Source organism: Bacillus sp. AFS088145 (assembly GCF_002564465.1).
Taxonomy (GTDB): domain Bacteria; phylum Bacillota; class Bacilli; order Bacillales; family Bacillaceae_G; genus Gottfriedia.
Map to the genome: position 1 here is coordinate 1 of NZ_NUUX01000022.1, position 52,220 is coordinate 52,220.

Genomic DNA, 52,220 nt, shown 5'->3' on the forward strand with positions numbered 1-52,220 from the left:
CACAACTAAACTGCCATTTAGGACAATAAAAAAATCGACTATTTAGCCGATTTTTTATTCAACATACGCAAGCGTTAGTTGCATAAAAAATATAAAAAATTCCTTCAGATATCGTTTCTGAAGGAATTCTTTATATTTTTATTCGACATAAACTCATATATTTTAGGGGGCTTCAGTTTTTTAAAAGTTTAGTTAGGAGCTTTTATTTGAAGTAGCTTAATCCCCATACCAATAAAGATTATTCCAGTTACTTTGTTTAAAACCATTCCAATTTTCTGGTTTCCTCTTAGTTTCTTTGTTACATAAGAAGAAAAATAAGCAACAAATAAACACCATAACAACCCTGTTACTGTAAAAGTCAGTCCTAAGATCAGAAAAGGAATCGGACCAGAAGCCTTTGTATCGATAAATTGTGGAAGGAACGAAAGAAAAAATAAAGATACTTTGGGATTTGTTAGGCTCGTTAAAATACCTTGCACATATACTTTGGGAATATTTAATTTATCAACTTCGGTTGCTCGAAACGCAGCTTTTGATTTATCTAGTAGCATACGTATCCCTAAGTATACCAAATAGATAACACCTATAATTTTAATCGTATTAAATAAGAAAACAGATTTTAATAGTATAAGGGATAATCCAAACGCAACCAAAAGCGTATGAATTAATGAGCCTGAAATGATTCCTAAAACGGAAAATACTCCAGCTTTTCTCCCTTGAGAAATACTTCGACCTACGATATACATCGTATCTGCACCTGGAATTAAATTTAACAAAATTCCTGTTATTAAAAATACTTCGAAATGAATAATACCAAACACTTTTATGCACCCTTTCTTTTTTTAGGTGCCCTTATCGATATTACAGTATCATGTATGATTTTGAAACTATTTTTTCTATTTTGTGGTAATTTCCAAATGAAAAGGAAAAACTTCTGATTTGGTTATTGAACTAACGCGAGAGTTAGTTGAATAAGAGATTAAATATTAAAACATTTTTTTATTCATTCCAATTAAAAACTGCTCTGTAATTGGAAACCCAGAACTCTCTCCAATAACAGAATCTATTCCACAATTATGACATACTGCAGTTTTTTCATTATCCCACCACTCATTAATTTCAGAAGGGCTATAAATTTTTAAACAGTAAAAACAACCACAGATACTGTCCTTCTCTAACTCTCTCCTATGGTAACTACTAAAACGATGTGCTTCTTTATATTGATTCTCCATTCCAATTTCTCCTCGATTTATATAAAAATATTATATTCTTGATCAACTAACGCATGCGTTAGTTACATAAGGAAATTCAAAATTTCTATTTGCATAAAGTTTTTACTTGCTCATCAAATTCAGTATTACTCTTGTAGTATTCGCCCTTTAATTTTAGTAGTTTAAAGTCTCCAATTTCTTTATCTTTATGATAAGCCTTTACTGTGCATCCTTCGTCAAAGAGTAAAAGAACAGCTCTGTCTTCTTGATTTTCGTCACGAATAAACTTAATCTTCCTGACATTATTAACCCACTTATTAATATTCTCAAGGTCAGTTAATTCTTTAAAGTTTCCATTTTTTCCGTAAACGATTTTAGTTATATCTTTATCTGCATATATTGACTCAAAAGTCATTCCATCTTCTTTTTTTTGACAGGACGTTAAAACTACTAAAATAACTAATAAACAAATGGACAAGAATAATCTTCTCACAAAATTTCCCTCCTAATATACTGCTTAAACACTACTATTAATTCAATTTTCCACTCATATATCCCTTTCCTAATTGAACTATCCTGCCATTTAGTTAAACAAAAAAAGAGTCACCAAAGCAACTCTTTTTTTGTTTAACTAACCTGTCTCGTCAAATTTTTCTACAAATTATAATTCAACACTTTCTCTTTTTCTCGCCTTTAAACGCTTATAAATTGGATAGCCCACCATATAATACCCTGAGAATGATAACAGTACTAAGGATAAACCAGTCATTGTTAGGATACTGTATCTATACCAATTACCAAAAAAGGATCCATCATGTAAAGTAATGATGAAAGTCGAGTAATCAGGGTTTTTAGATAAAACCTTACCTGTGCTTGCATCAATCTGAACGTCTTGGCTATTATTAAAGCGAACCTGGTAAATGTTTAAACCAGGTCTATATTCTATCCTAAAAATATCTTCAACCGATTTGGCACCTGAGAGCCCTTGAGATGTCGCAATTGAAACGACTTTATCCATAGTTATTGCTTGACTTGGACTCGCCTCTTTCCCTAGTTTTAACTCATCTGCAACTCCTAATGGTATCATATAAACTAGCATGAGCCCTGTAACTGCAATAAACATAAAAAACAAAGATAAAATTAATCCAGACCATTTATGTACTTTTCGACTAAATTGGTACAGCCTTAAAGATTTTGACATTCTCCTCACACCTTATCTTAATTTTTATTACTAATATTTAATGTTAAATAATGGTTCGAATCTAGTTAACATAAACATTCTCATAACCAATAAAAAAAAGGATCTATGTTACCAGATCTTTTTGATTCTTATGTAACTAGCGCATTGCTTTAGTTAAATTATGTATAATAAACTAATGTCCCAACTCCAATAATTCCTGCCCAAACAGAAAATTTAGACTTATTTTAATGTCCTAATTTGAAAAAGTCCTCTTTTACTACTCGCTGTTGGTCAGGAAATTGAAAAGCTCCAATAAATATTCCTGAAATAAGTAAAAAAATTGCACCTAGTATAAAGCAGATTTTTACCAGCTCAATATCTTCCTCTCGTTGTTATTTTTTACCAATTAACTCCATATAGTTATTTTCTACATTATGTTCCTCATTCCTTCAATATTAAAGTTGGGTTATTAAAACCTTGATTTAATAGCATTAATTAGTTCTTAAAGTAAAAAGTGTCTTTAATTAGTATAAATTAGCCCAAAAATATACGAATCCTTATGCAGCTAAACTGCCATTTTGTTGAATAAGAAAAAGCGATCTTCTTTTGAAGAATCGCATGGGTAAGTTGTATTAGGATTAGAAGTAAAAAAGAGAAACCTCAAGAAGGAGTCTTTCTCTTGAAGAATATAGGTGACATTGAGCCAGAAGAAAGTGCTCAATATAATATATTTTACCGGAAAATTAAATGTTGATATTTACCAATTTTTATTATCCTTTTTTTATATTGTAGTGTTCGTTGGTAATAATATTTTTTTATATAGATTTATTACTATTTGAGGAATGATAAAATGTTAATTAATTTAATAGTATGGATTGGCGCTGTTTTATTTGTTACATTTACTGGATGGATGATTAAACAACTTGATAAATAATTGACAAAAAAACAACCTCCTAGTGGAGGATAGGAAACTATTTTGTTTATTTGTCCAAATACAAAGGGTAATTATGCTTACGAATGATAAAGTAATTGGCAATGATGATCAAAAGCTTCCATTTAATAACACCTTCTATCGTTTCTAAATTACTTATATTATTTTCGCCTTACTATTTCATAATTCTTAGTGTTTGGATTTTGCTCGACAGTATAATACTGAAATACTTTTGAAATGTCCTAATTTTTTTAAACGATATAGAAGGATCGTTAGGGTTCGTTGGGGAAAAATAAAAACGAGAATCCTTACCGGAGGATTCTCGTTTTTGGGTTAATTTATATATTGGACAAAGGCAAACAAGCTTGTAAAAAGAGAGAAACTCACAAGATAAGTTTCTCTAAAAAATAGGTGATATTGGTAAAAAAGAAAAACAAGAAATGTAATATTAGTATATAAAAATTAATTTCAATTGATATAGTTATACGTCTTTAATTGGAAAAAATCCCCATATAACTCTTCAACTAACGCAGTACGTTAGTTCATTAAGAAAAGCGATTCTTATTAAAAAACAGCTCCTATACGGAAGATAAACTAATTATGTAGCTCACCTTTCAGTAAAGTTACACATTCTCCAATTAACTCGACTTTTTCTCCTTTTATCTCTAGTTTCATTTCACCCCCGCGCTCTGAATCTTGATATACTATAAATTCTTTTTTATTTAAGATATCACTCCAATATGAAGCTAATGCGCAGTGTGCAGAGCCAGTTACGTAATCTTCATTAATTCCTATCTTAGGAGCAAAATACCTTGATACAAAGTCGTACTTATCTGTTCCACGACTAGTAATAATTATTCCCGGACCCTCTAGTTCTCTTATTGCTTCCAAATTAGGCGTTACGTTATGAACCATATCCTGATTTTCCAATTCTAAAATGTACCGATCTTCTGCCCAAGCAGCAGCTTTTATAGGAAAGTCAATTGCACTTATTAACTTCTCAGTCACTTCATTCTGAGTTGTTTCTTTTAAATTAAATCTTATAATTATTTGCTTTTCTAATAACTCAGTTCGAAGGAGTCCTGATTGAGTATAAAAGTTAATTGTTGACTTTGATGAAATAAAACCCTCACTCCACAGAATATGAGCAGCTCCTAATGTACCATGCCCGCATAAATCAATCTCTTCAGTGGGTGTAAACCATCTAAGTTGATAGCTATTTGCATCTTTTATTGTAATAAAAGTTGTGATAGGTTGATTCAGTTCTTTTGCAAAAGATTTCATCCACTCTTCTGTTCTTTTCTCTCTCAAGAAAACTATTGCTGCAGGATTTCCCTTGAATTCTTCTTTAGAAAAAGCATTAATAAAATAAAATTCGCTATTCATATATGCCCCCACCCCTAAATTCTAATTCCCTTTATAAACCTTACTTTCTATCACAGTTTTTATGCAACTATCCTGTCATTTTGTTCAATAAAAAAATCGACTAAACAGCCGATCTTGTTGTCCAACTAATGCAATGCGTTAGTTATACAAGCACCAAAAAGATCTAAATGGAGGTGTGAGTTCACTCTTTTTTATCTATATTACAATGAGGTGGAATAATCTTACTTATCCCAAATTTTAGAAACTAACGACCAATTGATACCAGCCTCCATTCTTCAAAGGCTGGGTATCTTTGTTTAGCAGCCACGAATGGACCAAACTCTGTGATGGCCCCGATCGTTGGTCCAAGGGTAAGGATTACAAAAGTGATTCCAATCCAAATCAAAGTAGTATACTTTATTTTTTCATTTAAGTGATGATGAAAAAATAGGATAAAAGCAACCTCTACAAATCCTGATATTGGATATATCATCCCTTTTAAAACAGGAGTAGTACCGTATTCTATATATGGTTTTAATAAAGAGTAGTCTTTATGCGGAAAATTCGCAGTCATGACAAAAAAACCTAAAAGAATGACAATTGGGAGAAGGATACCCGCGGTTAAGCCTATGGATTGAATTCCGTGCTTTGCATTATAAAAACAGATAATAGAAAAAGTAGCACCTAATAATACTCTAGGTGTCATCGGGAGATAAAACGATAAAAAGGTTAACGTTTCCTTTAAAAGAACGACACCCGAGGAAAATAGGTATAGGATAATCAAAGCCATTAATGGATATGTAATAAATCTTCCGAAATTCCCTTTAAGCCATAGAAATAACTGTACTCCGTTCATACGTTTCTGGATAAAGTAGAGAATCGGTATCAAGAATAGTAAAGAAACGCTTGAGAACAAAATCGTAATCCAAGAATCACGGCCCGAAACGTCCAAAACCATAGGAATGATAATGACATGGTTAACAAGTCCAGTACTACCAATTAGGATAAATGACATTTGAAGCAAGTTGATAGTTTGGTTTTTCATGTACATTCCTCCAGAAAGCAAATTCGTTACCAAGATAGTATATCCTTCTGGAATATTTTTATTATTTTTGAAGTCACCCTCCTACGTAATTATCTATATCAAAATCTAAGTAAATAGTATGTGGTTCTTTCATTTATCATTAATACACTTCAGAAACTATCCTCCCAGTTTGTTCAATAAAAAACGAGCCACTTTTATGACTCTTGATCTTTAACTTTCGCATGCTTAAGTTGCAATAGCATAAACAAATAATTATTTATAAGTAACCATGAAATTACGTCAGTAAATTTATCTCTCATAGGTTGTAATCTTTTGAATTTTTTATTATAAGATTGTCTATCCTTCTACCAATTTAATAGCATCTTCTTTTCTATTATCTTATAACTTGAATTATTTCTATATATTTTTTATCGTAAGGAATTTTCTCATACTTAATTAGATCAAATGCCTTATCAAAGCAGTTAGTAGCATTTATAATTTTGTTTGCTTAGGAGAATTAAATTTTATTGGTACCAACTTACTTATTCAACTTGCCTCAAACGTTCACAATCAAACTCATTATTTTTAATCTTCAAAAGATAAATATCAGGATTGCTTAAACTTTTCCACTTCTCAAAACCAAATTCTTTGTTAAACTGTTTTATAATTAAAGACATCAAATTCCCATGGGTTACAACGATTGTAATTTTATTTTCACTTTTGATGATTTCATCTATTACGCTTATTGCACGATTAGTGGCTTCTTGACTTGATTCACCGCCATCGAATTTCAATTCAAAATCTTCAAAAGTTGCTTTTAATTTTTCAAGCCAGTCAGGTAAATCAATCGAGCTTAGTTTACGTTCAGACAGTCGCTCATCGAGAACAATAGCTATTTTCTTTTCATTACTTGTCGGTTCGATCGATTGAATTGCGCGTAAAAATGGGCTTGAAACAATTTGGTCAATTTTAATCTTTGAGAAAAAATCACTCAATTGCTTAGCCTGTATTAAACCTCGCTTCGTTAAATTCGCCTCAAATGGCTGTCCTTCTGCTTCACAGTGTCTAATTAAATAAATCTCTTTATCCATTTTATCTGCTCCTACTTTTCATTAATTGATTGAATTTTTACTAATTTTCTCTCTTTTTTCTTATATTATCATTAACCTTCCTAATTTTGATAATTGAATTCTATTTCAATAATGAACAGTTTTTATTAATTGATGACAATCTGAATTGAATGTATTATTTTAATTACAACAATCCTTTGGGAAAGTAATTACATTGATCAAAAGTTTGAGGTTGGCAAATAGGGGAGTTTTTAAGAAATGAAAGAGTATTTTACAATTGGTGAAGTATCAAAATTATTCCAAGTCAAAATTGCGACTCTTAGGTATTATGATCAGATTGGTCTCTTACGTCCGGAATTTATCGATAAAAAGACCAACTATAGATATTATTCAACACAGCAGTTTGAAAGGTTGAATTCAATCAAATATTTGAGGGCTTTAGATTTACCAATAAACGAAATTATAGATTTTTTTAATTATCGCGAAATTGATGCTCTTGTTGAAATGTTAAAAAAACAAAAAGATGAAGTTGCCCAAAAAAAGAAAGAATTGGAGATTATTGAAACTAAAATATCACGCCGTCTATTGCAAATTGAAGATGCTGTTAATACACCTTTAGATAAAATATCGGAAATAAGACTTCCCGAAATGCATGTAGCATATTTACGCCATGATTACGTTATAGGCGATGATATTGAATTACCTATTACAGAATTAAGGAACAGTTTTGGAATTAATGAAGAAATTTTTTTAGGGAAAATCGGAATCTCGATCTCAGCTACTAATCTGAAAAATAATGTTTTTGATAAATATTCTAGTATTTTCATGATACTTGAAGATGGTGATCAGATACCTCCAACCTCCATTCTTATTCCATCAAGAGACTATTTGAGAGTTCGATTTAAAGGTACACACATTGATGCTGTTGGTTATTATAAGAAATTGTTGACCTATTTGAAAAAACACAATTATGAACTGTTAGACGATTCTTTTGAAATTACACTTATTGATTATGGTTTTACAAACGATGAAGAAAAGCATGTCACGGAAATTTTATTACCTTACGAGTAAACTTAATGATAAAAACACACTTGACCCTCTAGTTACTAGAGGGTTTATTTTTTATTAATATACTATTAATAAAAGGAGAAATGGAATTATGTATGGCACGATTTTTAACACATTGATGATTATAGTCGGGAGCTTGATCGGAAGCATCTTTAAAAAAGGGATAAAAGAAGAATATCATGAAATCCTTATGCAGGCGATGGGATTAGTAGCTTTAGGATTAGGGATAAACTCACTAGTACAACATTTGCCTTCCAGCAAATATCCAGTGCTTTTTATTGTAAGTTTAGCCATAGGTGGATTAATTGGGCAAAAGCTCAAATTGGAATCAAGATTTAATAATTTAGTTAATAAATATTCTAAAGGTAATTTGGCTGAAGGATTATCAACCGCTATTTTATTATTTTGTATTGGAACACTATCGATTTTAGGACCAGTAGAAGCAGCCTTAAAGGGGGATTATACGTATCTCCTTGCAAATGGTACATTGGATGGCATTACTTCGATTGTTTTAGCATCCACTTTTGGGATCGGAATTATTTTTGCTGGCATCGCTTTATTTACATGGCAGGGATCCATCTATTTAATTGCAATACTAATGAAGAATTCCTTAAACAATGATCTTCTTAATGAAGTGACGATTGTAGGTGGTATATTAATTATAGCGTCAGGCCTAAGTATATTGGGGATTAAGAAGTGTAATACTTTAAATCTTCTACCATCATTACTGATTCCTCCTATTGTATTTTTATTTATGCATTTATTCCATTTATAATGTTTGGGAAATTAGTTAAGGAGATTAGGGAACCTCACAAAATGAAGGTTCGCCTAATCTCTATATAAAAATCACTAATTTAATCTTATCAAAGTATCCCGAAACAAAAAAAATTGGAGTTAATTTAAACTCCAATTACTCTTATGTATTTATCTGTCTATAAATAAGTTTATAATCAAAAACTTAAGTTTAAATTTTATTTATCCAGCTTTTTAATTATCCAACCGCAAATGATAATAAATGCAACACAGCCAATTCCTACAAGTACCATTAACATTCAATCATTCTCCCCATTTAACAATCCCAGTCAAAATAATTCTATAAAAGTGCTTCATTCGCTCAAAATAAATTCACATTGTATATAATAACTTTACCCGTCTCAGCCTCCTAAACAGGCTTAATACCATCTTTGTTCTTAAGAAGGAACAAACTGAAGGTGTAAACCGTTATATTTTTTAAATCCTTTTTTTTCGTATACTAAAAGCTAGACATATCCATAAAGCCTATAATCTTATGTAAAATAATTATATCAACTGAGATTATTTTTGTAATGGATAATTATCTGTTTATTCAAACTTTTTAAACCGACAATTTTTAAAGTTTTTATTTTATTTTATTCTTTTTGCAAGCGGATGATCGTCACTGAATTGTATTAAGTCCCATAAATTTCCGTATAAATCCTTAAATACCGCAACCGTACCATAATCTTCTACTTTCGGTACTCTTACAAACTCAATTCCTTTTGAAATCATCTCGTCATAATCTCTCCAGAAATCATCCGTTCCTAAAAATAGAAAAACTCGACCACCAGCTTGATTGCCAATGAATGGCTCTTGCTCTTGTTTCGATGCCTTTGCAAGTAGAATAGTCGTTCCAGAAGAACCAGGTGGACTTACAACTACCCATCTCTTATTCTGTTCAGGCTGATATGTATCTTCAATTAAATTAAAATGAAGTTTTTTCGTATAAAATTCAATTGCCTCATCATAATCCTTTACGACTAATGCAATATGAACGATTGACTGAATCAATTTCTTTTTCTCCTAACATGTTTTCTATTAAAAGTACTACTAGTTGATCTATATTTCAATCTAATAATATACCTTCTTAAACTAATCATCTATTTAGCCTAATAAAAAGACTGCCGAAACAGCCTTCGTATTAATCATTTAATTTAGAAGCAATAATTGGAATGATTATGATTGTAATAAATATTAATGCCAAAACGATTAATGAATTTTTCCATCTAAAATCATTTTCTCCATCATTTTTATGTTGATTTATGAATCCATCATATATTTTCGATGAATCAAATTTTCCTGGATCTAGTATTTCTCCTGTTTTTTCATCCAGTAAATACGTATCATAATTTGCTGTTTTAAAGAAACGATCTCTTACAGTATCGTATTTTGCAGCAATAGCCACTACATTTTCGTTTGTGTTTTTTTCCTTATTTGTTAAACTAAATTCTTTTTGTTCGACAATCACCGTTGATTTCTTAACATAATAATTAACTTCCTTACGATTATTCTTATCTATTTGATCTAAATAGCGCGATGTTGCATTTGAGGTTGAGACATTAGATAAAAACAACAAAAAGAAACAGAAGATGCAAAATGCAACTCTTTTCATTTATATCCCCCCACTTCTATTCAAATCTACTAAATTATATTCACTAGATTTTTAAATAGTCCTAGAGAGTATTTCTCATCTGCCACTTTAATCTGGATTAGTTAATTTTTAGCTAAAGTATCCCTTTTATTTTCCCTCTATTTTATGTTTCTTCTATAAAATTTAAAAATCTATGGTTCCACATTTTTTCATAAAAATCAATTGTCTCTTTTGCAGACATGAATGGATTATTTAATGTAGAGGTTGCTCCGATTACCATGAAGTTTTCGTAACCTATTCCATGTGCAAATTTAATTGTAGCATCCATACAATATTCAGTTTGGGCGCCGCAAAATTCTATTCTATGTACTGCTAATTGATCTAAAAGATTTTTTAAGTTTGTTTTGAAAAAAGAATTTGCATGTATTTTATTTATGAAAAAATCTTGTTCCAGAACATCTAGATTAGCATTAATAGCCCAAAGATCATCTCCAGGTACTAATTCTTCATCACAATGTTGAACAAAAATAATAGGTTTACTTAATTCTCGATATAATGAGATTCTTTTATTTACTTTACTGATTAAATTTTGTAATTCAAATAAATACTCACCGCTGTAACATACACCATTTTGCAAATCGATAACAATTAAAACATCTGCACAAGTAACCATGATTTTCACCTCATTTAGATTTGTATTGTATTCAAATTTCATTTTATATACTTTTAATAACTTTCGCAGGGTTGCCAGCCACTATCGTATTAGAAGGAACATCTTTCGTAACTACAGAACCTGCAGCTACAATTGAGTTATCTCCAATCGTAATGCCTGGTAAAATAGTACAACTACCTCCAATCCACACATCGTCTCCAATATGGATTGGAATCGCGTATCCGCTCTTATTTCGATTCTTTGGTTCAATCGAATGCCCAGCAGTATAGATCCCTACATTCGGACCAATCATACAGTTATTTCCTATTTTCACTTCTGCCATATCTAAGATTGTATAATTATAACCTGCATAAAAATGATCACCTACATGTATGTTATAAATCACTTCGATCTAAAATCTGCTAAACCTTCTTTCTCAACCAAATTCAATAAATCCAACAATTTGTTTTATCGTGATTTACATACTCTTTTTAAATTGGTAAAATCTTATTTCCTTCCACTCAAAATCACCGTATTTTCTAATACTTTTTTGTTCAATAAGCAGTTTATAGATACGAATCCAGGTTTTATATTTAGCTTTTAATTTCAAGATATCTCAACCTTTTAGTTTTTATTTAAATTATACCTCTTCAAAAAAAGTCTCGTTAATTCCAAATGCCAAAATAATTATCAAAGGTTTAGTGTAATAAAACAAACCTCTAATGCTATCCAATGCACTAGAGGTTTGTTAAATTAAGTATTAAACAGTAACTAATTCTTTTTCCTTGCTACCGATTTTCGTAAGGATATCACGAGCGATCCATACGCCACATGCGCTTGCTTGAGCTAAACCACGAGTAACTCCTGCTCCATCTCCACCTAGATATAATCCAGAGATTTCACTTTCAAAGCGTTCATTTAGCTTTGGTCGAGCTGAATAGAATTTTGCTTCTACCCCGTAGAAAAGTGTATGTTCTGCAGCGATACCTGGAGTTACATGATTTAAAGCTTCTACCATTTCAATTAAACTTTTCATTGTGTTATATGGTAAAACTAGTCCTAAGTCACCTGGTACTGCTTCTTTTAAAGTTGGTTCTAAAAAGCCTTCTTTAATACGTTTTTCAGTTGAACGGCGACCTTTTAAAATATCTCCGTATTTTTGTACGATTACTCCACCGTGTGAAAGCATGTTTGCAAGGCGTGAAACCTCGTGCGCATATTCATTTGGTTTATCAAATGGTTCTGCGAATTGATGCGATACTAATAAGGCAAAGTTTGTGTTTGGACTTCCTAATTTAGGGTCTTTATAAGCATGACCATTAGCAGTCATAATACCTGAATGATTTTCAACTACTACGTGTCCAGACGGATTACTACAGAATGTTCTGACTTTTGTGCCCACGCTAGTGTTAAATACAAATTTTCCTTCGTATAAGTGCTTGTTAATCTCTTCCATTACTACGTTTGAAGTCTCAACACGAACACCAATATCAACTTGATTCGTTGACATTTTTAAACGACGTTTTTTCATAACATCAGTTAACCATTTTGAGCCATCACGACCAGGTACAATTACAACTTTCTCAGCATGTAATTCTTCACCTTTTTTTAATCTAATTCCCTTTATGATATGAGTACCTTCAACCTTTTCAGTTAGTAAGTCCTCTACTTCAGTTTTATACTTCATATCAATTTTCGTTTTTAAATACTCATAAATACTTTTTAGAATTTCTAAATTTTGTTCTGTTCCTAAATGACGAACTTGTGCACGTAATAATTTAAGTCCAGCTGCATAACCACGGCGTTCAATATCTCTAACTTCTTCTGTTAAAGGATCCGTAATCGATTCAGTCGCACCATGTTCTAGATTAATTTCATCAACGTATTTGATTAATTCAACTACCTGTGAATCTGATAGGTAATCTGTCATCCATCCACCAAATTCGCTTGTAATATTAAATTTTCCATCTGAATATGCTCCAGCACCACCAAAACCATTTGTAATTGAGCAAGCTGGTAAGCAACCCGAAAATTCTTTTTTACCTGCAGCTGGCGGACATTTTTCAATTTTCTTTTGTAAAATCGGGCAATGTCTTGCGAATATATCATGTCCTTTATCAACAAGTAGTACTTTAGCATTAGGCATTTTTAAAGTTAATTCATAACAAGTAAAGATTCCAGCAGGTCCTGCTCCAACAACGATCACATCATACATCTATATATACCTCCAAATAAGGTTTAAATTATTTCATTTGATCAACCTAAAATAGAATACCATCAATCAGAATGCGTTTCAAGTAAAACACGAACATTTTTTGTATTTTCCCCAAAAATTATTCGTTTATAAACAAAGTGAAACCTTTTCATTGGAAATCACCACTATCAATTAGCTTTTTTTATCCAATATTAGACAATTCAAACTTGAATATTAATTAATTGACATCAGACTATTTATAATTTAACAATTTGTTGATTCCATACTAAATTAACTAAAAGTTAATGATTAGAATACGAAAATATCCTATTAGATAGAATCACAATCACACCAAGTTGAATAGTTATATAAATAACAGATATTTTATATTGGAGATGGAAAAGATGCTAGAAGAAAATATCAAGGAAAAGGAAGGGAAAGACCAAAATCAGAAAACTAATATAGAAGATGACGGATTACAAGTAAGTCTTGAAAGACAAATTGTTGCTGCTTCATGGGTAAAGGCAGTTGCTCAATTATATGAAACGATTACATTATCAAAATTATATTCAATCGACAAAGATCCAATCTTTCAAGGGAAAAGAGATATTATATCGGGAATGTGGATTGGTACAGCTGGTCAATTATCTGTAGCTTTTTACGTTTCTAAGCAATTGTTCACTTCAGATAAGAAAGATTTACTTGAGTTACAAAGAAAAATCGTGCTTTCTGATTCAATTCAATTAGTTGGTAACGCATTGGCACTTATTGGTGCAGCTGAGGGAATTCAAGAGGAAATTGGCGATGGGGAAATATTCCTTTCATAGTCATATAAAATCATTTTTTTCTACTTAAAAATTCACATTTAATGTACGCTTCTTCAAAATGAAAAATATAAAATAAATAAATCCCACAGAAATTCCATTGTGGGATTTTAGTTTATAATTATTTCGTGTTTCTAAGATAGATTCTCCAATTTAATTAATTGTTTTCCCTATTCTTGCACTTCTTGTTTTTCTCTTACTCCTGCATTTAATGCTTTTTGGAAGCTTGCAATCAAGTCTTCAATATCTTCTAGACCAACGGACACTCTTATTAATGTATCTTTAACGCCTAATCTTTCACGAACATCGAGCGGTATTGCAGCATGAGACATCTTTACAGGATAGGAAACAATTGTTTCAACTCCACCTAATGACACTGCAACTGCAACGTTTTCGACTGATTGAAGGAAACTTGTTGTTTGTTCAATCGTTTTAAGTGTAAACGAAAGGACTGCTCCTCCTCCAGTAGCTTGCTCAAAATGAACATCGTGACCAGGATGATCTTTTAGTCCTGGGTAATATACATCCTCTACTTCTTCTTGTTCTAAAAGCCAGTTTGCTAATTTTGATGCAGTTTGTTCATATGCATCCATACGAACTTTTAAGGTTTTTAATCCTCTCAATGTTAGCCAACAGTCTTGTGGACCTAATATAGCTCCGAATGAATTTTGGATTGTGTATAAATCATTTGCAAGTTCTTCCGAATTTACGACCGCTAACCCTCCGATTACATCGCTATGACCGGCAATAAATTTTGTTGCGCTATGAACGACAATATCAGCTCCTAAATCTAATGGTCTTTGTAAATAAGGTGATAAAAAACTATTATCTACAATGACAAGTATGTCATTTTCTTTTGCTATTTTTATTGCACTACCTAAATCAGTGATTTTCAAAAGAGGGTTTGACGGTGTTTCTAAATAAAGTCCTTTTGTATTAGGCTTTATTCCGGCTTTAATCTCTTGTAAATTAGAAGCGTCAACAAAAGTAAAATCGATTCCGAAACGATTTAATACTTTTGTCGCTATTCTAAATGTTCCTCCATACACATCTTCACAAATGACTATATGATCTCCAGCTGAGAACAAAGACAATACTGATGAAATTGCAGCCATCCCAGATGAAAACGCAAAACCACGCACACCATTTTCTAATTTTGCAATTGTATTTTCTAATGCTTCTCTTGTTGGGTTTCCACTTCTTGCATAATCGTACTTACCAAAATTCTCTATATCAAATTGATGAAATGTTGAAGTTTGATAAATCGGAATACTTAATGCGCCTGTTGCCTGATCTATTTCATTTCCGTTATGAATTAATTTCGTTCCAAATTGCATTCTCATCACCCCAATGCATTTTCTAAGTCATTTAATAAATCATCAATATGTTCAATACCAACAGATAATCGAAGTGTATGGTCATCTAGACCAAGCTTTCTTTTAAATTCCTCTGGCATTTCTGAATGAGTTTGCGTATGTGGATACGTAATTAATGATTCAACTCCACCTAAGCTTTCTGCGAATGTAATGACTTTTACGCTTCCTAAAACCTGTTCAACCAAACTTAAATCTTTCACTTTGAATGATATCATTGCACCAAATCCAGTTGCTTGTTCTTTAATAATTGAATACCCTTTATGCGTTGGTAACCCTACATAATACACTTCAGTAACATTTGGATGATTTTCTAAAAATTTCGCAAGTACAATCGCATTTTTTTGACTGTATTCCATACGTAAATGTAATGTTTTAATTCCTCTTAAGATTAACCAAGAGTCAAATGGAGCTAATGTTGCACCTGTTGATTTTTGATAATAACGAATTCGTTCATTCGTATATTCTGAATTTGTCACGACAAAACCAGCAAGTGTATCATTATGGCCACCTAAAAACTTTGTTCCACTATGAACAACAACATCTGCACCTAATTCAATTGGTCTAAAGAAATAAGGTGTTAAAAATGTATTATCAACGATCACAATAATATCTCGTTCTTTTGCAATCTCTACTACTCTTTTTAAATCAGTTACTTTCATCATTGGATTTGATGGGGTTTCGATAAAAATACCTTTTGTGTTCGGTTTAAGTGCATCAAGAATATTTTCAATTTCAGTCGTATCAACAAAATTATGCTCAAGTCCATATGGTGAATAAATTTCTTCGAATAAACGATATGTACCACCGTACAAATCATCTGAAACAATTAGGTGGTCACCTTTTTTAAATAAACTTAATACTGCAGTAACGGCTGCATTTCCTGTTGAAAATGCAACACCATAATTTGCACTTTCTAATTTAGCAACAGTATTTTCGACTTCTTCTCGAGTTGGATTTTGTAATCTTGCATAATCATATCCAGTCGATTGATGAAGTCCTGCATGCTTAAATGTAGCAGATTGATAAATTGGATAACTAATCGCACCAGTTAATGGATCATAACCTTTGCTTCCATGTACAGCTACTGTTTCAATCGATTTTTTATTCGTGTTTAAAGCCTCTTTTGTGTTAGTCATTATAAATCCCCCATTTTAGTCAAATAAAAAACCACTTCTTAAAAAATAAGAAGTGGTTATGTCCGCAAAATATACATATCGCTCTTATCTTCCAGGTTTTTCACCTGCAGGATTTAGCACTTTCTAGTTTTCACTAGAGTTGCCGGGTTTCGTCGGGCCAGTCCCTCCACCGCTCTTGATAAGATTATTAAATTATATTCATAAGTATATTAAAAACTCTGATAATTATCAATCATTTTTTTTCGTTATTTCATTATTGGCTTTTCATTTCCATTCAACAGGTAATAAACTTTTATAAAGTGTGCTCTTATATCGATCATCAATTAGTAATAAAGTCCCTTCATCTGATTCAGATCGAATAACTCTTCCACCCGCTTGCATTACTTTATTCATACCTGGAAAGACATATGCATAATAATACCCATTTTTTCCAACCGAATTAAAATGCTCCTTTAAAATATTTCTTTCTAAACAAATCTGCGGCAATCCTACACCAACTACTACGACACCATTTAATCGATCACCCTTTAAATCGATCCCTTCAGAAAATATTCCACCTAACACAGCAAAGCCAACTAACGTTTCCTCATTTAAACTATCAAACATTAAAAGGAACTCTTCTCGTTCAATTTCAGACATACCATTTTCTTGAACGATTGTTTTTATGTAAGGGTATTTTTCTTTAAATAAATCAACACTTTGAATTAAATATTGATATGACGGATAAAAGACTAAATAATTACCTTTTCTTTTCGTAATTTCTTTATAAACCGAATCAATTAATCTTTCTAAATTTCTTTCACGATCTTGGTATCGAGTTGATAGAGGGTCAATTGTTATTTCCAGTTGCTCCCTATGAAAAGGAGAATCGATTGAAATTGTATAATCGCGACTTTGATCACCAAGCATATCTTGAAAATATTGTATTGGCGTTAAAGTAGCTGAGAAATAAATTGTTGAGCGAAATCTTTTTATAACGTCATTTACTACATTAGATGGATCAAGGCAAAATAATTTTAAATGAACTTCACTTTTATAAAGTTCATAATAGCATACATAATTTTCATCAAAAAACTCTGCGATTTTGACGAAGTTGAGTGACTCAAAATAAGTATCAAGAAGAAGTTGTTTATTTTCGTCCTCGTCCATTTCCTGTAATTTTATTTCTACGATTTCATTAAAAGTATGTAGAAGTTCCAATAAATCCTCATCAATTCCCTTTGAAACTGGGGTTACAACGTCCTTCCAATTCTTTCTTAATTCAATAAATCGCTTATTTATTTGATTTATTATAGCATAAAGTTCATCTTTAAAATTTTTATATCTATTTTTCAACTCTAAAAATTTAGATTTGAATAGACTTGCAGAATACATTTCTCTTGCACGATCAACAAGATTATGAGCTTCATCAATTAATAAAACTGAACTTCGTTTATGTTCATCAAATAATCGTTTTAACGATACACGTGGATCAAAAATATAATTTACATCACAAATAATAGCATCTGAAGAATTTAATAAATCTAATGAGTATTCAAAAGGACAGACTGTATGTTTCCGTGCATATTCTTCTATTTTCTCCCTAGTTAGCGCTTTTTCTGATGAAAGAATATCAAGAACAGCCTCATTTATCCGGTCATAATAACCATTGGCAAATTCACAATAATCTTTCTGACACATCGTCTCTGCTTTAAAACAAATTTTATCTTTTGCTGTAATCGTCGTACACTTCATACAAAGTCCTTGATCTGTCATGCGCTTAAACGCTTCTTCAGCAACAGTCCTAGTAATCGTCTTAGAAGTTAAGTAAAACATTCGATTTATACTATTCTCACCTATACTTTTAACAGTTGGAAAAATAGTTGAAACTGTTTTTCCTATTCCGGTTGGTGCAACTGCAAATAAATTATTACCTTCCTGAATGGTTTGATATACCGCACCAGCTAACTTCCTTTGACCTTTTCTGAAAGAAGGAAAAGGAAAATTTAATTCTTTTATTGTCTCATTCCTTAACTCAATATGATCGTATTTCCATTTTGCAAAAGGATAATAAATTTCTAGCATTTTGTATAAGTAATTTGTTAATTCATCCTTTGTAAACAAGAGATCAAAGCTTATTTTTTGCTCAGTTAAAATATTAATATATGTAAGTCTAAGTGTAATCTTATCAAGCTGTAATTCTTCACAAATAAAATATCCATAAACTTTTGCTTGAGCCCAATGAACTGGATGTGAATTTTCATTTATTTCATTCAAATCCTTCATTGTTGATTTAATTTCTTCTATTATATATTGATCATCCTTAAGTAATAGTCCATCACAACGGCCTTCTATCTGAAACACCAATTGATCCAATGTTATGGTGCCGGATATAGCTCGTTCTTTTACGTCCAGTTCACCATATTCTCTTTGGATTTTTTGGTGTGCCTTTGTTCCTTCAATTAATGAAACCGAACTTTTATATGTTACATTGATACTTCCCGCCGTATGAGCATACTCAACTAGCGTTCGAACTGATACCTTTATACAATTCTCCAAGTGAGTACCCTCCTTTTTTTACATTTTATCATAATTCTTCTTTCTTGATTAAGAATAAAATGTATCGATAAAAAAGTTCAAGTTAAAAAACTTGAACTTTTAGAAATCAGAATGCACTATTCAATTAGCAATATAAAACTTGAATATTATATTTTCTGTAAAATTGTAATAATCTCTCCATGTCATCTTTTATTGCTTCTAGTGGTATTACAATGGCTTGCATACTTGTAAAGTAAATATAAAAGTAATTCTTCGTTCCCTTTATTTCAATTATATCATCCCACTTTATTTCATGAACACTTGATTGTGTAATTTCTTTAATCCCATTCTCATCTACCTTTAGAGAATGTTCGCCGAATAATGATTGATCGTTCTTTTCAGTTAACTGCTTAATCATTTTGTTTTTTGATGAACGGTAGAAATACTTTGGAAAATAAATGAACCAAAGTATGGCTGCTATCGCAAAGGCAAGTAAATAACCAAAAAGCGGTTGTTTGAAAAGAAAGGAAATTAAAAATGGTATTACTAAATAGATTAAACTCACAGCAATTCGTTGATTAATTAACGACTTTTGAACAGTTTTTGAGTGTTTTAAATGATGTAAATTAAATTCAATATAATCATCCAAATTAATTTCATAATTAAGTTTCATACTTGACCTCCATTTTCGCAAAAATAGTTTAATCACTAATATATTTTAACATTAGAAAAAAACAGAAAATAAAGATATTTTATCTACTTATGTTAAGTTGACTTTTCAAGATTCATAGAATTAATTCTTTTATTAAAAATTCGTAATAATTCATTTCCAAAGTTCTAATTTTAGATTTTTGGCATAAAAATGGTTGTCATACCTGTAAATCAGACTTTTAGAAACGCAAATAAAATTGGAAAAGCTGCAAATAAAATTTGAGAATCGCAATTAAATTTATCAAAACTGCAATTAAAATCCTAATAATCGCAATTAAAATTTAAAAGTACCCATACCAGTAAAGGTATTACGTCCTAAAAAACAAACAAAAGCAGATCATTTCAAATAAAAAACTTGCAAATATACCCTCTATTTAAGAAAAGAACCTACAATAATAGCTAAAAAAGCCCGATTAGATCATCTGCAAATGAAAAACCCCGTTGAAATCCCCTCACACATGGCACCAGTAAACTTTCCAATAAAAAAGGGCCGCTCATATGTCAGTTAACCTGACTTTTGAGACAGCCCCAATCTAATTAATAAAAATCAATTATGCTCCATCATTAATGAAGCTATATTGCGCCATGTATAGCTTATAATAATGTCCTTTTAATGCTAATAACTCTTCATGTGTACCGCTTTCCTCGACATTTCCGTTTCCGATTACCATAATTCTATCGCAGTCACGAATCGTTGATAATCGGTGGGCAATAACAAATGAAGTACGGCCTTCTAATAGCTTTTCAATTCCATTTTGGACAAGCTTCTCTGTATGTGTATCGATATTCGAAGTAGCTTCATCTAATATTAAAATTCTAGGATCAGCTAGTAGAGCACGAGCAAAAGAGATTAATTGTCTTTGACCTAATGAAAGTCTTGATCCCCTCTCGTTTACATCCGTATCATACCCATTTTCCATTTTAATAATAAAGTCATGAGCATGGACTGCTTTGGCTGCAGCAATTACTTCTTCATCTGTAGCATTTAATTTACCATATCGAATATTTTCCATAATCGATGTTGAGAATAGGAATGTATCTTGTAGCATAATTCCCATTTGACTTCTAAAAGATTCTAAATCTACTTTTTTAATATCGTTTCCATCTACTAAGATTTCACCTTTTAAAGGATCATAGAATCTACTTAAAAGTGAAACAATCGTCGTTTTCCCTGCTCCAGTCGCACCTACCAATGCGATTTTTTCACCAGGATTTATTGTGAAATTCACATTTTTTAAGACTGTAGAGTTTTCATCATAACCAAAAGTCACATTTCTAAATTGAACTTCACCATTAATTCGTCCAATTGGAGGTGCATTTTCTTCACTAATAATTTCTGGATCAATATCCATAATGTCAAAAATACGATCAGCTGCTGAGAAGTTTGATATTAATGTATTATAAAAGTTAGATAAGTTCATAATTGGACGCCAGAACATACCAATATACATTGAAAATGCGATTAATGTTCCGACTTCAATATCTTGACTCGTTACAAGCTTATATCCAACATAAAATACAATTACAGTACCAACACCCCATGAAAGCTCAACTAATGGCCAGAAGAAGTCATTCATTTTTACTGCTCTCATGAATGAGCCCATTAATTCAGAGACCTTTTCTTTGAAGTCTTTTTCTTTATCTTTTTCTTTCGCAAAGGATTGAACTACTTTTATTCCTGAAAAGTCTTCATGTATAAACGCAATTAAATTTGAACGTTTCTTTCTGTATTCATCCCATCTTTTACGTGCACGTGTTTCAATATAAAACATGGCAACTGCCAAAAATGGAAGAATTGATACTGATGCGATTGCAAGTTTAACATTTAAGATAAACATTACGACTGTAACGCAAACTAAGCTTAGTAATTCTGGAATTAATGTTTGAATACTTTGGTTGAATAAATTTTGGAGAGCACTAATATCTCCCATTACACGAGCCAAAATTTTTCCTACTGGTCGATTATCAAAAAATGTAAATGATAGTTTTTGAATATGCGTGTAAAGCTCATGACGAATATTGACTAAAATATTATTCGTAACGGAGCTGATCATCGTCCAACGTGTTTTTGAAGCAATCATTGCTAAGAAATTTAGTGCTAATAGTACAGCTCCAATCATTATGAGCCCTTTTACATCGTGATTTTTAATATTTGTATCAATTGCTACCTTTAGTAAATATGGGTTTAATATGCCAATTACCATTACAAATAACATTAAACAAATAACGGTAAATGTTTTTAATTTATATGGTTTTAAATAAGTCCCGAGCCTAAGAATAAGCTCGGTTTTACTCCGATTTAGTTGGTCTTCATCACGATTTATCGTATTTTGTGCCATTAGACCACCCCGCTTTCTACTGTTTCAAAATCTTTGAATTGCTCTTCGTAGACTTCAAAGTATCTTCCTTTTTTATCAAGTAATTGTTTATGATTTCCTTTTTCTACTATTTCTCCATTTTCTACAAATAAAATGACATCGGCATTTTTTACTGCTGAAATACGGTGTGCAATGATAAATGTTGTACTATGTGAGAAACGTTTATTTAAATTCTGTAATAATTCATACTCCGTTTCCATATCTAATGCAGAAGTTGCATCATCTAAAATTAGGATTGGCGCATTTCTTAATAATGCGCGGGCAATTGATATACGTTGTTTTTGGCCGCCAGATAAACCAATTCCTCGTTCACCAATTTCCGTGTTGAATCCTTCTTCTAGCTCTTCAATAAAGTCTAGACAACAAGCAATACGGCAAGCCTCACGGATTTCATCCATTGTAGCTTCTGGGTTTCCTAGTTTAATATTGTTTTCAATCGTATCTGAGAAAAGGAAAGTATCCTGAGAAACGAGAGACATATTTTGACGTAAAGATGTTAGATTGAAATCTTTAACATTAACACCATCTACTAGAACTTCTCCTTCAGCCACATCGTATGAGCGACCAATCAGATGAAGAATTGAAGATTTCCCAGCACCTGTCGTTCCCATAATCGCTACTTTACTACCGCTAGGAATATATAGATTAATATCTTTTAAGACAATTTCATCATTGTATTTAAAGCTTACATTTTTATATTCCACTGAACCGTCAACAAGATTAGGTGTATATGCACCTTCTTTGTTTTCAATTGCAGTTTTACGATCTAAAATTTCAAAAATCTTCTTCGCAGAAGCTTGGTTTTTAGAAAGTACATCTGTTAACCAGCCTAACATTCTCATCGGCCAAATTAAGTTCCAAATATATCCACTAAATGCAACTAATTCACCTAGCGTCATACTATTTTTTAAAACGAAATATCCACCGATAATAATCATTGCAACAAGCACAATATTTGTTAAAAATTCAATATTAGGAAAATATTTACGCATTGTTTTAGCTTGAGCCATATTTAAATCATAATATCCACGATTCATTTTCAAAAATTTCAAAGTCTCATGCTTTTCTCTAGCAAATGCTTTAACCAATCTTACACCCGCAATATTTTGTTGAGCTGTTGTATTAATTTCAGCTGTATGGTCACTTATTTTTCCGTAACCTTTATTAAGTAAGCGATTTAAACGCGTCCCCATATATCCAATTGGGATCATAATTGCTAAACAAATTAGTGCCAGCTTCCAATTAATTACAAATAAGATAACTGTACTAACAGTAAAATAAATAATATTTTCAACAAACAATCTTAGTCCAAACGCAATTGTTTGCCAGATATTTTCGACATCTTCATTAATTCTCGAAAGTAATTCACCCGTATTCATCGAGTCAAAATATTTAAATTCAAAACTTTGAATATGCTTGAACATATCATTTTTTATATCTTCATGTACCTCTGAACTTACTAAGTCATATAAATATTCTTTTACATAACCAAAAATTGATTTAATGATTGTGACACCTATAATACCTCCAATAACTGGTAGGACAACAGATGATTTTCCTTTTGTAATACCATCATCGATAAGAATCATTTGTAAATAAGGAATTAAATGATCCACACCTATTACTAAAACCATTGAAATTGAACCAATAATAAATGAAAACTTATGCCTAAAGACATATTTTAAAATTCGAGACAAATTTATACCTCCCTTGTATCAATTAACCTAACTCTACGCAACCCTCCACTTTTTTTGACAACAAAAAGGCCATGGGAATATTTTCCATACCCCATGGCCATAAAGAAACGTTTCGCCCAAAAACAAACATAAATGAATCGTTTATTTTTGGCACAAAAAAGCCATGGGAAATATAAACCCATGGCTAGATCGTCAATTGAAATCTAAATTTCAACGTGGTCCGTCCTGCGTAGAGATAGGGTTCATAATCATTATGAAATTTTGTGATGCTCCACAGTTTAATTTTCTTGCAATCATCATGTTAACCTACCTCCTTCTTATTAGATATTCTTATCATATACGAGTGGACTTTAAAATGTCAAACTATTTTTAATAAATTAAATTATTTAATTTTATAAACAATTGCTTCATACGGTCTTAAGCTACTATTCACAACCGTTAAACTTGAATCTTTATAATTACTTAAAATTATACTTACTTCATTATAGCTATTACTATGACTAAATTTTGATTCCTCGTTTGTAAAGTTAGCTACAACTAAGAATTTTTCACCATTATACTGTCTTTCATATGCAAATACTTTTTCATCCTTTTCAGCAAGCATTTCAAAAGAACCATAAACAATTGCAGGATTTTCTTTTCGTAATTGAATTAACTGGCGATAATGATGAAAAATTGAATCTGGATCGTTTATTGATTGTTCAACATTTATTTTAGTAAAATTCGGATTTACTGTTAACCAAGGGTTTCCTTTTGTAAAGCCTCCATGCATTTCTTCATTCCATTGCATTGGAGTACGAGCATTGTCTCTACCTTTTGTATAAATCGATTCCATTATGTCTTTATGCTTGTAGCCTTTTGAAATACGGTCATTATACATATTTATCGTTTCAATATCATCATATTCATCAATGCTTTCAAATCTAATATTTGTCATTCCAATTTCTTCACCTTGATAAATATATGGTGTACCTTGCATTAAATGAAGGATTGTAGCGAGCATTTTCGAACTTTCAATACGATATTCTTTATCATTACCCCATCTAGAAACAATTCGTGGTAAATCATGATTGTTCCAGAACAAGCTATTCCAAGCCTTTCCATCAAGCTGAGTTTGCCACTTATTAAAAACTTCTTTTAGCTCTAACAAATTTAACGGCTTTAAATCCCATTTTTCTTTACCTTCTTGTTGATCAAGTCCGATATGCTCAAATTGAAAGATCATACTTAATTCATTTCGAGCAGGATCCGAATAAAGCTTTGCAATTTCTGGAGTTGCTCCCCAAGTTTCACCAACAGTTAGCACATCGTGATTTCCAAAAGTCATTTTATTCATCTCTTGCAAGTATTCATGTAGCTTTGGACCATTTGCCGTAATCTCTTGATCAGGAATCTTTCCAATTAAATCAATTACATCCATTCGGAAACCACCAATTCCTTTATCAAGCCAAAAATTCATCATATTATATACTTCTTCGTGGACTTTTGGATTCTCCCAGTTTAAATCTGGCTGCCTTTTACTAAATAAATGCAAGAAGTATTGTCCAGTTTGTTCATCATATTCCCATGCACTGCCACTGAATACAGAAGGAAGAGCATTTGGTTCACTTCCATTCACAGGATCTCTCCAAACATAATAGTCTCTATATGGATTATCTTTGCTCTTTCTAGATTCAATGAACCACGGATGCTCATCAGATGTATGGTTCACAACTAAATCCATTATGATTTTAATCCCTCGATTATTCGCTTCTGAAATTAATTCATCCATATCATTCATTGTCCCGAACTCTTCCATAATGTCACAATAATCACTAATATCGTATCCATTATCATCATTAGGAGATTTATATACAGGACTCAACCAAATAACATCTATTCCTAAAAGCTTTAAATAATCAAGCTTTTCGATTATTCCTTTTAAATCACCAATTCCATCAGCGTTGCTATCCATAAAACTTCTAGGATATATTTGATAAACTACACTATTATGCCACCATTTTTTCTCCATTTAAATTGCCCCCTAGATTATGTATAAATCTTAAAAACTAATAAACATAATTGTGCTTTCTCTAATTACATCAATATGGTACGTGAAATTCCAAATCATTCATACGCTTTTACTTAAAATTGTGCAAACGCATGCATATTTTTGTAGTAAAACTGCCCTAGTTTTAAAAATCATTTATTCATCTACCCTATTTAACCGCTTACATTTTCTATTTTAACAAGATTGTTCATTAATGCAAACATTTACATTTTTCATCATAGATTTCTATTCTACCGTAAACCTAATATCAGTCTTTGACTTAATTAAAAATCCAAAAGAATTATCGATCCATTTTTTAGTCTTTTCCAGTTATCCAATAAATCTATTTTTTCCTAATTTGAAATTTTTATTAGATAGGACAAGCGATCCTTTCATACTATATAAAGCTATGTATTTTCTATATATTGTTGGGGTGAGAATTTTGTTTAAGCGCAGTTTTCTTTTTTTCATAGTTCTACTTTTATTTTTGAGCACTTCTTTTGTTCAGTCTTTCGCCGCAGAAACAAAACCTGTTTCGCAATTTATCATTATTAATAAGTCGATTAATAGATTAGCTTTTTATGAGAATGGTAAATTGGTAAAAGTTTTTAAAGTGGCAACCGGTAAGAGTCAGGATTTAACTCCTGAAGGCAAGTTTAAAATCGTCGTTAAAATTGTTAATCGCCCTTATTATAAGGAGAATATTCCTGGTGGTGATCCGAGGAATCCGCTTGGCAATAGGTGGTTGGGTTTAAATGCTAGAGGGACATGGGGTACAACCTATGCAATCCACGGAAATAATAATCCAAGTTCTATTGGAACTTATGCTAGTCACGGCTGTGTACGGATGTATGATGAAGAAGTAGAATGGTTATTTGATCGTGTACAGAAAAATACGACTGTTTTAATCACTTCATCAAACATGTCATTTCAAGACATTGCAGTTGCAAATCATTTATTTGATGATGATTCAGGAAGTGTTGTTGTAACAAAACCAACGGATATTCCTACTAGTTTACAACTTGGAAGTGTAGGCTCAGAGGTTGAATGGCTGCAGGATACATTAACAAAAATAGGTTACTCTACAAACGGGGTCGATGGCTATTTTGCTAAAGGCACAGATCAGGCAGTAAGAGCATTTCAACTAGATAACGGATTAACTAGTGATGGTGTTGTTGGTGCTGGTACAAAAAAATTATTATTAGACAAACTCCAAGAAAATAACCGTGAGATAGTGTCGGCTTATTTTTATACATTTACATTAAAGAAAAATGTAAAAACGAATGGCGAGGATCGATTTGATAGTCGAATAAACGGGGTTCAAAAATTAAATTATTAATCTATTAGAGGGTGTCCAAAAGCCTAGCTTTTAATGGAACCCTCTTTTTTTTATAATGAAAATACGAATTGAATTAAATCTGCAAATAAGGAGTTCCTCTATGCAAATAAAGGATGAAATGTCGCAAATGAACAGTGGACTGCAAATAAAATCTGATTTACGCAATTAAAATTAACAAAACTGTAATTAAATTTAGAGACCGCAATTAAATTTAGCAAAATTGCAATTAACTCCTAAAGAATCGCAATTAACTTTAAAAATTACCCATACCAGTTGAGTTATTATGACCTAAAACTAGTACAATAGCAGATCCTTTCTATTAGAAAACTAGCAAATATGCTCTATAGACTAAAAATTCACTATTTTTATATGATAAAGAGCCATTTTATCAACTCAAATATAAAAATCACCATTGAAATACATACAAAAAAGGGGCGTCCCGTTGACAGCCCCTTTTACTTATTACTTTGTTAAATATAAGTACAATAATTTCATCGTATTTTCCATTGCACTATAATGCGTTCTTTCCATACCATGAGATGCATGAACACCTGGTCCAATTAGCGCGCCGCGAATATCTTGTCCTCCGCGTAAAGCAGCAACTGTATCAGAACCGTACATTGGGTAGATATCTACCGCATAGCTAAGTTCATTTTCTTTTGCTAAGTTGACTAAATCAGTCGTCATATTGTAATCGTATGGTCCACCAGAGTCTTTTGCACAAATCGAGACATCGTATTCAGTACAGCTTAAATCATCTCCAATACAACCCATATCAACTGAAATTAATTCTGTAATATCAGATGGGATATAAGAAGAACCATGTCCAACTTCTTCATACGTTGAAATAAATAATTTTGTCGTATATGTAGGTACAATTTTTTCCCTTTTAAATAATTCAAGTAAGCCAATTAAACATGCCACACTTGCTTTATCATCAATAAATCTTGATTTGATAAATCCGCTTTCAGTAATTGTTGTTTTTGGATCGAAGAAAATAAAATCTCCAGGGCTAATTCCAAGATTTAATACATCTTCTTTTGACTTTACACATTCATCAATACGTACTTCCATGTTTTCTGGGTCACGTTTTTTTGTTTTACTATCTTCGAATACGTGAATTGATGGACTTGTAGATAAGAATGTACCTGTATATATTTTGCCTTCACGCGTTCTAATTTGACAATATTCACTATCAAGAGTTGGTACGATTGGCCCACCAATAATTGTAAATTTTAAAGTACCTTTACTTGTAATTGATCGAACCATTGCCCCTAATGTATCAACATGAGCTGATAATCCGATGACTTGCTCATTGCTTTTACCAGGAATTGTGATCACGCCACAACCTTTATTAGTCGTTTCAAAATCATATCCTAAACTATTTGTCCAAGACTGAATTAACTCCATAATTTCAAAGCAAAAACCACTTGGGCTATTAAACTCTAGTAATTGTTTAGCGGTTTGTAGCACATACTCTTTGTCTATTTTAATATTCATAGCTTTTCCCCTTCGATTTTGAAATTTTCATGCAATTCTCAACGTATTTATCATACATTTATTTGTGTTTGTTATCAATAATTCATCATCCTGCCTTAACATGTTTGGCGTATTGCTATTTGATTATTCTCATATAAATGATGTATATCGTATATTAAATGAGGTGAAAATGTGTATTTTTTCAAACCAATCACTGAAGAGGTTCGATTGTTTCAACTAAAATTCACTAAACAAAATAAAACCAAGAAATTTATTTTAGCTTCTATTTTTGCTTGTATTGCTGCGCTTTTTCAAGCTGCAGGTGGCCTTTTGCCAGGTATAGGATTATTTTTAAGTCCACTTGCCACTGCACCCATTCTATTATGTTCCATGTTTTCCATTACGGATGGAGTAAAATCATATTTTCTAACTATTATGTTATTAGTCATCTTACAGCCAACTGAACTGATTGTCTTTCCTTTTACTACAGGATTAGTGGGACTTGGCTTAGGTTTGGCTTTTCACTTTTTTAAAAAGAGATTATCGATCATTGCTACTGGAGTAACTCTTTTAATGTTAGGTATTATGAGTCTATTATTTCTTTTCCACTTTCCAGTCTTAGGGCCAGGATTTTCTGATTCTTTTTCAATCAATACTGTTCTAATTATTTTATTATTTTCTTTCCTTTATTGCTGGTTATGGGTTGAAATTACTTTAATTATTTTTAAAAGATTGGCTCTACTAAAATAACGAATTACATAGAAAACATTAAAAATCCCTTCAGCGAGATCTGAAGGGATTCATTTTATTTTTGATTCGAATTAGCTGCCTGTTAGTCAAAAACCAAAACCACAATCGCTCAACCCTTAATTTTTAAAATTTCTAATCTATGTACTCGATATCATTATTTTGACACCATGCGATCGCTAAGTCTTTATAGCGACTGTCACGATAACTATACCAATCCATTTCAATATTTAACTCTATAACTGCATCTTTAAATCTTCTAAATGCGCCTTTTCCCTCGATTGTTATAAGTAATAGGTTTTGTATTTTCTCATCTTTAACTGTTAAACAAAATTATTTTAATAAATGAACGATAACCATCAATCTGCATTTCCAATTCTTCAATAATCTCTTTTATCTTTGCTTTATTTGTCATAAAGAATCACCTTCTTATTATTTATATTAGGCATATCAGTTGTGTTACTCCGATAATTATACTTGATAGTTCTATCAAATGAATGCAGTTTCCTTCTTAAAAAACTAACTGAAAGAAAATTGGAGCTTTAAAAAGCTCTAATTAGATGATATAAGTGATCAATTTATATTATTATTTATACACTACATAAGTATTGGCTAATTTATCATGTAATGCTGTTTTCCTATTTGAAAAAGCAATCATTAGATAACCAATGAATAAAATGAAACTGGAAACAACTTGAGCTAACCAACGGCTAATTGCCTCAAATACGGATAACTTACTTCCATCTTTATTGATTACTTTAATGCCAACAGTGACCTTTCCAATTGTCCCTTGCAATTTTGTAGCTGGCAAAAGCATTAAGTAAATAATACCAATGAGATCAATGAGTAAGTTGTATGTAATATTTGTGTTAGTAAAGAATTTAAGAAGCAACGGACTTAAAATGAAACCTAATAAAATAATGATACAATAATCAATTATATGCGCGCATAATCTTATCCAAAATCCTGCATATTTAAATTCCAATATTGACTCCCCCTAAAAAGTAACTAGTTTTCTATGAAATCGGTTTGAAATATTAAAATAATTATACCTATCTAGTCATATTCTGTAACTTGGGGTAATTTGCCTTTTTTTCAATGAAATTTAAATAGTCCTTATGCTTAACTGACAATTTGTTGTAGCTAAAAAATGGAAACAGCACTTTTCGTTATGTAGTGCTGTTTCCATTTTTTTCTCTAATTTTCTTTTGAATCCAACTAATTAAGAGCAATGTTAATGGAATAATGATATGTAGTGGTAAATGTAAATAGTAGGGAATCTTTCCAAAACCTACAATACGATGTTCAATATGGTTTGAAGCCATCCATAACGAACTTAGTAGAATGATTACACATATTGGATAAATTAACTGAGAGCTTTTTTTCACATTAAAAATATCAGCTGCTCCAGAGACAGCACAAAAAGCATAAATAGATAATTTTATGAAGCCTCCACATACGAGTAGAAGAATTAAAAATGTATCCAATCTTTGGATAAAATCAGCAATATTAATCGTACTTGCAGCTACTAGAATAGAAAATTCTGATCTGGTTATTTCAGAAACACCTAAAATTGCTATACTTTTCATCGTAAATACGACTAACATTAAACCTGAAAAAAACATTGAAGGTATTCCTACTTTAAATGCTGTTTCTTTCTTATGAAGGTGCGGTAAGATCATTGTGAATGTTATAAATTCTCCAAATGGGAACATAATTCCCAATGGAAATATAGCCTTTATAACTGGTTCCGAACCATTTTCTAAAACCGGTCTTAAGTTATTTATCTGATACACATTTGAAATAAACTCAAAGCCAAAAATTAGTAAAATAAACATAATTATAAATATAAATAGAAATTCTGTTGTTCTGGCAAATGTTTCAATCCCTTTGAATAGACCATAAATCACTACAAACAACATTAATATACCGATTGATATTAATGATGAAGCTGTGAACAAAGTCATAGTCAACAAGTCTTCTAAATCCCGTAAAATTCTCCCTGTGATATAGATAAAAAAATGATATATATCATAGCTACTATTTTCCCAGCATATTCACCTAAAATAACTTGCACGTATTTTGTTAATGGGTATTCTGGAAAAATCTCAAATAATTTTATTTGTAAAAAAAATACCATACAGCCTATAAATAAACTAATAATTAAGCTAATCCAAGCGTCTTGTTTAACTTCAGGTGTAATTCCAACTAATGAAGTAGACCCAATTTCAAACAGAAAAATCATACAAAAATATTGATAACCACTAATACTAGTTTTTCGGTTCATGACTTTCCCTCGATTTAATGAAGAATTAAACTTGATAAAACTTACTTTTATTTTCACCTAAATCCTTCATTACATTTACCGATTTTTGGAAATAGCAATTTACCTCGATTTATTTGCTTATAAATTAGTGACACTTTAATTCCTTACTTCAACAATACAGTGTTGTTTTCCTCGTTTAAGCTATCCTGCCATTCCAAATTAAGATTTTTTTAACTAGATAAACATTCAGCCATTCACCACTAGATCATTGTTGAAATTCAACGAAAGTACATAAGTAAAATAACAGTGAATATATTGTTGTTATGTTGTTTAAAATTTTTAAGATTAGGAGTGATCAACTAATTATGAAGCAACCATTGCGTGTTCTTATTTCCGGAGCGAGCATCGCAGGTCCAGCACTTGCTTACTGGCTTCATCGCTATGGTTTCGAGGTGACTGTGGTAGAAAGAGCTCCTGCATTACGCCCAGGGGGATACGCTGTTGATATTCGTGGTGCTGCAATTTCTGTGCTTGACCGAATGGGTATTCTTGATGATGTTCGTTCATTAGATACCCATATGACTGGCGTTTACTTCGTGAATGATCAAGGTAAAATTAAAGGTAAAATTAGTGAGGCAAGTATAGGCAATCAGCAAGGAATGGATATTGAAATTATGCGTGAGAATCTTAGTAACATTTTGTTCGATTTGACCAAGGATAAAGTTACATATATTTGGGGCGATTCAATTACCTCTATATATGAATCAATTTCAGGGGTAGAAGTTCAATATACGAATGGCAAACCAGATACATTCGATCTAATAATAGGGGCTGATGGAATCCATTCCAACGTGCGAACGTTGAAATTTGGTGACGAAGATCAGTTTAAACGCACTCTCGGCTGTTATATCTCCATTTTTGAATTCGAGAATTATCTTAACCTCGACCATTCTCAAATGCTTTATACCGTTCCGGGTAAAACTGTTGGAATGTATAGCGCAAATGATAAAAAGGAAGCAAAGGGCATGTTAGTGTTCCAATCCGAGCCTCTTAAATACGACCGTTATAATACGGAAGAGCAAAAAAATCTTATTAAAAATGCTTTCGAAGAACTTAAGGGTTGGGAAACACCGAACTTGCTCAAAAAATTGATTAATGCTTCGGATTTTTATTTTGATGAAATTTGTCAAATTAACATGCCCACCTGGTCAGATGGCCGAATTGCTTTAGTAGGTGATGCAGCTTATTGTCCGTCACCCCTTTCAGGTCAAGGCACTAGCCTAGCCCTTGTCGGTGCATATGTCCTTGCAGGAGAGCTGAAAGCTGCTAACGGTGATTACAACAAGGCCTTTATTTCCTATGAAAAAGAGATGAGAAATTTTGTTGAAAAAAACCAAAAAATAGGGCTCTTAACTGCTGGAGGAATGATTGAAAAATCAAACTTCAAAATTTTATTACGTAATGCCATGTTACGTTTTCCCATCTTAATGAATGGAATGTTTAAAATGATTACGAGAATGATCGCGAAAGCTGCCAATGAAATTGAACTGAAAGATTATTAAACTATTTTATAGATTTAAATCACAAGCCTAGTTCAATAAAAGAAACAACGCTCAGAGTAAATTCTGAGCGTTACTTCTTTTTATTAATATCTGAAGTACCCTTATATAATAATTCAACTTACATAACAACACATTCTCTAATTTAAGAACCACTCTTCATTTTTCTTTTTTAAAATCCATTTCCCATCAACAAAAATATATTTATAGCGTCTTGGAATTTTTTGTAAATCTGACGAATTTTTCGTGACAACTTCAATGTCATAATATCTTTTTCGAATTAGTGTAAAGTTCCCATTATCGGCATCGTTATATCTGCTAACCATTTTAATTTTTTTTACTTTTCCTTTAACATCTGTTTCTTTTTCAAATAATTCAATAGACTTTTTTGACAACTGACTTGTCGTTTCTTTTGTAAAGTAGCTTCGAGTTTCATATGACTTATATGTATTTTGAAAGACTATAAACACTAAAATTAGTGCGATTATTGTTGTAATTAAGGCAGTTACTGATACTACATAAGTCACTTTAAAATATTTCTGAAGCAAATAAAAATATCCATAATAAGGTAAAAATACAATCCCTATAGGTAGTCCTAAGTAGAAAACTGATAAATATAAAGTTTGATTGAACAAATCAATAACCTTTAAAGGATCAGTAAGAAATATCAAGAGAACGCTTATTAAAAAAGGGACGCTATAAAGAATAAAAAACCTCTTTGTTACATAATTTGGAATCGAAAATCCAGATAATAATTGCAATAATATTCCTCCGAAAAAAAGCATCTAAATTCTAATTTTAAATAAAAATGTTTATCCTAATATATTTAAAGATTTAAACATATTCTCATGCAACTTAACTGCCATTTACTGCAACATTCTATGAAACTTGTTGAACAACGAGTATTTTCAATGGAAAACAATTTAATATAAAGAGTTATCTTCCTTAATTCTAAATTTAAGTTTTCCATCTTCATCAACAGATTTGATCGTAATGAATATATTTCCAGAATAACCACCTTCAAAATACCCAATTACTGATTCTGTATGTAATTTACCTTTATTGTCTTTATACTGAAGCTCCATTGTACTCTCTCCAACATCCTTAGAGGGATTTATATTTAGTTTATAGTCCTTATGTGAAGCAATTGTAGGTATCTTTATATCGGTTTTAAAATGATAATAGGTCAAATATATTCCGGTTACATTTATATTTGTTTGATTTTTTATTTTAATATCAAATCCACTATGAAAAAAAAAAATAACCTTTTATCCCTACGATCCCCGTTATTAAAATCGCTATTACAACTAAGATTTTTTTCATTCTTTCCCCCTAGATTGATATTGGAACTTTTTAACATTTACATTTTAAATTATAACATTCTTTATTCAACTCTCCTGCCATAAATTTTACAGAGATTAATTAGTTGAGGGGGAAATTATGAAAATAGTAAAAAGAGCAACTTTTATAGTAGTATCCATTTTAGGATCCATTATTTTACTTTTCGCCTCTTCTTTTACTTTTTTAAATCTTGTTAAAATCAATGTTAATAAACCTACTTCACCACTGTCAGCTGGAATAAGGGGTGTGAATTGGGCGGATGAGCGGGATAATTTTGTTGATGGCGTCATTTATGTAAGTGGACTGACTAAAAATGATACACGATTCTGCCAAGGAAGTTGGCCGACAAATTATCGGGCAGTTGTTTGACGAAACTGGTGCTAACACAGTCAGACTACCCATAAATGAAGCGACAGTCGCAAATTATTGGAGCACTTATACAGGGGCCATTAATGCAGCGTTAGAGAGAGGCAAAGTGATTTTTTGCTATTGGCCTCCGAAAAATGGAAAACCTGAAGATCTCAAAAAATATTTTAGCATGTGGAGTACTGTTATTAAAAAATACGGAATCAATCCCAACTCTTATTTTGAACCTATTAATGAGCCCTATGGCTATAATACAAAGGATTTACGCAATCTCTATAATGATTGGCTAACTAGTTTCAATGTTCCGAAGAAAAATGTAATTCTTGATGGAATTGGTTTGGCCGCTCTTTATATTAATCCTCTAGGTGATGACCAACGACTTGACGGAACAATGCTTGCCGTACACTGCTATGCGTTTTATGCAGGTTATGTACATATTAATTCCCTCACAGAAACTGGATGGTCAAATATTTTAACCATCGAAATTGGAAAATACTCCGATCGTACCATCATTACCGAGTGGGGAGCACCAATGAAAAGCGGCTTGGATTATTCGGTAAAAAAGAGTAAAAATGATATTAACTATGTTCGTGCAATGAGCAAAAAAATTAATACGATTGGTGCTGGAAGCGTTTATTGGCCAGGCTTGAGAGATGGGGATTCTTATAGTTTGATGGAGAAAAAAGTCACTAATAAACAAATCACTCTTAAGGTAACAAATCCATCTGGTCTTAAAAAATTGCAAGAATCCTGGGGTATGCCAATTCACTAAAATCGTTCGAATGAAGATGACCTCTTGATGCTTGTCAGGAGGTCATTTCCAATTAAAATGTCTTTTAATTAAGATGATTAATATATAAAAATTGTTATTAGTTACCCATGGACGAAATTGATACCAGAAACATATTCACACGGTTCTTTTTACGTATTTTTAAAACCAAGAAAAAATTTTTTAAATCCATTTCCGCTTGAAAACCTTGCTATTTCAACGTTTTTTCAACCGGGACAATTCACGTCCACAGGGTGGGTAAAGTCCCTGGAGAAATCGTGATTCGAACGTGTTATAGTGGATTTAGGAGGTGTTTCTAATGCAAATTTTAATCTGTAAAGAATGCGAAGAAACTATTGAGTACGCGGAGTATAAAAAAGTTGTGAAAATCTATTCAACTTGCGAAAACTGCAAAAACGAAGCAGCAACTTCAACTGCAAAATAACATAGAACAAAAAAAGCTAATATTGTAATTTAGACCTTATTAAAAAAATTCTTGATTTTTAAAGGTTTAACAAAATATCAATTAATATATTATTGAAAATGAAAAAAGGATCTTACAAAAAGATCCTTTTTTATGTTTATTTGGTCTTAATTCCACATTCTAAGTTCAATAATTAGAATCCTTAAACGATTTTAAAATAGGAATTTCGCATGGATTAATTTCTGATGGAAGGTCATCAAAACTAAAAAATCCTAACTCGAGCACTTCGCTTTCTTCTGGCTCAAATTGTCCTGTATATTCAGTACAAATATAAGTCGCAATTACGTTATATACCTCATCTCCATGAGGATATTTATAAAAAAATTCTTTTCCAGAAAAAATGTTAAAAAACTCAAGGTTTAATGCTGTTAGACCAGTTTCTTCCTTCAGTTCTCTTTTAGCCACTTCTTCTAAATTTTCTCCTAGTTCTAATGATCCACCAGGTAATCCCCAAGTCTTATTATCTTTTCTTAATTGTAATAATACTCTCTTTTGTGAATCTAGTAGAATAACATTTGCACCTACCATTAAGATCGGTCGGCTACCAACAACTTTTCTTAAATCCATAATATATCCCATTGATCTTCTCCCCAATATACGATGATTATGTTTAATTCAACTTTATCAAATAATTCCATTTTATTCCAACTTATAACCAAAAAAGTAGAATTCACAAAAGTAATATTTTACCAATTTAATTACATATATATACTCTAGTTGTTTTAACTTTAAACAACAAGAAAAGATTTAGATCAAACTATCTTTGTTAAAAGGAGAAAAGTGAATGAGGTTGAATCATTTAAATTTATGTGTTGATGATTTATCAGAAGCTAGACAATTCTTTGAAACATTTTTTGATTTTAAATTTCTAGAACAAAAGGAAAAGCTCTTGTAGTGTTAAGTGATGAGAATGGATTTATTCTCGTATTAAGTGATCCAAAGGCATTTAAGAAGCAAATGGAAATTAAATACCCTGAAGCTTTTCATGTAGGTTTTTTAGTGGAAACGGCAAGTGAAGTCGAACAACAATATGACCGTTTAATAGCTGGGGGCATCCAAATAGATAAGGAACCTTATACAGTGAGAGGTAATAGTTATGGCTTTTATTTCACAACGTTTAATAATTTATTGATTGAAGTTTCTTGCTTTGACGATCGAAATGGTAAAAAAATTTCAAAGGCTCTAAGTAATGATTAACCTAGATACATGCTCCGTCCCAAGGTCTGATTGGAATCTTGTATTTATACATTTTTCAATCAATTATCCGCTTATTAAAACAACCACTGGAGTGTATTAATTCCTCCGTGGTTGTTAAACTCATAAAACACAAATCGACTAAAAGTTCACGGTACAATTTCAAAAATCGTACCCATGTTTAAGTCAGTCACTTTCATAGAACCATAAACTGCTAAATAGATTTTTGTTTGATTTAAATTCGTTCCCAAACCTAGATAATAGGCCGGTTGAGATCCAAAGTCATAATCTGTTTGTATGACACTGAAATCACTTTGTTTACCATCTGGCCTTAATTTCGTATAAGCTAATACTCCTTTAACCTGTGCTTGAGATCCTTTTTGTACCAAATCGGTAAACACAACGCCACCAGTTAAACTAGGTATTTCATTTCCCATGTATGGCTTGACTCCAGTAAGTGCAGTTCCTTCAAATTTATCTGGTCTTGGATCTTTATGAAAATAACTTGTTAAAGGTTGAAGACGGCTCGCTGAAAGTGTTACTGATTGATCATAATAAGCTATTGTTTTCTCATCCAAATCTGGATTTTCTGTGCATCCTTTTATTGTTGAAGTAGGAAAAGCCCCTTCCCAACCTCTCCAGCCAAAGTTAATAAATCCGTCCATCTCAGAATCTGAATTCATATCGATTAATTGAGTGACCGGAATTGGTTTATAATGAACAAATGAAAAAAGCGACTCGACCAAATCCTGACCGACATTTCCAACATATTTAATATATTGATTATAATATCTTTGATATGAAATACCTGTTATATTACGAACCCCTTTAGCTATTACTGTAAGTGTTTCTTGAATACTTGTTGGAAGTTCATTAAAACGAGTGACAATAGGTGGATTATTGCCGTTTATGTTTCTATCTACATCAATTTCAATTATTTTACCTGCAATTTCCAAATTATCTTGGCTTAAGTTAAACGGGTCATAGCCTGATCCACCGTCTCCTGTTGTTAAAACAAGTTTACTTGTTTCAGGTGAAAAATTTAAGGTGTTAAGCCCATTATGATTCAAGAACGGTCTTCTGATATTCAATAATGTCCGTCTTTTTTGAGGCTGACCATTTGTTTGTAGAACCCATTCTTCAACTGTATCAATATGGTTATATTGAGTTTCCCTATTTAGCCATTTCAAATTTAATGTTTTGGGATCACATGGATTCGGTTTAAAAGGGTTAGAAAGAGCACTTGGCCCCCCGGAACCAGCTACTGAATAATGAAGATAAAACAACCCGTTATGATAAAAATTAGGATGAAATGCTAATCCAAGCAATCCGCGTTCATCATAGCCTCCAGAATCACCTAATTTTAATACCCGAGGGCGAATATCTAAAAAAGTCCTGATTTCACCATTTCCTATGTAAAAAATCTCGCCTACCTGTGTTGCAATAAATAATCTTTCAACTGAATCACCTGGAAGAATAGCTGTTTTCATTACGGTTGGTAAATTAATCTTACTAACAACTGGACGTAAATTAACTTTTAGCAACTAACAATACACCTCCTTCATATTATTTTCTTCTATAAAATTATGAAGGGAATAGTTCTATTAGTACCGAAATTCATTTCTAATAGGACGATGAAAACTTTTTATGATTCAAATAGAATGATAGTTTCTTTTAGTCTTTATTGTTAGAATAAAGGGCATATACCTGTACATATGTTTTTATCAATTTGTCTTTTAATAGAAAGGAAGAAGGAACATTGATCACTGCAATATTTATTTTTTTATTAGCCGGTTTAGCTGAAATTGGCGGAGGATACCTTATATGGTTATGGCTAAGAGAAGGTCAATCTGCTTATTTAGGATTAATCGGAGGGATCATTTTGGCAGTTTATGGTGTCATTGCAACGTTCCAAATTTCCCCATCCTTTGGTAGAGTTTATGCTGCCTATGGAGGCGTATTTATCGTTCTCTCAATCTTATGGGGCTGGGGTGTTGATAAAAAATCACCTGATTTATATGATTGGATCGGTGCAGCAATCTGTTTAATCGGTGTGTCTGTCATTTTATGGGCACCTCGTAATTAATACCCTTGCGTAATGATATCAAACAGCAAATCGACTATTTAGTCGATTTTTTATTTAAGAATTTGAAGGAGTACAAGAAGAAATTGAACTATTTAATTAAGAAAATTAATGTTTTTATTATAAAGGAGGGAAAAATTGTCATTACAAGTAGGCGATATTATTACATTTGAAAGAACTTTTACGGTAGAAGACGTTGAATTGTTTAGGAAGGTTTCTGGTGATGCGCAGCGCACACCATATCACGCCTGACGAACATGGAAGACTTGTCATTCAAGGTTTGTTGACTGCAACTTTACCAACTAAAATAGGTGGAGATCATACCGTACTAGCACGAACGGTAAATTTCGAATTTTCAAGACCAGTTTACTCAGGTGATACCATAATCTGTGAAGTTACGATTGAGAAATTTGAAAAAAAAGAGAATCGAATATCGATCTTGTCATCCTTCTTATGTACCAATCAGAATAAAAAACAAGTATTAAGTGGGAGCTTTACAGGAGTAATATTATAACCAAGGAAAATGAACATAATGGACAAAATATGAAGTAAAAAAACGAGTACACTGCAGTGGAAACTAGCATTCTTCTTTTCTAGCAACTAAATGAAGGATTCCCGGCTGCTATTGTAGAAGCGATAAGACTTAGACCACATTGCAGCCAACCTGACAATGGCCAAAGTCTCAAAACACGAACATCCTACAATTGGCTACTTTGGCAAAAATCAAAATCACTCTCTTAATTTTGATATAAAGACTGTAATGCCAAATGCTCTAAATCTTTTTTTACATATATATCATATTGAGTATTCTCATTAAATCTCCTACCACTAAAATTCATCGGTAATTTCGTCTTATACGCAATCCCATTCTTCTTCAATTTTCCAATAATCATAAAATAGTTTTGGTATCCATACGTAGTATAGATTAATTTCCACTTTCGGTTTAAATATAATTGAATGAAACTATACAGTACTATAATCATAAATACATAGATTGCTAGATTTAACATATTTAGTCCCTCCAATTTATACTTTTTATTTAACATATTAAATAACTACTAGTTTTTATGTATGGATTTTAGAAAATTATTATTTTGCTTTCTATTTAAGTAAAAACACTCCAGTAAATGAATACTGGAGTGTAAATTTTTAAAAGAATCCTAGTTTACTCGGTGAATAACTAACTAGTAAATTCTTTGTATTTTGATAGTGGTCCAACATCATTTTATGCGTTTCACGACCTACTCCTGAATTTTTATACCCACCAAAGGCTGCATGTGCAGGATATGCGTGATAGCAGTTTACCCAAACTCGACCTGCTTCGATGTTTCGTCCGAATCGATAAGCAGTATCCATATCACGAGTCCATACACCCGCTCCTAATCCATATAATGTATCATTAGCGATTTCCAATGCCTCTTCTTTGTTTTTAAATGTAGTAACCGAAACAACAGGGCCAAAAATTTCTTCCTGGAATACTCTCATTTTATTGTTCCCTTTAAAAATAGTAGGGTTTACATAAAAGCCATCTTTTAATTCTCCATCAAGAACATTGCGACTACCACCAACTAAAACTTCTGCACCTTCATTCTTTCCAATTTCAAAATAAGATAAAATCTTATTCAATTGCTCGTGCGAAGCTTGAGAACCGATCATTGTTTGAGGATCCAATGGATTTCCTTGTTTAATCGCTTTAACACGTTTTACTGCTCTATCCATAAATTCCTCATAGATTGATTCATGAATAAGCGCTCTTGAAGGACATGTACATACTTCTCCTTGATTTAAAGCAAACATCGTAAAGCCTTCAAGTGCTTTATCGAAAAACTCTTCATTGTCTACTACATCTTCAAAGAATATATTAGGAGATTTACCACCTAATTCTAATGTAACAGGAATTAAATTCTTTGAAGCATATTCCATAATTAGTCGCCCAGTTGAAGTTTCACCAGTAAATGCAATTTTTGCAATTCGATCACTTGAAGCTAACGGTTTACCTGCTTCAAGCCCAAATCCGTTTACAACGTTAACAACTCCAGGTGGCAATAAATCTTGAATTAGTTCCATTAAAACTAATACTGAAGTTGGCGTTTGCTCAGCAGGTTTTAGAACAACACAATTCCCTGCAGCTAAGGCTGGAGCAAGCTTCCATACAGCCATTAATATTGGGAAGTTCCACGGAATAATCTGGCCGACAACCCCTAATGGCTCTTTATAATGATATGCAACTGTATCACCATCAAGTTCACCGAGTGATCCTTCCTGCGACCTGATACATCCGGCAAAATAACGGAAATGGTCTATAGCTAAAGGAATATCTGCAGCTAACGTTTCACGAACAGGTTTACCATTTTCCCAAGTTTCAGCGACAGCAAGATATTCTTTATTTGCTTCCATACGATCAGCAATCTTATGTAAAATATTTGACCTCTCAGTTACTGACATTCTCCCCCATTTACCTTTTGCACCGTGTGCTGCATCAAGTGCTTTTTCGATATCTTCTGAAGTCGATCTAGCTACCTCACAAAAGACTTGTCCAGTTACAGGCGATACATTTCCAAAATACTGTTCTCTTACTGGTCTTACCCATTCCCCACCAATAAAATTGTCATAACGATTTTTAAACGTAATTAATGAACCAGATTTTCCAGGTGTTGCAAATACCATAATGATTCCCCCTTAATAGCTTGTCTCTTTATAAACCTATGAATGCGTGTAACTAACTATGACTAATAATAGATAATTTGTTTAGTAGAAATTTTTTGATTCAAAACTCATTATTAGGTAGAATGATAGAAGTGAAAAAAATCTGTTAGAAAATGAGGGGTAACTGTGCGTAAAAACTTCGTAGATATTTTATATCTCCTTGTTGGATCAGCTATATTTGCAGTCGGTGTTAACTTCTTTGCTATACCGAATAAATTAGCTGAGGGTGGCTTTACCGGCATTACGATGATTACTTATTATCTATTTAACTGGTCACCTGATGTCGTATATTTTGTTTTAAATGCTTCCTTGTTAATAATTGGATATAAATATTTAAAGAAACAACTAATAATTTATACAGTTATTTCCATAATAGCGATTTCATTTTTCTTACGAATTACCGACGGTTATGGCGTACCTACTAGTGAAACTTTACTAGGTACTATTTTTGCTGGTGTTTTAATTGGTCTGGGGTTAGGAATTGTCTTTCGTGCGGGTGGTACAACTGGTGGTTCGACCGTTCTTGCTCAAATGGTGCATCAATCCTTTGGGTGGAGTATTAGTAAATCTTTACTATTATTTGATCTAATTGTCGTTTTAGGTGGTTATTTTGTCATCGGCTTTGAGAAAACACTATATACTGTAATTTCTATTTATATCGGTATAAAAGTTTTGGATTTTATTATGGAAGGATTAAATCCTAAAAAAGCGATTACGATTATTTCCGATCAAGCAAATGAAATTGCACAAATCGTATCAAATGAAATGAATCGAGGCGTAACAATTTATCCTGCAAAAGGCCATTTCTCAGGCCTAAGAAAAGAGTCCTTATACATTATTCTAAATAATAAAGAACTATTTGAACTAAAAAAAATTATTCACACAATTGATCCAAAAGCATTTGTCGTTATACATGATGTAAATGATGTACTAAAGGCAGGATAAGTAAAACTCGGATTATAAGATAAAAAACAAATCACTATAAGTAATCCAACTTAAGTGATTTGTTTTTTATTTTCCCTGCGCTTTTTTTAATAAGTTCTTATGCTCTTACCCTTTTTTCTCCCTCCTCTCTGTCAATAATCTCTCATTTATTCCATCAAGTTCCTTTTGTAGCTTGACGATTTTTGAAATTTGAGCTTTCTTTTCTTCATCCGTATCTTTTTCTTCTGCATTCATTGCAGCTATATCTAGTTGTAATTTAATTCGTTCATTTAATAAAGTTTGCTGATCGTTTGAGATGTTTTGTCTTCCGCTCCATTCTGCAAAAGATCCTTTGAATTCATAAAGATTTCCATTTTCAATATGAATTACACGATTTGAAACCTTTTTTAGTAAATATGGATCATGTGACACTACAACTACAGCTCCAGGATATGCAGCTAATGCTTCCTCAATTCTTTCTCTCGTGTGTATATCCAAATAGTTTGTTGGCTCATCAAGCACTAGTAGATTAGAATCAGAAAAATATAACTTTACGAAAGCAACTCTACATTTCTCACCCATACTTAGTTGAGCAATATTCTTGTAAACATCCTCTCTTCTAAAAAGGAAACATGCTAAAATTGTTCTTGCTTCTGTTTCAGTCATATTTGGAAGTGATAAAATTTCATTTAAAATTGTTGAATCCTCATTTAACGCTTCAAGCTCTTGCATAAAATAACCTATTTTTAATTGAGGATTTTGTCTTACAGATCCATTATTAGGAATCATTAATCCTGTTAATAATTTTAAAAATGTAGATTTTCCTGAACCATTTTTTCCGATTACAGCTAATCGATCTTCTCGATTTAAAATAAAATCTACTTGGTTAAATAACGATTTTTCATCATATGAAAAATCAACTTTATCAAATGTAATCATTTGTTTTGCTGAAAATGAATCATTTTCAAAGCTCGCTGAAATTGTTTTAACTTCCTTTGGTTTTTCAACTTTTCTTTTCTCTAATCGATCTAAATCCTTTTCTTTTGATTTAAATCTTAATGCGTTTTTTGCTGCTTTTTTCTTAGCAAAAGGATCACGTTCACTGGCTGCATTATGCGAGCTTGTAAACCATTGTTTATATTGGTTAATTGTTTCAATCAGCTTTTTCTTTTCCGCTTCTTGTTTTTCATATTGTGCTTGCTGAGTTTTTCGCTCATGTTCTTTTTGTATTTTGTATGTTGAATAGCCACCATTATACTCAAATGTACCACTTTCGGTTAATTCAACTGTCATAGTCGCAACATCATCAATGAATTGTCGTTCATGAGAAATAAAAAGTACACTACCTTTAAAGTTTTGTAACCATTCCGTTAACCATTGGATTGACTCAGTGTCCAAATGATTTGTTGGTTCATCTAAAATTAATAGTTTTGGTTGCTTCATCATTACTTTTGCTAATTTGACTTTTGTTTTTTGTCCACCACTTAAATGACTGAATGGGATATTCCACAACTCTTGCGGTAATTGAAATTTCTTCAAAACTTGATCTATTTTTGTTTCCCAATCATAGCCATCTAATTCTAAATATTTACTTAAACTCTCGTTATATTTAGCAAGGTTTTCTTCATTAGACAAATCAAGTAAATACTTTTCTAAATTCTTTTTGATGAAATATCGCTCTTGATCCAACGATTCGATCACTTCCCTAGCTGAAAGGTTATCCTGATTCTCTTCATCTGTTAAAAGCCATCCAATTTCATCTTTTGAATAGTGAATTTGCAGCATTCCTTTTTCCAATGGAATATTACCTAAAAGGGCATTAATAAATGTTGACTTTCCAACACCATTTTCACCAATTAATGCTACCCTTTGACCTTCTTTTATGTCTAAGTTTCCATTTTCAAAAATTGTTTTACCGTTTAATTCTATTTCTATATTCGATGCTTTTATTATAAACATATACTTCACTCCATCCGATTTTTAAAGATCACTCTGCTTAAAAATTCAATCTGTTTTCGAAAGTATTTTTAACAAGAGAAAATAAAAAACACACAAGCAGTATCTGCCTGTGTGTAAATTGGATGTGATTTAATAAGCCGTGTATATATATAAATATATATACGTTAAAATATATTTCAAATGAAATATATTAGTAAATAAACCATGCATTTAAGACAATGGATTAATTTAATATTAGTTTAGGCTCATAAATAGACATAGTTATCCAATTTCTCTGATTTCAGGCAGAGTACTTTTTTGCTATAAAATTAATTAGCTTAAAAAGTTATCGGATATTGTACATAGTGTCTAAATTTGATGCCTCCTTAAAATTATTAATTTAATCTTAGCTTACTTTTAGTATGATTTCAATGCATTCTTTTTATTCATTCCAAATTAATGCCAGTTCCTTACTCAATTTCTTTCTTAATTGGCGACTTTCTAATCGTTTAAATGCTAATTGCTGTAATTTAATTTCTTCCTCAGTTTCTGGAATTACCTCTACTACTTTATGTGGTTTTCCATCTTTTAGTGCAACAAATGTTACAAAACATGTTGCAGCAACTCTTTTTTCACCTGAAAGTAGGTCTTCGGCAGTAGCTCGAACAAATACTTCCATTGAGCTTGAACCTGTTAAGATCACGAACGATTCATAATAAATGCAGTCACTTTCACGAACTGGACATAAAAATTCTACTGAATCCATCGATGCGGTTACACATTCCATTCTTGAATGCTTTGTAGCTGAAATGGAGGCAATTAAGTCCATTGCGGCAAGCATTTTCCCTCCGAATAAGGTACCATGGTTATTTAAATCAGTTGGAAATATTCTACTACTATCAAATACTCTGGATTCTTTTACATATCTACCACTCATCGATTTCACCCTATCATTAAATAATTGAATAATATTTTTCTCGAACTTTTTTCGCAGATTTTACCATATTTGTTAAGGCATCTATTACCTCAGTTTCATTGCGCGTCTTTAAACCACAGTCTGGATTAACCCAAAATCTATTTGCTTCACACACTTTTAAAGAACTAATAATATTTTCTTCCATTTCCTCAACCGATGGTACCCTCGGACTATGAATATCATACACGCCTAAACCAATTCCAAATGGATAAGGGGACTCAGATAAATAAGTAGAAAATTCTTGATGACTTCTTGCATGTTCAATTGAAATAACATCTGCATCTAAATCAATAATTGTGTCCATAATATCGCTAAAATTGCTATAACACATATGAGTATGTATTTGCGTTTCATTTCGGACGCTTGAAGTAGCTAAACGAAATGCTCTCGTTACCCAATGTAAATATTGACTCCAATCTTTTTGCTTCAATGGTAAACCTTCTCGAATTGCAGGTTCATCAACTTGAATAATTGAAATGCCAGCCGTTTCAAGTGCTTTTACTTCTTTACGTAAAGCTAGTGCAATTTCATTTGCTATTTCCTCTCTTGTACGATCCTCACGAACAAACGACCAATTTAATATTGTAACTGGACCTGTTAACATCCCTTTGACTGGTTTAGCTGTTAAGCTTTGTGCATACTCAGTTTCATTTACAGTAATTGGCTTTGTAAATTCCACTTTACTAAAAATAATTGGCGGTTTAACACAGCGCGATCCATAAGATTGAACCCACGCTTTTTTCGTAAATGCAAATCCCTCTAGTTTCTCACCAAAATATTCAACCATATCCGTACGCTCATACTCACCATGTACTAATACATCCATATCAATATTTTCTTGAATTTCAATCCATTCTTTAATTTTCAATTTAATTTGATTCATATATTCTGAATCATCGATCGTTCTTTTGCGCCATTGCTGTCTTATTTGTTTAATTTCCTTCGTTTGAGGGAAACTTCCAATTGTAGTCGTTGGTAAAATCGGTAAATTCATTACTTTATTTTGTAATGGATATCTTAAATGGAATGGTACTGGTCTTCTAAAATCTTCTTCATTAATGGATTCTAATTCATTACGAGTTAAATGATTTTTTTTGCTAAGTTGTTTTAAATTTCCTAAACAATTACTTGCATATTTAACTTCATGATCAAACTTGCTCGCTTTGTTTATTAATAAACTTTTTAGTATAACTAACTCTTCTAATTTTTCATCGGCAAACGATAATGCCTCGAACAATGTTTCATTTAATAAATTCTCTTCAACTTTTGTAACTGGTACATGAATCAAACTACAAGAAGGTTGAATCCACCAATCTTTTGGGCTTATTTCTTTTTTAAGAGAATTTAAAAAATCAATGGAATCATTTAAATCATTTCTCCAAATATTACGCCCATTAAGTATTCCTACGCCTAGTACCTTGTCATTTGGAAATCCGTACTTCAGGATCGACTCTAAATTTCCATCTTTACCGTGAACAAAATCAAGACCAATGCCTGCTACTGGGAATGAAATTAGTTCTTTATATTGTTCAACTGCTTCAAAGTAAGTTTGAAGCATGATTGATAATGTAGGTACAGCTTTTGTGATTTGATCATAAACTTCTTTCATAAAACGAATATCTTCGCTTGACTCCTCTAACACAAAACATGGTTCATCAATTTGTACCCATTCAACACCTTCATTCTCTAGCTCTTTAAGCATTTGTATATAAAGGTTTACTAGATTATTTATTATGTTTCGTTTTTCTTCTTCCTGGTAACCTTTTGCTAACTGTACAAATGAATAGATTCCTAGAATGACAGGTTTCGTTTTTATACCAAACTCAATTAAAGCCTCTTTGTATGCTTCTAATGGCTTATTGAATAGCAATTTAGATTGCTTCTCTTTTTGATATTCAGGAACGATATAGTGATAGTTTGTATTAAACCATTTCGTCATTTCACAAGCTACAATGTTTTTACTACCCCTTGCTAATGCAAAATACGTATCTAGACTTGGTCTTTCATTTATTTCACCAAATCGACCAGGAATCCAACCAAACATAGTAGCAAAATCTAACACATGATCATAAAACGTAAAATCATTTACAGGGACCAGCTCTACACCTAAATCGTGCTGTTTCTTTATTGAGCCTAATCTCAGTGATTTCATTTCCTTCTCAAATTCTTCTTGATTAATTTTCTTTTGCCAAAAGCTTTCTAACGTTTTTTTCCACTCACGATTTTCACCAATTCTCGGATATCCTAGATTACTTATATGTACCACTTTTTCCCTCTCCTTTTAACTAAAATAAAAAAGCATTTTTATCTCATAAGAGACAAAAATGCCTTTAAGTTGGAAAACATAAATAATTAGAGTACGTTAACTTAAGCTTTCTTTCCATAAGGCACCTCCCTATCTCTCGTAGGTCAAACAGCGTCGTTAGAATAGGCAGGTCTCCTGACTTAAGAATCTTTGTAAATAAAAGCCTTCCCTATATTAATAAGTGGCATCTTCATATTTACTCCTCTATTACAGTGGCGGGACCGTGTTGGAATTAAACCAAACTTCCCTTTTAAGTAAATGATTTCAAACTTTGAACTTCATTTACACCTATTCCCTACTATTTAGTTTTCATCATTTTGTCATAAAATGCAAAAATAGTCAAAATATTTATTTTTTATTTTTCGTACTAATTTAAAAAAATTTTTATTAGGGGTTAAATAAATGCTGTCGATTTAGTAATTTAGGTAATTAAAAAATGCGTTCGTATACTAATCTCATCCAGTTTAATTACTGTTTGATCTAATCATACGAACGCATTGATTGTTTATAAAATTTATATTTTTATTGAATAGCTATTTTTCAAAGAAACATCTTACCATCAAACTAAGTAATGTATTAATTAGCTATTTCTTCATCTGATTGAGCATCTAATGGTACACGTTTTCCGATACCAAAAGCATAGAAACAAATGACAAGGATTGCCAAGAAAATAATCCCTACAATAAGTGAGATACGTGTGTCATCATTAAACCACATACCGATCAATACCATAACTAAATAGGCTAATGTTAAGTAGTTAGTAAATGGTGCAAAAGGCATTTTAAAAGGATGATTTTTAATTTCATCTCCTTTTACTTTTCTGAAACGAATATGACTAATTAAGATGACAAACCACGGAATCATCCCAGGAAGTACACTTGCACTGTATACATACACGAATAAGTTTTTTGGTGCAATAAAATTTAAAATAACGCCAATTACTAAACCAATTAGTACACCGAACGTACCGAATAAAGGCACTCCGTTATTTGAGACTTTTGTAAAATATTTTGGTGCTTGTCCATTTATACCTAATGTATAAAGCATGCGACCTGCACTATAAATACCACTGTTACAACCAGACAATGCAGCAGTGATTACGACAAAGTTAATAATTCCAGCTGCAGCTGTAATACCAAATTTTGCGAAAGTTACAACAAACGGGCTACCAATCGAATTTAGTTGATCCCAAGGGAAAACTGTTACAATTACAAAAATAGCACCAATATAGAAGATTAAAATACGCCAAATAAGACTTTGAATCGCTTCTTTTAATGTTTTTTTCGGATTTTCTGCTTCTCCAGCTGTAATACCAATCAATTCAACGCCTTGATAAGCTCCAACAACTAGTGAAAGTGCAAAGAAGAAACCTGACCAACCACCTGTAAAGAATCCGCCATTTTTCCAAAGGTTAGAAAGTCCAATCGCATTTCCACCGTTTCCAAGACCGAAGAAAATAAGACCAAACCCTGCAACAATCATTAATAAAATCGTAACGACTTTAATCAATGCAAACCAAAATTCAAATTCACCAAATGATTTAACGGAAATTAAATTTGCTACACCAAGAATCACAATTGCAATTATTCCTGGTATCCAAGCAGGTAGGTCTGGAAACCAGTACTTCATATATGCCCCAACTGCAATAATTTCTGACATTCCAACAATAACCCACTGGAACCAGTTACTCCAAGCAGTCATATACCCTGCTAAAGGATGTATATATTTATGGCCAAATGTCGCAAATGAACCTGTACTTGGCTCTAGGTATAGCATTTCCCCCATTGCACGCATAATGAAAAAGATAAAAATCCCCGAAATTGCATAAGCAAGCATTACTGATGGGCCTGTCCAATGAATTGTACTCGTTGAACCCATAAATAATCCTACACCGATTGTACCGCCTAATGCAATCATCTGAATATGGCGCGCTTTTAATCCTTTTTTCAATTCCTTTTGTGCCATTCTATTACCTCCCCTTTCTGATGAAACAAGTGTCACTTTTTGAATCAAACTTAAAAACTTCTCCCCTAAATCCTTTACAAACTTACTTTAGAATATTTACAGTTAAAAAGCTTCTTTATCTTCCTATCATTAACTGATCTTTCGAATTGAACTTGGAATATTTTTCTTATTTTTCTTACGTAAAATACTAATAAAATAACCAATAAAACCACCAATAATAGCTGGAAATATCCAACCTAAACCTAAACTATACAACGGGAGGTACTTAGTGAATAAATGATGAATTACTTCAATTTGTATTCCAGCTGAGTTTAACCCATCAAATAGACTCACAATAAAAGTTAAGATCAAACTGCCTTGATACACTTCTGACCTACCTTGGAATGTATAGTGTAAGAATGTTAAGAAAATTAAGGATATAGCGATAGGATATAGTGTCATTAATACAGGAATTGAAACTTTAATTAGCTGTGTTAACCCTATATTTGCTATAAGTGTACTAAATACAGTCATAATGATCGCAATTTTTTTGTAAGAAATGGCTGGAAACAATTCATGAAAAAAAGTAGAACAAGCAGTGATTAGACCTACACTCGTAGTCAAACATGCCACTGTAATCATTAAACCTAATAATATTGCCCCATAAGAACCAAAATAATAGTCTGATACTTTCGCTAAAACTTCAGCTCCATTATCTAGTCGACCAAGTTTCTCAACACTAGAAGCCCCCATATATGTAAGAGCTGAATAGATTATTGCTAAAAGTGAAGCAGCTATTGCTGTTGACTTTCCACAAACGATCATAAGCTGTTTTTTATTAGTAACTCCTTTTCCCTTAATTGCGTTTACAATAATAATTCCAAAAACAAAAGCTACAAGAGCATCCATTGTTAAATAGCCTTCTTGGAAACCTTTAAAAAACACATTTGTTGTGTATCCTTTAAATGGCTCTTGAAATTTCCCAATTGGATGAACAATAGCGATAACAACAAGCAATCCGATAAACGTTAATTTAATAGGAGTTAGAAATTTTCCAACTACATCAATAATCTTTGTAGGATTAAGTGATAACAAGCATGTAACTGTGAAAAATAAGATTGTAAATATGATTAATGCACCAGGACTTGCATCATTTGATAAAAAAGGTTTAACGCCAATTTCAAACGATACATTCCCTGATCTAGGGATAGCAAAAAAAGGACCAATTGCTAGATAAAGAACCGTAGTAAATACAATACCAAACAACGGATGTACACGTCTAGCTAATGATTGCAAATTTTTTTCACCTGAAAAAACAAAAGCTGTAACACCTAACAAGGGTAATCCAACTCCAGTCACTAAAAAGCCTGCATTGGCGATCCATAAGTTTTTTCCGGCTAACTGTCCAAGTATGGGTGGGAAAATTAAATTTCCTGCTCCAAAAAACAGTGCAAATAACATAAAACCTAGAATGATTATAAAAGTATTAGGTACTCTTGGTGACATAAACAACAACTCCGATTATTAATTTGTATAAAGTTTCCCAATTGGACTAATTTTCAGACCAAACAATCTTACCTCACATTTTCATCAAATTCAATTAAATTTTATTATAATAAAATATTGTTTCTTCGCATTATTATATTTTGTCACAAATTTTTCAAATCTATAAAACCAATTCAGTCGTTTCGCTATTTCTTTAGGGCATTTAAGTTGGGATTTAAGAGAATATAAGACAAAAAAAAGCACCTCAGTCGATAAACTGGGGTGCTTTCACGCTGTTGAAATACAAACTTGTCAATAATTACCAAATTTTCGTAAAAGGAGTAGAGTGAAATGTTGATTTCCACTACGGGATGCTCGCTTTCCATGGGNNCCGCTTATCCCATAGGAGTCTAGCATCCCTTTTGTTCCAATTAACTTATTCATATAAAAATGAATACTCTAAAAACCTAATTATATATCTTTTACATAGAGTAGCATAACAGCCCATTTTATCAATTTATAAATCAATTAAGTCGGACCATCTATGTATTATAATAATCATTTGA

42 protein-coding genes, 5 pseudogenes and 2 riboswitches are annotated in these 52,220 nt (G+C 31.9%); of the genes and pseudogenes, 13 read left to right on the forward strand and 34 right to left on the reverse strand.

Features of this window, described 5'->3' with window-relative positions; translation table 11 throughout:
- Positions 1-188: 188 nt before the first annotated feature.
- The 7 genes and pseudogenes from COI44_RS14985 to COI44_RS15015 form a co-directional block, all read right to left on the reverse strand.
- A complete protein-coding gene (locus COI44_RS14985; protein WP_098428680.1) occupies positions 189-821 on the reverse strand; it encodes a LysE family translocator in 633 nt (210 codons plus the stop codon).
- A 165-nt stretch (positions 822-986) separates the two neighbouring features.
- Positions 987-1,232: a cytoplasmic protein gene (locus COI44_RS14990; protein ID WP_098428681.1), complete on the reverse strand. Its 246-nt coding sequence runs from the start codon at positions 1,230-1,232 to the stop codon at positions 987-989.
- Between the two features lie 85 nt (positions 1,233-1,317).
- Positions 1,318-1,704, reverse strand: coding sequence for a hypothetical protein (locus tag COI44_RS14995; protein WP_098428682.1), 387 nt, complete (start codon positions 1,702-1,704; stop codon positions 1,318-1,320).
- A 168-nt stretch (positions 1,705-1,872) separates the two neighbouring features.
- On the reverse strand, positions 1,873-2,412 hold the full coding sequence (locus COI44_RS15000) for a PepSY-associated TM helix domain-containing protein (RefSeq protein ID WP_098428683.1): 540 nt from the start codon (positions 2,410-2,412) through the stop codon (positions 1,873-1,875).
- Positions 2,413-3,916: 1,504 nt separating this feature from the next.
- Entirely contained in the window at positions 3,917-4,708 is a 792-nt protein-coding gene (locus COI44_RS15005) for a PhzF family phenazine biosynthesis protein (RefSeq protein WP_098428684.1), read from the reverse strand.
- Positions 4,709-4,955: 247 nt separating this feature from the next.
- Positions 4,956-5,732 (reverse strand): annotated as a pseudogene (locus COI44_RS15010) (endospore germination permease); the annotation flags it as partial.
- A gap of 521 nt (positions 5,733-6,253) precedes the next feature.
- Complete coding sequence (locus tag COI44_RS15015) at positions 6,254-6,802, reverse strand: histidine phosphatase family protein (protein WP_098428686.1); 549 nt, start codon at positions 6,800-6,802, stop codon at positions 6,254-6,256.
- A gap of 237 nt (positions 6,803-7,039) precedes the next feature.
- On the opposite strand from COI44_RS15015, the gene COI44_RS15020 reads away from it, so the two are divergent.
- Positions 7,040-7,852: a MerR family transcriptional regulator gene (locus tag COI44_RS15020; protein WP_098428687.1), complete on the forward strand. Its 813-nt coding sequence runs from the start codon at positions 7,040-7,042 to the stop codon at positions 7,850-7,852.
- A gap of 88 nt (positions 7,853-7,940) precedes the next feature.
- Positions 7,941-8,624: a DUF554 domain-containing protein gene (locus COI44_RS15025; protein WP_098428688.1), complete on the forward strand. Its 684-nt coding sequence runs from the start codon at positions 7,941-7,943 to the stop codon at positions 8,622-8,624.
- A 608-nt stretch (positions 8,625-9,232) separates the two neighbouring features.
- On the opposite strand, the gene COI44_RS15030 is transcribed toward COI44_RS15025, so the two are convergent.
- The 5 genes and pseudogenes from COI44_RS15030 to COI44_RS15050 form a co-directional block, all read right to left on the reverse strand.
- Positions 9,233-9,655 carry a VOC family protein gene (locus COI44_RS15030; RefSeq protein WP_098428689.1) on the reverse strand — a complete coding sequence of 141 codons (423 nt, stop codon included), beginning with the start codon at positions 9,653-9,655 and terminating at the stop codon, positions 9,233-9,235.
- A 130-nt stretch (positions 9,656-9,785) separates the two neighbouring features.
- Complete coding sequence (locus COI44_RS15035; RefSeq protein WP_098428690.1) at positions 9,786-10,256, reverse strand: hypothetical protein; 471 nt, start codon at positions 10,254-10,256, stop codon at positions 9,786-9,788.
- Between the two features lie 142 nt (positions 10,257-10,398).
- Positions 10,399-10,908: a cysteine hydrolase family protein gene (locus COI44_RS15040; protein WP_098428691.1), complete on the reverse strand. Its 510-nt coding sequence runs from the start codon at positions 10,906-10,908 to the stop codon at positions 10,399-10,401.
- A gap of 43 nt (positions 10,909-10,951) precedes the next feature.
- Positions 10,952-11,284, reverse strand: a pseudogene (locus COI44_RS15045) (sugar O-acetyltransferase); the annotation flags it as partial.
- Between the two features lie 363 nt (positions 11,285-11,647).
- On the reverse strand, positions 11,648-13,102 hold the full coding sequence (locus tag COI44_RS15050) for an NAD(P)/FAD-dependent oxidoreductase (protein WP_098428693.1): 1,455 nt from the start codon (positions 13,100-13,102) through the stop codon (positions 11,648-11,650).
- 383 nt (positions 13,103-13,485) lie between these two features.
- Here COI44_RS15050 and COI44_RS15055 point away from each other — a divergent pair, with 383 nt between their 5' ends.
- Complete coding sequence (locus COI44_RS15055) at positions 13,486-13,908, forward strand: hypothetical protein (RefSeq protein WP_098428694.1); 423 nt, start codon at positions 13,486-13,488, stop codon at positions 13,906-13,908.
- 167 nt (positions 13,909-14,075) lie between these two features.
- Here COI44_RS15055 and COI44_RS15060 read toward each other — a convergent pair whose 3' ends face one another.
- The 7 genes from COI44_RS15060 to COI44_RS15090 form a co-directional block, all read right to left on the reverse strand.
- The gene (locus COI44_RS15060; RefSeq protein ID WP_098428695.1) at positions 14,076-15,242 is read right to left on the reverse strand and encodes a trans-sulfuration enzyme family protein; all 1,167 of its coding nucleotides are present in this window, start codon (positions 15,240-15,242) and stop codon (positions 14,076-14,078) included.
- Positions 15,243-15,247: 5 nt separating this feature from the next.
- Complete coding sequence (locus COI44_RS15065) at positions 15,248-16,417, reverse strand: trans-sulfuration enzyme family protein (protein ID WP_098428696.1); 1,170 nt, start codon at positions 16,415-16,417, stop codon at positions 15,248-15,250.
- Positions 16,418-16,498: 81 nt separating this feature from the next.
- Positions 16,499-16,602: riboswitch (SAM riboswitch) on the reverse strand.
- A 79-nt stretch (positions 16,603-16,681) separates the two neighbouring features.
- On the reverse strand, positions 16,682-18,955 hold the full coding sequence (locus COI44_RS15070) for an ATP-dependent DNA helicase (RefSeq protein WP_098428697.1): 2,274 nt from the start codon (positions 18,953-18,955) through the stop codon (positions 16,682-16,684).
- Between the two features lie 124 nt (positions 18,956-19,079).
- A complete protein-coding gene (locus COI44_RS15075; protein WP_098428698.1) occupies positions 19,080-19,607 on the reverse strand; it encodes a YcxB family protein in 528 nt (175 codons plus the stop codon).
- Positions 19,608-20,196: 589 nt separating this feature from the next.
- Complete coding sequence (locus COI44_RS15080; protein WP_098428699.1) at positions 20,197-21,984, reverse strand: ABC transporter ATP-binding protein; 1,788 nt, start codon at positions 21,982-21,984, stop codon at positions 20,197-20,199.
- Entirely contained in the window at positions 21,984-23,720 is a 1,737-nt protein-coding gene (locus tag COI44_RS15085) for an ABC transporter ATP-binding protein (protein ID WP_098428700.1), read from the reverse strand. Before COI44_RS15085 ends, COI44_RS15080 begins: the two co-directional genes overlap by 1 nt.
- A gap of 382 nt (positions 23,721-24,102) precedes the next feature.
- The gene (locus COI44_RS15090; RefSeq protein ID WP_098428701.1) at positions 24,103-25,731 is read right to left on the reverse strand and encodes a glycoside hydrolase family 13 protein; all 1,629 of its coding nucleotides are present in this window, start codon (positions 25,729-25,731) and stop codon (positions 24,103-24,105) included.
- 613 nt (positions 25,732-26,344) lie between these two features.
- Here COI44_RS15090 and COI44_RS15095 point away from each other — a divergent pair.
- Entirely contained in the window at positions 26,345-27,088 is a 744-nt protein-coding gene (locus COI44_RS15095) for a L,D-transpeptidase family protein (RefSeq protein ID WP_483295490.1), read from the forward strand.
- Between the two features lie 462 nt (positions 27,089-27,550).
- On the opposite strand, the gene COI44_RS15100 is transcribed toward COI44_RS15095, so the two are convergent.
- Positions 27,551-28,588 (reverse strand): M42 family metallopeptidase, encoded by a 1,038-nt coding sequence (locus COI44_RS15100; protein ID WP_069034425.1) that lies wholly within the window; start codon positions 28,586-28,588, stop codon positions 27,551-27,553.
- A 171-nt stretch (positions 28,589-28,759) separates the two neighbouring features.
- Here COI44_RS15100 and COI44_RS15105 point away from each other — a divergent pair, with 171 nt between their 5' ends.
- Positions 28,760-29,317 (forward strand): hypothetical protein, encoded by a 558-nt coding sequence (locus tag COI44_RS15105; protein WP_098428702.1) that lies wholly within the window; start codon positions 28,760-28,762, stop codon positions 29,315-29,317.
- A 132-nt stretch (positions 29,318-29,449) separates the two neighbouring features.
- Here COI44_RS15105 and COI44_RS24865 read toward each other — a convergent pair whose 3' ends face one another.
- From COI44_RS24865 to COI44_RS15120, 3 genes and pseudogenes are all read right to left on the reverse strand, one after another.
- Positions 29,450-29,620, reverse strand: a complete 171-nt coding sequence (locus COI44_RS24865) for a UPF0158 family protein (protein ID WP_098428703.1) — start codon at positions 29,618-29,620, stop codon at positions 29,450-29,452.
- Positions 29,621-29,900: 280 nt separating this feature from the next.
- Positions 29,901-30,299 (reverse strand): RDD family protein, encoded by a 399-nt coding sequence (locus tag COI44_RS15115; protein ID WP_179887138.1) that lies wholly within the window; start codon positions 30,297-30,299, stop codon positions 29,901-29,903.
- A gap of 184 nt (positions 30,300-30,483) precedes the next feature.
- Positions 30,484-31,601: pseudogene (locus COI44_RS15120) on the reverse strand (GerAB/ArcD/ProY family transporter).
- A 344-nt stretch (positions 31,602-31,945) separates the two neighbouring features.
- Here COI44_RS15120 and COI44_RS15130 point away from each other — a divergent pair.
- The gene (locus tag COI44_RS15130; protein WP_098428707.1) at positions 31,946-33,142 is read left to right on the forward strand and encodes an FAD-dependent monooxygenase; all 1,197 of its coding nucleotides are present in this window, start codon (positions 31,946-31,948) and stop codon (positions 33,140-33,142) included.
- 137 nt (positions 33,143-33,279) lie between these two features.
- On the opposite strand, the gene COI44_RS15135 is transcribed toward COI44_RS15130, so the two are convergent.
- Together COI44_RS15135 and COI44_RS24220 are read right to left on the reverse strand one after the other, a co-directional pair.
- A complete protein-coding gene (locus COI44_RS15135; protein WP_098428708.1) occupies positions 33,280-33,900 on the reverse strand; it encodes a hypothetical protein in 621 nt (206 codons plus the stop codon).
- 162 nt (positions 33,901-34,062) lie between these two features.
- Entirely contained in the window at positions 34,063-34,224 is a 162-nt protein-coding gene (locus COI44_RS24220) for a hypothetical protein (RefSeq protein ID WP_179887140.1), read from the reverse strand.
- Positions 34,225-34,579: 355 nt separating this feature from the next.
- Here COI44_RS24220 and COI44_RS15140 point away from each other — a divergent pair, with 355 nt between their 5' ends.
- The 3 genes from COI44_RS15140 to COI44_RS15150 all read left to right on the forward strand — a co-directional run bounded on the left by COI44_RS15140 (position 34,580) and on the right by COI44_RS15150 (position 36,060).
- Positions 34,580-34,849 (forward strand): hypothetical protein, encoded by a 270-nt coding sequence (locus COI44_RS15140; RefSeq protein ID WP_098428709.1) that lies wholly within the window; start codon positions 34,580-34,582, stop codon positions 34,847-34,849.
- Positions 34,794-35,618, forward strand: a complete 825-nt coding sequence (locus tag COI44_RS15145) for a cellulase family glycosylhydrolase (RefSeq protein WP_142329267.1) — start codon at positions 34,794-34,796, stop codon at positions 35,616-35,618. The genes COI44_RS15140 and COI44_RS15145 overlap by 56 nt, the downstream gene beginning before the upstream one ends.
- Positions 35,619-35,934: 316 nt before the next feature.
- Positions 35,935-36,060, forward strand: a complete 126-nt coding sequence (locus COI44_RS15150) for a GapA-binding peptide SR1P (RefSeq protein WP_098428711.1) — start codon at positions 35,935-35,937, stop codon at positions 36,058-36,060.
- A 165-nt stretch (positions 36,061-36,225) separates the two neighbouring features.
- Here COI44_RS15150 and COI44_RS15155 read toward each other — a convergent pair whose 3' ends face one another.
- Positions 36,226-36,678: an NUDIX hydrolase gene (locus COI44_RS15155; protein ID WP_098428712.1), complete on the reverse strand. Its 453-nt coding sequence runs from the start codon at positions 36,676-36,678 to the stop codon at positions 36,226-36,228.
- 205 nt (positions 36,679-36,883) lie between these two features.
- On the opposite strand from COI44_RS15155, the pseudogene COI44_RS15160 reads away from it, so the two are divergent.
- Positions 36,884-37,296: pseudogene (locus tag COI44_RS15160) on the forward strand (VOC family protein).
- A 146-nt stretch (positions 37,297-37,442) separates the two neighbouring features.
- Here COI44_RS15160 and COI44_RS15165 read toward each other — a convergent pair.
- A complete protein-coding gene (locus COI44_RS15165) occupies positions 37,443-38,783 on the reverse strand; it encodes a PQQ-dependent sugar dehydrogenase (protein ID WP_098428723.1) in 1,341 nt (446 codons plus the stop codon).
- Positions 38,784-39,052: 269 nt separating this feature from the next.
- Here COI44_RS15165 and COI44_RS15170 point away from each other — a divergent pair, with 269 nt between their 5' ends.
- On the forward strand, positions 39,053-39,379 hold the full coding sequence (locus COI44_RS15170) for a YnfA family protein (RefSeq protein WP_098428713.1): 327 nt from the start codon (positions 39,053-39,055) through the stop codon (positions 39,377-39,379).
- A 135-nt stretch (positions 39,380-39,514) separates the two neighbouring features.
- Positions 39,515-39,890 (forward strand): annotated as a pseudogene (locus COI44_RS15175) (hotdog family protein).
- A 223-nt stretch (positions 39,891-40,113) separates the two neighbouring features.
- On the opposite strand, the gene COI44_RS15180 reads toward COI44_RS15175, so the two are convergent.
- Together COI44_RS15180 and exaC are read right to left on the reverse strand one after the other, a co-directional pair.
- Positions 40,114-40,386 carry a hypothetical protein gene (locus COI44_RS15180; protein ID WP_098428714.1) on the reverse strand — a complete coding sequence of 91 codons (273 nt, stop codon included), beginning with the start codon at positions 40,384-40,386 and terminating at the stop codon, positions 40,114-40,116.
- A 139-nt stretch (positions 40,387-40,525) separates the two neighbouring features.
- Complete coding sequence (gene exaC / locus COI44_RS15185; protein ID WP_098428715.1) at positions 40,526-42,043, reverse strand: acetaldehyde dehydrogenase ExaC; 1,518 nt, start codon at positions 42,041-42,043, stop codon at positions 40,526-40,528.
- A gap of 165 nt (positions 42,044-42,208) precedes the next feature.
- On the opposite strand from exaC, the gene COI44_RS15190 reads away from it, so the two are divergent.
- On the forward strand, positions 42,209-43,027 hold the full coding sequence (locus tag COI44_RS15190) for a YitT family protein (protein WP_098428716.1): 819 nt from the start codon (positions 42,209-42,211) through the stop codon (positions 43,025-43,027).
- A 105-nt stretch (positions 43,028-43,132) separates the two neighbouring features.
- Here the strand turns inward: COI44_RS15190 and abc-f are convergent, their stop codons facing one another.
- The 5 genes from abc-f to brnQ all read right to left on the reverse strand — a co-directional run bounded on the left by abc-f (position 43,133) and on the right by brnQ (position 51,675).
- The gene (gene abc-f / locus COI44_RS15195) at positions 43,133-44,965 is read right to left on the reverse strand and encodes a ribosomal protection-like ABC-F family protein (RefSeq protein ID WP_098428717.1); all 1,833 of its coding nucleotides are present in this window, start codon (positions 44,963-44,965) and stop codon (positions 43,133-43,135) included.
- Between the two features lie 421 nt (positions 44,966-45,386).
- Positions 45,387-45,881 (reverse strand): acyl-CoA thioesterase, encoded by a 495-nt coding sequence (locus tag COI44_RS15200; RefSeq protein ID WP_098428718.1) that lies wholly within the window; start codon positions 45,879-45,881, stop codon positions 45,387-45,389.
- 16 nt (positions 45,882-45,897) lie between these two features.
- A complete protein-coding gene (gene metE / locus COI44_RS15205; RefSeq protein WP_098428719.1) occupies positions 45,898-48,186 on the reverse strand; it encodes a 5-methyltetrahydropteroyltriglutamate--homocysteine S-methyltransferase in 2,289 nt (762 codons plus the stop codon).
- Between the two features lie 147 nt (positions 48,187-48,333).
- A riboswitch (cobalamin riboswitch) is annotated at positions 48,334-48,532 on the reverse strand.
- 269 nt (positions 48,533-48,801) lie between these two features.
- Complete coding sequence (locus COI44_RS15210; RefSeq protein ID WP_098428720.1) at positions 48,802-50,190, reverse strand: amino acid permease; 1,389 nt, start codon at positions 50,188-50,190, stop codon at positions 48,802-48,804.
- 129 nt (positions 50,191-50,319) lie between these two features.
- The gene (gene brnQ / locus COI44_RS15215; RefSeq protein WP_098428721.1) at positions 50,320-51,675 is read right to left on the reverse strand and encodes a branched-chain amino acid transport system II carrier protein; all 1,356 of its coding nucleotides are present in this window, start codon (positions 51,673-51,675) and stop codon (positions 50,320-50,322) included.
- Between the last annotated feature and the right edge of the window lie 545 nt (positions 51,676-52,220).

What these genes read in the sequence shown, in the direction of transcription:
- COI44_RS14990 (WP_098428681.1), bottom strand. Translation starts at nt 1,232, where the DNA reads ATGGAGAATCAATATAAAGAAGCACATCGTTTTAGTAGTTACCATAGG.
- COI44_RS15000 (WP_098428683.1), bottom strand. Translation starts at nt 2,412, where the DNA reads ATGTCAAAATCTTTAAGGCTGTACCAATTTAGTCGAAAAGTACATAAA.
- COI44_RS15005 (WP_098428684.1), bottom strand. Translation starts at nt 4,708, where the DNA reads ATGAATAGCGAATTTTATTTTATTAATGCTTTTTCTAAAGAAGAATTC.
- COI44_RS15015 (WP_098428686.1), bottom strand. Translation starts at nt 6,802, where the DNA reads ATGGATAAAGAGATTTATTTAATTAGACACTGTGAAGCAGAAGGACAG.
- COI44_RS15020 (WP_098428687.1), top strand. Translation starts at nt 7,040, where the DNA reads ATGAAAGAGTATTTTACAATTGGTGAAGTATCAAAATTATTCCAAGTC.
- COI44_RS15025 (WP_098428688.1), top strand. Translation starts at nt 7,941, where the DNA reads ATGTATGGCACGATTTTTAACACATTGATGATTATAGTCGGGAGCTTG.
- COI44_RS15035 (WP_098428690.1), bottom strand. Translation starts at nt 10,256, where the DNA reads ATGAAAAGAGTTGCATTTTGCATCTTCTGTTTCTTTTTGTTGTTTTTA.
- COI44_RS15040 (WP_098428691.1), bottom strand. Translation starts at nt 10,908, where the DNA reads ATGGTTACTTGTGCAGATGTTTTAATTGTTATCGATTTGCAAAATGGT.
- COI44_RS15050 (WP_098428693.1), bottom strand. Translation starts at nt 13,102, where the DNA reads ATGTATGATGTGATCGTTGTTGGAGCAGGACCTGCTGGAATCTTTACT.
- COI44_RS15055 (WP_098428694.1), top strand. Translation starts at nt 13,486, where the DNA reads ATGCTAGAAGAAAATATCAAGGAAAAGGAAGGGAAAGACCAAAATCAG.
- COI44_RS15060 (WP_098428695.1), bottom strand. Translation starts at nt 15,242, where the DNA reads ATGCAATTTGGAACGAAATTAATTCATAACGGAAATGAAATAGATCAG.
- COI44_RS15065 (WP_098428696.1), bottom strand. Translation starts at nt 16,417, where the DNA reads ATGACTAACACAAAAGAGGCTTTAAACACGAATAAAAAATCGATTGAA.
- COI44_RS15075 (WP_098428698.1), bottom strand. Translation starts at nt 19,607, where the DNA reads ATGAAACTTAATTATGAAATTAATTTGGATGATTATATTGAATTTAAT.
- COI44_RS15080 (WP_098428699.1), bottom strand. Translation starts at nt 21,984, where the DNA reads ATGGCACAAAATACGATAAATCGTGATGAAGACCAACTAAATCGGAGT.
- COI44_RS15090 (WP_098428701.1), bottom strand. Translation starts at nt 25,731, where the DNA reads ATGGAGAAAAAATGGTGGCATAATAGTGTAGTTTATCAAATATATCCT.
- COI44_RS15100 (WP_069034425.1), bottom strand. Translation starts at nt 28,588, where the DNA reads ATGAATATTAAAATAGACAAAGAGTATGTGCTACAAACCGCTAAACAA.
- COI44_RS15130 (WP_098428707.1), top strand. Translation starts at nt 31,946, where the DNA reads ATGAAGCAACCATTGCGTGTTCTTATTTCCGGAGCGAGCATCGCAGGT.
- COI44_RS24220 (WP_179887140.1), bottom strand. Translation starts at nt 34,224, where the DNA reads ATGGAGCTTCAGTATAAAGACAATAAAGGTAAATTACATACAGAATCA.
- COI44_RS15140 (WP_098428709.1), top strand. Translation starts at nt 34,580, where the DNA reads ATGAAAATAGTAAAAAGAGCAACTTTTATAGTAGTATCCATTTTAGGA.
- COI44_RS15145 (WP_142329267.1), top strand. Translation starts at nt 34,794, where the DNA reads ATGATACACGATTCTGCCAAGGAAGTTGGCCGACAAATTATCGGGCAG.
- COI44_RS15150 (WP_098428711.1), top strand. Translation starts at nt 35,935, where the DNA reads ATGCAAATTTTAATCTGTAAAGAATGCGAAGAAACTATTGAGTACGCG.
- COI44_RS15155 (WP_098428712.1), bottom strand. Translation starts at nt 36,678, where the DNA reads ATGGGATATATTATGGATTTAAGAAAAGTTGTTGGTAGCCGACCGATC.
- COI44_RS15165 (WP_098428723.1), bottom strand. Translation starts at nt 38,783, where the DNA reads ATGAAAACAGCTATTCTTCCAGGTGATTCAGTTGAAAGATTATTTATT.
- COI44_RS15180 (WP_098428714.1), bottom strand. Translation starts at nt 40,386, where the DNA reads ATGTTAAATCTAGCAATCTATGTATTTATGATTATAGTACTGTATAGT.
- exaC (WP_098428715.1), bottom strand. Translation starts at nt 42,043, where the DNA reads ATGGTATTTGCAACACCTGGAAAATCTGGTTCATTAATTACGTTTAAA.
- abc-f (WP_098428717.1), bottom strand. Translation starts at nt 44,965, where the DNA reads ATGTTTATAATAAAAGCATCGAATATAGAAATAGAATTAAACGGTAAA.
- COI44_RS15200 (WP_098428718.1), bottom strand. Translation starts at nt 45,881, where the DNA reads ATGAGTGGTAGATATGTAAAAGAATCCAGAGTATTTGATAGTAGTAGA.
- COI44_RS15210 (WP_098428720.1), bottom strand. Translation starts at nt 50,190, where the DNA reads ATGGCACAAAAGGAATTGAAAAAAGGATTAAAAGCGCGCCATATTCAG.
- brnQ (WP_098428721.1), bottom strand. Translation starts at nt 51,675, where the DNA reads ATGTCACCAAGAGTACCTAATACTTTTATAATCATTCTAGGTTTTATG.